This is a genomic window from Rhizobium sp. 18065 (genome assembly GCF_902706095.1).
In the GTDB taxonomy this organism is placed as follows: Bacteria; Pseudomonadota; Alphaproteobacteria; order Rhizobiales; family Rhizobiaceae; genus Allorhizobium.
Genome location: NZ_CACSJP010000002.1, coordinates 453,927 through 511,348, shown reverse-complemented (window position 1 = coordinate 511,348; position 57,422 = coordinate 453,927). Strand labels below are relative to the sequence as shown.

General features: G+C 60.2%; 50 protein-coding genes, 1 other RNA gene and 1 pseudogene (1 of these 52 only partly in view). 36 read left to right on the top strand and 16 right to left on the bottom strand.

Annotation, left to right across the window (positions count from 1 at the left end; all coding sequences use genetic code 11):
- From GVK95_RS08230 to metF, 3 genes are all read left to right on the top strand, one after another.
- A protein-coding gene (locus GVK95_RS08230) for a HAMP domain-containing methyl-accepting chemotaxis protein (RefSeq protein WP_159948402.1) crosses the window boundary here: on the top strand, positions 1-879 show its final stretch. 1,479 nt of this gene lie to the left of the window's left edge; only the last 879 of its 2,358 coding nucleotides appear in the window; its start codon lies beyond the left edge, outside the window; it ends in the stop codon at positions 877-879.
- Positions 880-1,042: 163 nt separating this feature from the next.
- A complete protein-coding gene (locus GVK95_RS08225; protein ID WP_159948400.1) occupies positions 1,043-2,050 on the top strand; it encodes a metalloregulator ArsR/SmtB family transcription factor in 1,008 nt (335 codons plus the stop codon).
- Positions 2,051-2,974 (top strand): methylenetetrahydrofolate reductase [NAD(P)H], encoded by a 924-nt coding sequence (gene metF / locus GVK95_RS08220; RefSeq protein ID WP_159948398.1) that lies wholly within the window; start codon positions 2,051-2,053, stop codon positions 2,972-2,974.
- Between the two features lie 432 nt (positions 2,975-3,406).
- Here the strand turns inward: metF and GVK95_RS08215 are convergent, their stop codons facing one another.
- The 9 genes from GVK95_RS08215 to GVK95_RS08175 all read right to left on the bottom strand — a co-directional run bounded on the left by GVK95_RS08215 (position 3,407) and on the right by GVK95_RS08175 (position 12,855).
- A complete protein-coding gene (locus tag GVK95_RS08215) occupies positions 3,407-4,339 on the bottom strand; it encodes a DMT family transporter (protein ID WP_159948396.1) in 933 nt (310 codons plus the stop codon).
- A gap of 80 nt (positions 4,340-4,419) precedes the next feature.
- A complete protein-coding gene (locus GVK95_RS08210; protein ID WP_159948394.1) occupies positions 4,420-5,607 on the bottom strand; it encodes a lytic murein transglycosylase in 1,188 nt (395 codons plus the stop codon).
- 123 nt (positions 5,608-5,730) lie between these two features.
- On the bottom strand, positions 5,731-6,510 hold the full coding sequence (locus GVK95_RS08205; RefSeq protein ID WP_159948392.1) for a GH25 family lysozyme: 780 nt from the start codon (positions 6,508-6,510) through the stop codon (positions 5,731-5,733).
- 149 nt (positions 6,511-6,659) lie between these two features.
- On the bottom strand, positions 6,660-7,322 hold the full coding sequence (locus tag GVK95_RS08200) for a class I SAM-dependent methyltransferase (RefSeq protein WP_159948390.1): 663 nt from the start codon (positions 7,320-7,322) through the stop codon (positions 6,660-6,662).
- On the bottom strand, positions 7,319-8,569 hold the full coding sequence (locus GVK95_RS08195) for a DUF3419 family protein (RefSeq protein ID WP_159948388.1): 1,251 nt from the start codon (positions 8,567-8,569) through the stop codon (positions 7,319-7,321). The genes GVK95_RS08200 and GVK95_RS08195 overlap by 4 nt, the downstream gene beginning before the upstream one ends.
- Positions 8,570-8,886: 317 nt before the next feature.
- Entirely contained in the window at positions 8,887-9,861 is a 975-nt protein-coding gene (locus tag GVK95_RS08190; protein WP_159948386.1) for a lytic transglycosylase domain-containing protein, read from the bottom strand.
- 127 nt (positions 9,862-9,988) lie between these two features.
- Positions 9,989-10,624, bottom strand: a complete 636-nt coding sequence (locus GVK95_RS08185; protein ID WP_159948384.1) for a LysE family translocator — start codon at positions 10,622-10,624, stop codon at positions 9,989-9,991.
- A 47-nt stretch (positions 10,625-10,671) separates the two neighbouring features.
- Positions 10,672-11,886, bottom strand: coding sequence for a pyrophosphate--fructose-6-phosphate 1-phosphotransferase (locus GVK95_RS08180; RefSeq protein WP_159948382.1), 1,215 nt, complete (start codon positions 11,884-11,886; stop codon positions 10,672-10,674).
- A 93-nt stretch (positions 11,887-11,979) separates the two neighbouring features.
- Positions 11,980-12,855 (bottom strand): DMT family transporter, encoded by an 876-nt coding sequence (locus GVK95_RS08175; protein WP_159948380.1) that lies wholly within the window; start codon positions 12,853-12,855, stop codon positions 11,980-11,982.
- Between the two features lie 178 nt (positions 12,856-13,033).
- Between GVK95_RS08175 and GVK95_RS08170 the strand changes: the two genes are divergently transcribed.
- The 17 genes from GVK95_RS08170 to murB all read left to right on the top strand — a co-directional run bounded on the left by GVK95_RS08170 (position 13,034) and on the right by murB (position 31,283).
- Complete coding sequence (locus GVK95_RS08170) at positions 13,034-13,771, top strand: DnaJ family molecular chaperone (protein ID WP_159948378.1); 738 nt, start codon at positions 13,034-13,036, stop codon at positions 13,769-13,771.
- Entirely contained in the window at positions 13,768-14,529 is a 762-nt protein-coding gene (locus GVK95_RS08165; RefSeq protein WP_159948376.1) for an N-acetylmuramoyl-L-alanine amidase, read from the top strand. The genes GVK95_RS08170 and GVK95_RS08165 overlap by 4 nt, the downstream gene beginning before the upstream one ends.
- A 255-nt stretch (positions 14,530-14,784) precedes the next feature.
- The gene (locus GVK95_RS08160) at positions 14,785-15,309 is read left to right on the top strand and encodes a lytic transglycosylase domain-containing protein (protein WP_159948374.1); all 525 of its coding nucleotides are present in this window, start codon (positions 14,785-14,787) and stop codon (positions 15,307-15,309) included.
- A gap of 87 nt (positions 15,310-15,396) precedes the next feature.
- The gene (locus GVK95_RS08155; protein WP_159948372.1) at positions 15,397-16,587 is read left to right on the top strand and encodes an FAD-dependent oxidoreductase; all 1,191 of its coding nucleotides are present in this window, start codon (positions 15,397-15,399) and stop codon (positions 16,585-16,587) included.
- A 79-nt stretch (positions 16,588-16,666) separates the two neighbouring features.
- Positions 16,667-17,088, top strand: an RNA gene (rnpB, locus tag GVK95_RS08150) — RNase P RNA component class A.
- 419 nt (positions 17,089-17,507) lie between these two features.
- Complete coding sequence (gene mraZ, locus GVK95_RS08145; protein WP_159948370.1) at positions 17,508-17,945, top strand: division/cell wall cluster transcriptional repressor MraZ; 438 nt, start codon at positions 17,508-17,510, stop codon at positions 17,943-17,945.
- Positions 17,946-17,962: 17 nt separating this feature from the next.
- Positions 17,963-18,988 carry a 16S rRNA (cytosine(1402)-N(4))-methyltransferase RsmH gene (gene rsmH, locus GVK95_RS08140; protein ID WP_159948368.1) on the top strand — a complete coding sequence of 342 codons (1,026 nt, stop codon included), beginning with the start codon at positions 17,963-17,965 and terminating at the stop codon, positions 18,986-18,988.
- A 2-nt stretch (positions 18,989-18,990) separates the two neighbouring features.
- The gene (locus GVK95_RS08135) at positions 18,991-19,383 is read left to right on the top strand and encodes a hypothetical protein (protein WP_159948366.1); all 393 of its coding nucleotides are present in this window, start codon (positions 18,991-18,993) and stop codon (positions 19,381-19,383) included.
- Complete coding sequence (locus GVK95_RS08130; RefSeq protein WP_159948364.1) at positions 19,383-21,128, top strand: penicillin-binding protein 2; 1,746 nt, start codon at positions 19,383-19,385, stop codon at positions 21,126-21,128. Before GVK95_RS08135 ends, GVK95_RS08130 begins: the two co-directional genes overlap by 1 nt.
- Before the next feature lie 59 nt (positions 21,129-21,187).
- A complete protein-coding gene (locus tag GVK95_RS08125; RefSeq protein WP_159948622.1) occupies positions 21,188-22,639 on the top strand; it encodes a UDP-N-acetylmuramoyl-L-alanyl-D-glutamate--2,6-diaminopimelate ligase in 1,452 nt (483 codons plus the stop codon).
- Complete coding sequence (locus GVK95_RS08120; protein ID WP_159948362.1) at positions 22,636-24,069, top strand: UDP-N-acetylmuramoylalanyl-D-glutamyl-2,6-diaminopimelate--D-alanyl-D-alanine ligase; 1,434 nt, start codon at positions 22,636-22,638, stop codon at positions 24,067-24,069. Before GVK95_RS08125 ends, GVK95_RS08120 begins: the two co-directional genes overlap by 4 nt.
- 24 nt (positions 24,070-24,093) lie before the next feature.
- Positions 24,094-25,194: a phospho-N-acetylmuramoyl-pentapeptide-transferase gene (gene mraY / locus GVK95_RS08115; RefSeq protein WP_159948360.1), complete on the top strand. Its 1,101-nt coding sequence runs from the start codon at positions 24,094-24,096 to the stop codon at positions 25,192-25,194.
- Between the two features lie 7 nt (positions 25,195-25,201).
- Positions 25,202-26,611 carry a UDP-N-acetylmuramoyl-L-alanine--D-glutamate ligase gene (gene murD, locus GVK95_RS08110; protein WP_159948358.1) on the top strand — a complete coding sequence of 470 codons (1,410 nt, stop codon included), beginning with the start codon at positions 25,202-25,204 and terminating at the stop codon, positions 26,609-26,611.
- A gap of 1 nt (position 26,612) precedes the next feature.
- On the top strand, positions 26,613-27,767 hold the full coding sequence (gene ftsW, locus GVK95_RS08105; RefSeq protein ID WP_159948356.1) for a putative lipid II flippase FtsW: 1,155 nt from the start codon (positions 26,613-26,615) through the stop codon (positions 27,765-27,767).
- A gap of 4 nt (positions 27,768-27,771) precedes the next feature.
- On the top strand, positions 27,772-28,893 hold the full coding sequence (gene murG / locus GVK95_RS08100) for an undecaprenyldiphospho-muramoylpentapeptide beta-N-acetylglucosaminyltransferase (RefSeq protein ID WP_159948354.1): 1,122 nt from the start codon (positions 27,772-27,774) through the stop codon (positions 28,891-28,893).
- Positions 28,890-30,302, top strand: coding sequence for a UDP-N-acetylmuramate--L-alanine ligase (gene murC / locus GVK95_RS08095; RefSeq protein ID WP_159948352.1), 1,413 nt, complete (start codon positions 28,890-28,892; stop codon positions 30,300-30,302). Before murG ends, murC begins: the two co-directional genes overlap by 4 nt.
- Positions 30,303-31,283 carry a UDP-N-acetylmuramate dehydrogenase gene (gene murB, locus GVK95_RS08090; RefSeq protein ID WP_159948350.1) on the top strand — a complete coding sequence of 327 codons (981 nt, stop codon included), beginning with the start codon at positions 30,303-30,305 and terminating at the stop codon, positions 31,281-31,283.
- A gap of 38 nt (positions 31,284-31,321) precedes the next feature.
- Here murB and GVK95_RS08085 read toward each other — a convergent pair whose 3' ends face one another.
- Positions 31,322-32,422, bottom strand: a complete 1,101-nt coding sequence (locus GVK95_RS08085; RefSeq protein ID WP_244618687.1) for a metallophosphoesterase — start codon at positions 32,420-32,422, stop codon at positions 31,322-31,324.
- 249 nt (positions 32,423-32,671) lie between these two features.
- Here GVK95_RS08085 and GVK95_RS08080 point away from each other — a divergent pair, with 249 nt between their 5' ends.
- The 12 genes and pseudogenes from GVK95_RS08080 (at position 32,672) to GVK95_RS25435 (ending at position 47,667) form a co-directional block, all read left to right on the top strand.
- Positions 32,672-33,526 (top strand): GGDEF domain-containing protein, encoded by an 855-nt coding sequence (locus GVK95_RS08080; protein WP_159948348.1) that lies wholly within the window; start codon positions 32,672-32,674, stop codon positions 33,524-33,526.
- 206 nt (positions 33,527-33,732) lie between these two features.
- Positions 33,733-34,659, top strand: a complete 927-nt coding sequence (locus GVK95_RS08075; RefSeq protein WP_159948346.1) for a D-alanine--D-alanine ligase — start codon at positions 33,733-33,735, stop codon at positions 34,657-34,659.
- 20 nt (positions 34,660-34,679) lie between these two features.
- Complete coding sequence (locus tag GVK95_RS08070; RefSeq protein WP_244618708.1) at positions 34,680-35,579, top strand: cell division protein FtsQ/DivIB; 900 nt, start codon at positions 34,680-34,682, stop codon at positions 35,577-35,579.
- Positions 35,576-36,907, top strand: a complete 1,332-nt coding sequence (gene ftsA, locus GVK95_RS08065; RefSeq protein WP_007597870.1) for a cell division protein FtsA — start codon at positions 35,576-35,578, stop codon at positions 36,905-36,907. Before GVK95_RS08070 ends, ftsA begins: the two co-directional genes overlap by 4 nt.
- A 96-nt stretch (positions 36,908-37,003) precedes the next feature.
- The gene (gene ftsZ / locus GVK95_RS08060) at positions 37,004-38,767 is read left to right on the top strand and encodes a cell division protein FtsZ (RefSeq protein WP_159948342.1); all 1,764 of its coding nucleotides are present in this window, start codon (positions 37,004-37,006) and stop codon (positions 38,765-38,767) included.
- Positions 38,768-39,029: 262 nt separating this feature from the next.
- The gene (lpxC, locus tag GVK95_RS08055) at positions 39,030-39,983 is read left to right on the top strand and encodes a UDP-3-O-acyl-N-acetylglucosamine deacetylase (RefSeq protein WP_159948340.1); all 954 of its coding nucleotides are present in this window, start codon (positions 39,030-39,032) and stop codon (positions 39,981-39,983) included.
- 237 nt (positions 39,984-40,220) lie between these two features.
- A complete protein-coding gene (locus tag GVK95_RS08050; protein ID WP_159948338.1) occupies positions 40,221-41,087 on the top strand; it encodes an outer membrane protein assembly factor BamD in 867 nt (288 codons plus the stop codon).
- A 46-nt stretch (positions 41,088-41,133) separates the two neighbouring features.
- On the top strand, positions 41,134-42,807 hold the full coding sequence (recN, locus tag GVK95_RS08045; RefSeq protein ID WP_159948336.1) for a DNA repair protein RecN: 1,674 nt from the start codon (positions 41,134-41,136) through the stop codon (positions 42,805-42,807).
- Between the two features lie 64 nt (positions 42,808-42,871).
- Entirely contained in the window at positions 42,872-44,320 is a 1,449-nt protein-coding gene (locus GVK95_RS08040) for a phospholipase D-like domain-containing protein (protein ID WP_159948334.1), read from the top strand.
- Positions 44,321-44,362: 42 nt separating this feature from the next.
- Positions 44,363-45,175 (top strand): endonuclease/exonuclease/phosphatase family protein, encoded by an 813-nt coding sequence (locus GVK95_RS08035; protein ID WP_159948332.1) that lies wholly within the window; start codon positions 44,363-44,365, stop codon positions 45,173-45,175.
- Between the two features lie 68 nt (positions 45,176-45,243).
- Positions 45,244-47,115 (top strand): annotated as a pseudogene (ligA, locus tag GVK95_RS08030) (NAD-dependent DNA ligase LigA); the annotation flags it as partial.
- A gap of 306 nt (positions 47,116-47,421) precedes the next feature.
- Positions 47,422-47,667, top strand: coding sequence for a BRCT domain-containing protein (locus tag GVK95_RS25435; RefSeq protein ID WP_348532450.1), 246 nt, complete (start codon positions 47,422-47,424; stop codon positions 47,665-47,667).
- A gap of 21 nt (positions 47,668-47,688) precedes the next feature.
- Here the strand turns inward: GVK95_RS25435 and GVK95_RS08025 are convergent, their stop codons facing one another.
- Positions 47,689-48,294, bottom strand: a complete 606-nt coding sequence (locus tag GVK95_RS08025; RefSeq protein ID WP_159948328.1) for a BRCT domain-containing protein — start codon at positions 48,292-48,294, stop codon at positions 47,689-47,691.
- 397 nt (positions 48,295-48,691) lie between these two features.
- Between GVK95_RS08025 and GVK95_RS08015 the strand changes: the two genes are divergently transcribed.
- Entirely contained in the window at positions 48,692-49,903 is a 1,212-nt protein-coding gene (locus GVK95_RS08015) for a glycosyltransferase family 4 protein (RefSeq protein ID WP_244618686.1), read from the top strand.
- An 11-nt stretch (positions 49,904-49,914) separates the two neighbouring features.
- The gene (locus tag GVK95_RS08010; RefSeq protein ID WP_159948322.1) at positions 49,915-50,895 is read left to right on the top strand and encodes an NAD-dependent epimerase/dehydratase family protein; all 981 of its coding nucleotides are present in this window, start codon (positions 49,915-49,917) and stop codon (positions 50,893-50,895) included.
- 29 nt (positions 50,896-50,924) lie between these two features.
- On the opposite strand, the gene GVK95_RS08005 is transcribed toward GVK95_RS08010, so the two are convergent.
- From GVK95_RS08005 to GVK95_RS07990, 4 genes are all read right to left on the bottom strand, one after another.
- Positions 50,925-51,335, bottom strand: coding sequence for a TIGR02588 family protein (locus GVK95_RS08005; RefSeq protein WP_159948320.1), 411 nt, complete (start codon positions 51,333-51,335; stop codon positions 50,925-50,927).
- Positions 51,336-51,370: 35 nt separating this feature from the next.
- Positions 51,371-52,231, bottom strand: coding sequence for a TIGR02587 family membrane protein (locus GVK95_RS08000; protein WP_159948318.1), 861 nt, complete (start codon positions 52,229-52,231; stop codon positions 51,371-51,373).
- 113 nt (positions 52,232-52,344) lie between these two features.
- The gene (locus tag GVK95_RS07995; protein WP_159948316.1) at positions 52,345-54,414 is read right to left on the bottom strand and encodes a DEAD/DEAH box helicase; all 2,070 of its coding nucleotides are present in this window, start codon (positions 54,412-54,414) and stop codon (positions 52,345-52,347) included.
- Positions 54,415-54,613: 199 nt separating this feature from the next.
- Complete coding sequence (locus GVK95_RS07990; protein ID WP_159948314.1) at positions 54,614-55,189, bottom strand: GNAT family N-acetyltransferase; 576 nt, start codon at positions 55,187-55,189, stop codon at positions 54,614-54,616.
- A 272-nt stretch (positions 55,190-55,461) separates the two neighbouring features.
- Between GVK95_RS07990 and GVK95_RS07985 the strand changes: the two genes are divergently transcribed.
- Together GVK95_RS07985 and GVK95_RS07980 are read left to right on the top strand one after the other, a co-directional pair.
- Complete coding sequence (locus GVK95_RS07985) at positions 55,462-56,067, top strand: 3'-5' exonuclease (RefSeq protein ID WP_159948312.1); 606 nt, start codon at positions 55,462-55,464, stop codon at positions 56,065-56,067.
- Positions 56,068-56,118: 51 nt separating this feature from the next.
- Complete coding sequence (locus GVK95_RS07980; protein WP_007602078.1) at positions 56,119-56,616, top strand: CreA family protein; 498 nt, start codon at positions 56,119-56,121, stop codon at positions 56,614-56,616.
- Between the two features lie 245 nt (positions 56,617-56,861).
- On the opposite strand, the gene GVK95_RS07975 is transcribed toward GVK95_RS07980, so the two are convergent.
- On the bottom strand, positions 56,862-57,224 hold the full coding sequence (locus tag GVK95_RS07975) for a hypothetical protein (protein WP_159948310.1): 363 nt from the start codon (positions 57,222-57,224) through the stop codon (positions 56,862-56,864).
- Between the last annotated feature and the right edge of the window lie 198 nt (positions 57,225-57,422).

Below are 57,422 nucleotides of genomic sequence, written 5' to 3'. Positions count from 1 at the left end.
AGCAGTGAGATTTCGCATGCATCCGACAATCTCGCCAAGCGCACCGAGCAGCAGGCTGCTTCGCTTGAGCAGACGGCGGCCGCGCTTGAGGAGATCACCGCCAACGTCACCGCGACCTCCAAGCGGACCGGCGAGGCGCGCGATCTGGTACGTGATACCAGAAGCCGTGCCGAGCACTCGGGCGTGGTTGTCAGCAATGCGGTGTCGGCCATGGAGCGCATCGAGCACTCCTCCCGCCAGATCGGCCAGATCATCGGAGTAATCGATGAAATCGCCTTCCAGACCAATCTTCTGGCGCTGAATGCGGGTGTCGAAGCCGCTCGTGCTGGGGAGGCCGGCAAGGGTTTTGCGGTCGTCGCACAGGAAGTTCGCGAACTGGCCCAGCGCTCTGCCAAGGCTGCCAAGGAGATCAAGTCGCTGATCGGCAATTCCGAAGTGGCCGTCAGCGAGGGCGTCAAGCTGGTCAATGATACGGGTGAAGGTCTGACCGCGATTGCCGGTCTGGTACAGTCGATCAACCAGCACATGGATGCGATCGCCACGGCCGCGCAGGAACAGTCGGTCGGGCTTGGTGAAGTCAATACCGCGGTCAATCATATGGACCAGGCGACGCAACAGAATGCGGCGATGGTTGAGGAAATGAACGCAGCCGGTGCTGGTCTGGCACAGGAAAGCGGCAAGCTTTCCGAATTGCTCGGCCAGTTCCGTACCGGTCAACGGTCCACCCAGCCAATGCAGCGGGTAGTCGCTTCCTCGAACTCTGCGCCGGTCCGTGCTGCGCAGTTCAATGCCGCTGCGCCCGCGCCGCAACCGCGGCGCGCGATGCCTGCCGTCTCGGGCAACAATGCACTGGCTAACCAGAGCTGGGAAGAATTCTGATCCGGTCATTCGACCCTGGCAAAAACATGATCGCGGCCGCCTTCGGGCGGCCGTTTTGCGTCTTGCTGCCACATGTCGGAGCAGGTGCGCAGATAGTGCTTGCGCGGCGGCCGCATGTGACATAAACATATCTTTATATGATTATTGCACTTCGAGGTCAGAGATGAAATTTGGTGTGGATGCTCTGGTGGAGTTGTTGAAGGCGGCGGGTGAACCCACCCGTCTTCGCCTGCTTGCACTCCTGTCCGCTGGCGATCTGACCGTCACCGATCTTACCGAAATTCTGGGGCAGTCGCAGCCCCGAATCTCGCGTCACCTGAAACTGCTCGCCGAGGCCGAACTGGTGGATCGCTACCAGGAAGGTGCCTGGGCGTTTTTCCGGTTGAAGCAGGAAGGGGCCGGGGCCGATCTGACCCGTGTCCTGCTGGATGCGACGCAGGAGACCGATCCGGTCCTGCAGCGCGACAGGGAGCGCCTTGCAGCCGTCAAGCGTTCGCGGGCGCAGCGGGCGCAGGAATATTTCAGCCGCAATGCGTCCGAGTGGGATGAACTTCGCCGTCTGCATGTCAACGACGCCGATGTCGAGGCTGCGCTGCTGAAGCTCGTCGGGCCGGAGCCGGTCGATGCTCTGCTGGATCTCGGCACCGGCACGGGTCGCATCCTGCAGCTTCTCTCAAGCCAGTATCGTCGGGCAACCGGCATCGATGCGAGCCGTGATATGCTTTCGGTCGCGCGTGCCAATCTCGACAAGGGCGGCGTTCTGTCGGCGTCCGTTCGCCATGGAGACATTCTCAACCTGCCGCTTGATGCGGAAGACTACGATCTGGTGACGATCCATCAGGTCCTGCACTTCCTTGAGCAGCCCGAGCTGGCACTGGCCGAGGCGGCGCGCATGCTGAAACCGAATGGCCGCTTGGCGATCGTCGATCTGGCACCGCATGAGCTGGAATACCTGCGCGACGAACATGCCCATGTCCGACTTGGTTTCTCGCGACAGATCATGGCCGACTGGCTGAACCGTAACGGCTTCCACGTCGAGGAAGTGGTCGATTTGCCGCCGGAAAGTGCGGCGGGCAGGGGGCTTACCGTCACCATCTGGCTTGCCCGACGCGACGCCGTTCTGGCACCAGCCGGTGTGGACACAGCAATTTTACAGACCGGGAGCAGATAAATGGCCGAGCACCAAAGAGCGATCGAAGACGCTGCAGACCAAGACGCTGCAGATCTGCGCATCTCGTTTGAATTCTTTCCGCCGAAGTCACCGGACATGGAAGACCAGCTCTGGTCAACCGTCGAGGCATTGGCGCCGTGGCAGCCAGATTTCGTCTCCGTCACTTATGGAGCCGGCGGCACCACGCGCGAGCCGACGCTGAGTACGGTGAAGCGGCTGATCAGCGATACACCGATGCCGACTGCATCGCACCTGACCTGTGTCGGTGCGACACGCGACGAGGTGCGGCGTGTGGTCGAGGAATTCAGGGCCGTCGGTGTCCGACATTTCGTCGCGCTGCGCGGCGACCCGCAAGATGGCGTCGGCGCGGCTTACCAGCCGCACCCGGACGGTTTCATCAATGCCGCCGATCTGGTGGGCGGGCTGCGGGAGATGGGCGATTTCGAGGTGTCTGTCTCCGCCTACCCGGAAAAGCATCCGGAAAGCCCGGATGAAGCCGTTGATCTGGACATGCTCAAGCGCAAGGTGGATGCCGGTGCAACGCGGGCGCTGACGCAGTTCTTTTTCGACAATGATGTCTATGCGCGCTATCTCGACCGGGTGCTGGCGGCGGGGATCACCATTCCGATCGTGCCCGGTATCATGCCGATTCAGAACCTGACGCAGCTGAAGCGTTTTGCCTCGATGTGTGGTGCATCGGTTCCGGCGAGCATCGATCGTCGTTTCGAAGGAACCGATGGCAATGCGCAGGAGCGGGCAGCCGTGGCGGCGGATATTGCCGCCGAGCAGATCGCCGATCTGGCGAAGCGCGGTATCCGGGATTTCCACATTTACACGATGAACCGTGCACCACTGACAATCGCGACGCTGTCGCGGCTTGGGCTGGACGGCAAGTCTCGAACGTTGTCCGGGGCTGCGGCCTGAAACAGCTGGCGGGTATCAAGTGAAAAGCGCATGACGGGGTCCGTCATGCGCCTTTTTGATTTCTAAAATCATTCCTGCCCGAGAGGCCTTGGTTGGCCGCTTCATCGCTTTTGGCTCATCTCACTCCCGGTCAGATGAACAGCATGGTGGTAATGAACACAAACGCCGCACTGACGATAAGGACATTGATAGAATTAGTCAGTCCCATGTCTGCCTCCTTGTGTTTGACCGTTAGATGTTATGTCCGATTTGTGTCATCGAAAAGCAAATTCTGTGCTGCGGTGCGATGATGGCCGGTGGATAAGCTGTCGCAGTTAGCAAAATATTGTTATATTTCAGTCGTTTAAGAATTTTCAGCTGTTGTTAATGAAGTTTAACAAACGTGACTTGCTGGGCTCCAATATGATGCGGACTGTTGCCTTTTGGCACCACTCAGCCGAGGCGAGATTTGTCGCCAAATGGCAGGTAGCCGAGCAGGCGGCCGTCCAGCACGAGCAGGCCGGCGCCAATCAGTGCCATTCCGACGACGTCGAGCGGATGCAGAATTTCGCCGAGGAAAAGCGCACCGAGCAGGATTGCGCTGGGTGGAACGAGCAGCGTGACGAGCGAAGCGTTGGTCGCTCCAGCGGCTGCCATGATGCGGAAGAACAGGATGTAGGCGAAGGCGGTGGAGAGCAAGGCGAGCGCCAATATGGCCGCGATTGCGCTGAGCGGCGGCATCGACAGTGACCAGGGCTGATCGATGACCAGGGCTGCCGGCAACATGACGAGCGACGAGGCGGTGAGCTGCCCGGCTGCGGTTACCGGGGCAGGCACGTCACGGAAGCGTTTGCCGTAGGTGGCGGCAAAGCCGTAGGAGACTGCGGCGAGGATCGGCAAGATCACTGCCCAGAGTGGCACGTCCGTCTGCAGGAAGGTGCTTGGCCCGATCAATACGGCGGTGCCGGAGAGGCCGAGGATGGTGCCGGCGATCTTCGCTGGCGAAAGCTTCTCGTCGGCGGTCAGCTTGTTGGCAATCAGCACGGTCCAGATCGGTGTCGTGGCATTGAGGATCGAGGCAAGACCTGCGCCGATTTCCGTCTGGCCGAGGAAGATCAGCGTGTGCGGGATGGCATTGTTGATCAGCCCGAGCAAGAGGAATGCCCGCCAGCGTGTCTTCAGGATCCGATAGAGATCGTCACCGCCGCGCAGATAGAGATGCAGGGCGAGCGCTGCAAGCGACAGGCGAAGGAAAACCAGCGTGAACGGTGGTACATAGGCGACTGCATACCGCGCGAAGAAGAATGAGCCGCCCCAGATAAAGCCGAGCAGGATCAGCAGGACCCAGGTGGTCGCGTTCAAGGTCAGGGGAGCTCGTTGTTGCATGGGGCACCTTTCGAATCGGAGCCCCACGCTAATCTCACAGTCTTGCTGAAACCACCCGTTTCATGCGGCCGGTCTTTGGGTCACAGCGTGTTCAGCAGGGACGGGGTCGCCCAGCCATCGGCGGGCATGCCCAGCCGCTGCTGTTCCTTCTGGATAGCCACACGGGTGCCTGATCCCAGAATGCCATCAATCTTGCCGACATCATGGCCGAGCGTCTGGAGCTTGGTCTGAAGCGCCTTCATCTCAACGTCACCGAGGCCCTGTTCCGGGGTGCCCTTCAGATAGGGTGGAGCCCCCATCAAACGCGTGGCAAAGTAGGCCGCCGAGGTCGTGTAGATAAACGACTGGTTCCATTCCAGATAGATGTTGAAGTTCGGATAGGTCAGGAATGCTGTGCCCTTGCGCCCCTGCGGCAGGACCAGCGATGCAGGCAGGTTGCCTGAGGCTGTATCTCCGTCACGCGGAGTGACGCCGAGCGCGAACCATTCGCCGGCCGTCAGCGGGCCGCTCAGGCCCGTCTTTTCGAAAGGCAGGTTGTCGGGAATGGTGACTTCCTGAATCCATGGCTCGCCGCGCTTGAAGCCGAGGTGCTGGATGAACTTGGCCGCGGTCAGAATGGCGTCCGGTGCGCTCTGCTTGACGTTGATATGGCCATCGCCATCACCGTCTATGCCGAATTCGATGATATCTTTCGGAAGCATCTGCACCTGGCCGATTTCGCCGGCCCAGGCGCCGGTGTTGGTGGCGGGATCGAGATCGCCATGCTGGACCATTTCGATCAGGGCCAGCAGTTGTGGGCGAAACAGTTCCGGACGACGGCAGTCGTGTGCGAGCGTCACCAGCGCGTTGCGGGTGCTGAAATCACCCTGCACGGCACCGAAATCGGTCTCCATGGCCCAGAAGGCGGCGATGATGCCGGAAGGAATGCCGAATTCCTGTTCGGCCCGGTCAAACACTGCCTTGTACTGCTGCAGTTTCTGGCGGCCGATATCGAGGCGAGCCTGGCTGACGGTGCGCTGGGAGAATTCGAGGAATGTCTGCTTGAACACGCCCTGCGAGCGGTCACGGGCCAGAACTTTCTCGTCGATTCGGGCGCCGGCCAAAGCCTGGTCGGCAATATCGGCGGGGACGCCGGCGGCTACGGCTTCCGCCTTGACGCCCTGGAGGAAGGTGCCGAGATCGCCGCCGCATTCGGCTGCCATCGAAAGGCTGGTGGATGCCATGAGGAAGGCGAGGGGAAGGGCAAAGCGTGAGGCAAAGGTCATCATTTGGTCCTTGGATGTTTCTTACGGACGGTTATTAAGCGACTTTTTGACCAAAGAGAGATGGCGGCACAAGGACTCGTGCCGCCATGGTCTTATTTTCGGAAATTTCTCAAGCTGGGACCGTATTTATTTGGAAACGGATGCAACCCACTTTTTCCAGTTTGCCTCCGTGCCGGCGAAGACGTTGATATCCGTTCCGCCCTTGATGCCCGGGATAACCCCGGTCGAGGTATATTGCCAGAAGGCCCAGCGGCGCTCGGGATAGATTTCGTTCGGATGCTGGGCGACGGCCCGCACCCAGAAATGATAGTCCTGGAACGCGCCTTCGAGATTGTCGCGATGGAAATCAACCGATGTGTAGATGATCGGGCGCTTGCCGTAATAGGCTTCGATGCGGTCCATGAACCGCTTCATCTCGCTGCGCACAGTTGCCGCATCCGGGCGACTTTTGCAGGTTTTCGAGGTGGGATTCCACTCGACATCGAGTACGGGCGGCAGATGCATGGACTGCTTGGGTACGTTGCGGATGAACCAGTCAGCCTGTTCGTCGGCCGTCGAACAGAAGTAGAAGAAGTGGTACGGCGCATGGGGAACGCCAGCGGCGCGTGCCTGCTGCCAGTATGCGTTGAAGCGGGGATCGACCATGTCCTTGCCTTCTGTCGCCTTGATGAAGGCGAAGGAAACGCCGGAGCGGCGGACCTGGCCCCAGTCGATGTCACCGTTCCATTTCGACACGTCGATGCCGTGCACGTTGTGGCGATGCGGTGTCTTGCCGTCGAAATCCTGTGGATCTGTATCCTTGAAACGCGGCGAAATCGATGCCGTTTCCATCAGGTCATAGCTGGTGGAGGTGCAGGCTGCCAGAGACAGCGAAATCGGCAAGAGCGCCAGGAGAAGCCACCGCATGGATGTTCCATCAATTGGAGTTGGAATCATGCCCCAGGAGCGGTGCGCACGAACGCGAGACACAAGAGGCGCGAACACCATTCTTGGTCCATCATCGTTAAAACTTGGTTATATGCAATCCGTCTTGCTGAGTTAATGACGGCACAGGTTCAGATTTTGATGACCGCGTGCCATGCATAGCCTCGACCGATCGGCTCGAAAGTGAGCGCCGCACCGCGTGCGGCGGCACGCTGCTCCAGCGCCTCGCGAAGGGCTTTCCTGGGGGTGACATGGAAGCGCGATAGCCAGTTGCGCAGCAGATTGCGGAACCAGCGCGGCAGGCCTTCCTGCTGGCCGAAGTCGACGATGTGCAGCGAGCCGCCGGGTGCGACGGCATCAAGCGCGCAGTCGATCGCCTCTTCCCAATCCGGGATCATCGACAAGGCGTAGGAGATCATCACCCGGTCGAATCCCTGCGTGCCGAACTGGCTTGCGTCGAACGCTGTCGCGTCGGCGACGGTTAGCACAGGCTGGGTGGTGCGGCCGCGGAAGTTGGCACGCGCCGAGACCAGCATTTCCGCCGATATGTCGAGGCCGTAGAGGTGTGCTGTCGGATACAGGCGGTGAGCGAAAAGCAGGTTGCGGCCCGTGCCGCAGCCGACCTCCAGCAGTGTGCCTGCTTGTGGGACGTCGAGACCGGTGATCATGCGGTCACGGCCGAGCAGGTAATATTTCCGCGTCAGGTCGTAGACGTGGCGCTGGTAGCGATACATGCTGTCCATGCGTTCTGCATGCGGCTGGTCGATGACGCCGTCTGTTGCCTGTTCGCTCATGCCAGCGGCTTTTCATAGATGTGGAACCCGCCGTAGATCGCCGAGCGGTCCTGCTTGTTCAGTGCCGTGGAGCGCTCCGCCTGGTAGTACCATTGGCTGAGCAGGCTGTCGGAGAGCTTGCCATCCAGCACGCTCTTTTCGGCGGCCGTGCGGAAGATGACGCGGGCGCCGGGAGCAGCGGTGCGGGTGATTTCCGTCCACAGTTCATTGAGCTGGCGCTCGTTCATCCAGTCCTGGGCGTCGAGGAGCACATAGCGGTCGACACTGGCGGCCGGCTTTTTAGCCAGCAACTCGGTGAAATTGGCATGATGGACCTGGACCCGATCGATGTGGTCGCGGATCACCGGATAATGTTCCTGCTTCAGGTATGTCGGCAGCGTGCCTTCTTCCGCGTTGGGATAGCGGCGTGCAAATGCCTGCCAGGCGAAATAATTGTCCTTCAGCGGAAAATAGCAGGCCAGCTTCTCCAGCCGGTGGCGGAGTACGGGCGCGATCGTGCCACCCTCCGAGAGGCTTGCGAGCTCGTCATATTGCTGCGGCGGAATGCCGAGGCCAAAGAGCGAGCTCTTGCGGCTGGTCAGCCAGCGGATCAGCGGCTTGTCGAACAGCGGGGCAATGCGGCTGTCGAAGAACTGGCGCTGGTCGCGCAGCGAGTTTGCGGCAGTTATCTCCTCAAGGCGGACACCATGCAGACGGGCGAGGAGATGACCGACGCCGATGAAGCGCCCCAACAGGCCGGTGCGATAAAGGTTGCGGTTGAACACCGAGACCCGACGTCTGCCGGTCAGGCCGCGCTGGTTCCAATAGCTGCGCGTCGCAGTATCGAGATTGGGCGCGACATGTCGGTCATACAGGCGGCTATTGCCGGCTTCGCCCGCTGTTGCCAGAAGGCGGACAGCCGCAGCATGATCGGGCAGATGGCGGAAGGCTGCGAGCTTCAGCCGGTTGAGTGCGACGTGATTGGGGTTCAGGTCGACGACGTCGATCGAGACAGGCCTTCGGCTGAGATAGGCGAGCATGTTGCAACCGCCGGAGCCGATCGTTACGATCGAATGTCCCTCGGCCAGATCCATGGCCTCCATGTCGACGTCCGGGTCTTCCCAGATCTGGGCATAGACAAGGCCCGAAAACAGCAGGCCAAACAGACGTTCTGACAGTCCGTCCCTGGACATTGGCTTGTGCTGGAGAAGCGCGTCCTTGAGCTTGTGGTTCTCATGAAAGCCGGCATCCGGTGCAATCTCGGTCATCTCGATCCGCCATCCTCTTGGAGTTGATGGCGTGTAGCCCTGCGATGCTACAGTTTGATGACGTGGGATTGCCGGCTGTTTGTTGCAGCCGTGCCGACCCGCGCTAAGTCGTTGGCGCCTATGACATTTTTTTCAGCACTATCCTTCAGCGCCGGGCGCGGTCGACGGCGTCGGAGCTTGGATATCGGGTGCTGGATTGCGGATGGTGATGTGATGAGGATCAGATCACAGCGTCCATGTTTCCCGATTCTCCTCGTTCCTGTTGTAACGAGGGTATCGGGTCTTTGTCGGATTGATTGCTAGTGCCGATTTGAGACTTACTGCGTCAGGTGCAGCATGCCCTTGCGCTTTGCGTCGTAATAATAGCCGCGTGCGTAAAGGCGGACCGCCTGGTCGTGATCGTTGTCAGCGACGAGCCATGCACCCTTGAGGTACTTGACGGCGTATTTGATATTCGTCTCGGCATCGAAAAGACCTGACGGCTCGCCACTGTAGCCCATGGCCTTGGCGGTGTTGTAGCGGATCTGCATCAGGCCGTAATTGCCGCTGTGGTAGGCGCCAGGATTGTATGTGCTCTCACGCTTGACGACGCGGTGTACGAGATCCTCGGGGATCTCGTAGAATTTCGCATATTTCTTGATCAGCGCGTTGAGCTTGGTCGGTCCGCCGCTCAGCGTTTCCGGTTCGGGGTCCCGTTCCGGTGGCGAGCCCGGTGAGGTGATGTCGAAGGGGTCGCCAAAGCTTGTCAGTGCCGTCCTGCGCAGGGGCGCCGCGTAGGCAAGCACGACGGGCGCGGGTGCCGGCAAAGCGCCTGTCGTCGTCGCAACAGCGGACGCCGCTGCCGATCCGGGGGCTGCCGCAATCGCCTGCATGGGGGCCGCATCGGCGGTGATTGCTGCCTGCTGCTCGACGCCCGGAAGCGGTGTTGCTGTCGCCAGTGTCGTCAGGGCCTGCGTTGCCGCCGTTTGCGGCGCGGTGGCGGCCAGCGACGATTCCTTCAGCATCGGAATGGGTGCTGCTGTTTCTGTTCCGGGAATGATCGGGGCGGGGCCTGGATTGGCTGCTGCCAGTTCGGCCGTAGTGGTGACGGTTACCGTAACTGCCGGTGCCGTGCCATTGGAAATGGCTTCGGCGGCATTCGCTGCCCGCATTTCCGCCGAATTGGGTTTGGCCACTGGTGCCGAGGCCAGATCTGCCTTCATGTTTTCGTCGATTGCAGTGCATCCCGTGAGGCCCGCTAGCAAGGTAGCAGCCATGCAAATCGCAATGCCGCGGTCTTTCTTGACGATCATGCCACTATCCGTTTTCACGCTGCAGGCGACCGGTGAGGAAACAAATCACCGACCGTTAAGATTTCCATTTATTAATCCAAGCTGGCCTTGGCGGCAAGCGCCTGGCGAAATCGGCCTCTTTGGAAGGTCAGGCGGCGATCTTGCGGTAGCCTGCTGTGACCGCTCCAGCCGAAATCAAGACGGTGCGGTTGCCATGCTTCGCTGTCCTGCGAACCGAGCGTTTGCGGATGTATTGCCGGGCTTTTCCGGCGACGAGCGCATAGGTAATCGTGTTGACGATCGACAGGGTCATGAAGGTCGCGACGAGCACAGAAGCCTGTTCGAAAACTGGTGCGGAAGACGTCAGGAATTGTGGCAGGAATGCGACGAAAAAGACGATACTCTTCGGGGCGAGCGCCGTCACCGTGAAGCAGTGCGCGACGATCTTCAACGGCTTTTCTTGCGGAAGGTTGTCATTGTCGGCAATCGGGCCCTTGCCGACCGGCGCACGCCAGAGGTGAATGCCGATATAGACGAGATAAGCGGCGCCGAACCATTTGACCACGGCAAACGTCGCGGCCGAGCTCGTAAGCAGGGCGGTCAACCCTGCGAGCGACGCAGACATCACCACCAGATGACCGAGTGCCACGCCGATTACCGTGGCGAAGGCCGTCTTGCGACCATAGCCTAGTGCATAGGAGACGACCTGCTGCACCGATGGTCCGGGAATGGCAAGAATGACCGCTGACGCAGCCACGAATGCGAACCAGGTTTCATTGGACATAGAACTCACTCCTCCTCAGGAGAGGAAGCCAGCTTTCGCGCCGAAGGTCAATTCACAGGATGGTACTTCTGGCCCAAATAATCCATCACGTCCTTGAACCATGGGGTCGAAAGATCGAAGGCCTTGCCGCCCTTGATGCGCGGGAATTCGATCGTGCGAAGCTTTCCGCCCTGGTCTTCGTCGTGGCCGGTCACGCCGGAGATCTTGTTCAACCCGCTTTCCACGGCGAGATCGACCATGCTCTGTATCAGGCGCAGGTCCTCGGCGTTCGCCGGGGCGGAGCGGGCGAAATAACCGGATTTCTGCACCATCGAGCGCTCCGCATCGAGCAGCTTGGCAAATTGCTTCTGGAACCAGTTGCCGACATTGATCGTGTCGATCTTCACATGGCCGAAGGCGTCGCGCTTGACCTCTTCACCGGAGGCTTCGCGTTCAGTTACAATTTCATCGAGACAGGCGCCTTCGGAAACGAACAACGTGACAAAGCCGGTGCGGTCCATGATCTCCTTCAGGCGCTCGGCTTCGGCATGCATGTCAAAATGGGTTTCAGGCAGATAGAGGCCGTCGATGTTCTTCAGCTCCTGGTTCATCATGAAGCCGTCGATATATTCGTTGTGCTTGGTGCGCTGGATATAGGCGCGCGCGGTTGCCGCGGTCAGCCAGCCGCAATGGCGGCCCATCACTTCATGGATGACGAGAGAGCGCGGGGCGGCGCTCTGTTCGTTGGACACATGGTCGAAGAAGCGGGCGCCGACATCCGCGGCCGTCCAGGCGCCCAGCGACTGCCTGATCGGCACGACATCATTGTCGACGGTCTTGGGCAAGCCGACGACGGTCAGGTCGTAGCCATGGGCACCGAGATAAGCGGCCAGATCGGCCGCAGTCGTGTTGGTGTCGTCGCCGCCGATGGTGTGGAGGATCGTGACGCCATCGTTGGCCAGGCGTTCGGCCGCGACGCGCAGCGGATTTTCGCCTTCCTTGACCAGGCCGCGCTTGATGCAATCGGCGGCATTGGTCAGCTTGACGCGGCTGTTGCCGATCGGCGAGCCGCCGTAGCGATGCAGCAGGTACGCCTTCTCGCGCATGTCTTGGTTGATCTCGATCTTGTAGTCCATCAGCAGGCCGCGATAGCCGGATTTGTAGGCGATCATCTCGACGTCAGGGGCGATCTCATTGTAGCGCTCGATCAGCCCGCCAACAGCGGACGAGAGGCAGGGGGCAAGACCACCAGCGGTCAGCATTGCTACTTTCTGTTTGGCCATCGAACCTCCTTGGGCACCGTCCGGCGGTGCCGCCATCATGACGTTTCCGGTCGAATGGATGCGACAGTCAGCGCGGGCTGTAAAGCCAAAAAATCAAGAAAAACGGGCCTTTCGGCCTAGCCAGACGACGAAGGCAACCGCCAGGGCGAATATAATCGTTTCAATCCCGATCTGCTCGCCGAGCAAGATTGTGGAAAAGGCAAGTGTGACAAAAGTCTGCATCAACTGGATCTGCGCGACCTTGGCAATTCCACCGATGGCGAGACCCGCGTTCCAGAAAATGAAGCCGGCAAACATCGAGATCAGGCCGTGATAGAGCAGGGCGCCGATTGCTGCCTGATCGGGCGCGTGGATGCCATTTGCAGCCGTCAGTGCCAGTCCGACCAGCGACAGGGGCAGGGTGACCACGAGCGCCCATGACATTACCTCCCATCCGGAGAGGGTGCGGGCGAGGCGGGCTGACAGGACATAGCCAAACGAGGCAGAGACGGCTGCGGCGAGAAGCCAGGGGTCGCCGAGTTCGAGGTGGAAGCCGTTCTGTCTCGCCGAAAACAGGGCAACGAGAGCGGCGCCCGTCAGGCCGCAGGCCCAGAAGAGCGGGCTCGGCCGTTCGCCATCGACGATCACCGCGAAGATCGACGTGAGCAGCGGCAGAAGACCGAGCACCACGCCGCCATGGCCGGCGGGCAGGGTCTGCATCGCAATCGATGAAAAGATCGGGAAGCCATAGACGAGACAGAGGCCGGCGAGAAACAGCGTCGGAAACGCGCCGACGGGCCAGCGTTTGCCAAGCGCCAGAAGTGCAAGACCTGCTGCGCCCGTGGCGATGACGGCGCGGCCGAATGTGATGACTTCCGGCGAGAAACCCTGGAGAGCGAGGTGAGTCATCGGCAGGGTCAGGCCGAACATCGTGACGCCGATCGCACCGAGACCGAGGCCAAGCGCGCCTTTGGAAATGTCTGTTTGCATGGGGTCCACCGGGTATGATGGATGGCTGCTCGCATGCGGTCGGTGAATAGTCCAATCAATTGCGCGAATGTAAATCGTGGCCGTGGTTCAGCAATTCGCAACCTAACATGAATAAAGTTTAATGCCGTAGGCCGGGTGTCGGGTTGCTTTTTGGCCGATATTTGGTCATGGTCGCGCCATGATTTTTGATTTCGCCTGCGAGCAAATATCGTCATTCTGGGACCGTTTGCTCGGCGCGATCGGTGATGCTGCGGGCAGCGCGCTGCAAGGAATGATCGAGGCCGTCCGGACCGTCTTCGAAGGCGACCCCGAAACCCGCCGTCGTGTTTCCTTCTCGGTCGCCATCATTGCCCTCTCGGCAAAGATGGCAAAGGCCGATGGTGTGGTCTCCGTCGCCGAGGTCGATGCCTTCCGCAAGATCTTCGATTTTCCGCCGGAAGAGGCGCGCAATGTTGCCCGTCTCTACAACCTGGCGCGCCAGGACGTTGCGGGTTTCGAGACCTATGCCAAGAACCTCGCCAACATGTGCCGGACCTGTGACAATTTCTGCCCGGTGCTCGAGGATATCATCGACGCATTGTTCCACATCGCCAAGGCGGATGGGCTGGTGCATGAAACCGAAATGGCGTTTCTTGCCAGGATTGCCGAGATCTTCGCCGTTCCCGAAGAGCGCTTTACGATGATCACCGAGCGGCATATCCATCTCGATGGCGATCCCTATGGCGTGCTCGGTGTCCAGCCTTCCGACGACTTTGCGACGATCCGCAAGCGTTATCGCTCGCTGGCGGCGGAACATCATCCTGACCGTTTGCACGCACGCGGCATTCCGGCTGAGTTCCATTCGGTTGCCACTCATCGCATGGCAAAGTTCAATGCGGCCTATTCCGCGATTGAAAAAGAACGCCGGGCTGCATGACATCCTTTGCCGCCGAATGCCGCCTCGCCGAGGTGGTTCCGTCGCCGAATTTCGGCGAACGGATCGGCGTGACCCGTCCCGACATCCTGCTGCTTCATTATACCGGCATGCCGACGGGTGAGGGCGCGCAGGCCTGGCTGTGCAATCCCGAGAGCCAGGTATCGAGCCACTACATCGTGCATGAGGATGGCCGGGTGGTGCAGATGGTGCCTGAAGATCGCCGGGCCTGGCATGCGGGTCAGAGTTCGTGGGCCGGCGAGACGGACATCAATTCTCGCTCGATCGGCATCGAGATCGCCAATGCCGGACATCCCGCCGGTCTTCCCGATTATCCCGATCGGCAGATCGAATCCCTGATCGAATTGTGTCGCGAATGCGTCGAAAGGCACCAGATTGCCCCTGAAAGGGTGCTGGCACACTCCGATGTGGCGCCTGTTCGCAAGGTTGACCCGGGTGAAAATTTCCCCTGGTCCAAGCTTCATCATGCCGGCGTTGGGCACTGGGTCGAACCGGCGCCGCTCGGCGGCGGACGGTTTTTCCAGCGCGGCGATCAGGGGCAGCCGGTCGAGGCCCTCCAGTCGATGCTGTCGTTCTATGGTTATGCGATTGAAATAAATGGCGATTATTGCGCAAAAACGGAAGGTGTCGTCGCCGCGTTCCAGCGCCATTTTCGGCCCGTCAAGGTTGACGGCATCGCAGACAGTTCCACCATCGAGACGCTACACCGGCTGCTGACCAGCCTGCCGAGATTTGCCTGAAACCTTGCTCCGGCGTCTGTGCACAATGGCGCTTGAATTAACGTTTCATGCGCCGAATTGTTGCAGTGCCACACGAATTCCTTAATGAGCCGGTCTAAAGAGCGGGCTGAACAGCGGCGTGGAACCCTTCGGATCCGGCCGCAAACATCAACATAAAGGCGTGGTTTGGCGAGCCCTGGTGGGCTTGCGACGTCGAAGAATTGCGTCCGCTCTATGCGCAGCGACCACCAGCCTTTGTAGGAGACTGACCTTTTCATGAACAGACGACTCGTTGCTGCTGCGGCATGCCTCGCTATCCTTTTGTCCCATTCACAGGCGGCGCTTGCCGGCGACGACGAAAGTCGCATCAAAATGCCTCTCAAGACGATCAACCGCGATGTCGGTTTTCCGACGGCCCCGGCGTTTTCAAAGAGCCCCTATGGCGCGATCATTTCCAAATATGCCAAGCAATATGGCGTGCCGGTTGATCTGGCGCATGCGGTGGTTCGCATCGAGAGCAACTTCAATCCGAAGGCACGCGGCAGTGCCGGCGAAATCGGGCTGATGCAGATCAAGCCTGCAACCGCACGCTACATGGGCTACAGCGGCAGCAAGAAGGGGCTTTATGATCCCGAAACCAACATCCGCTACGGCATGAAATACCTGTCCAAGGCCCATGATCTTGGTGATGGCGAAACCTGCAGCACCATCCTGCGTTACAATGCCGGTCACGGCGCCAAGCGCATGAACCCGGTCTCCAAGCGTTACTGCGGCAAGGTGCTTGCCCTGATCGGGACGTAACGATCTCTTGTGGCGGATGATCGCACCCGCTGGACAGAGTGTTCCGTCATGCTATCCAAAGAACGAACATGTATTGGATGGTGAGTCATGGTGGAACGCTTCAAGTCGATCGTTGTCGGGCGCGGTATGATGGGGGCTGCGGCTGCCCGCTACCTGGCTAGATCCAGCGATGGGGTGGCGATCATCGGTCCTGATGAACCGGTGAACTGGTCTACCCATCGTGGCGTATTTGCCAGTCACTATGACGAGGCGCGGATCACCCGGACGATTGATTCCAATCCTATCTGGGCGCGGCTCGCCAATCGTTCGATCGCCCGCTACAGGGCTATCGCCGCTGACAGCGGTGTCGACTTCTACCGGGAAGTCGGCTGCCTGATCGTTGGGCCGAAACGCGGCGGTTCCGACCCCTATATCTCCCAGATCGAATCGGCGGCAAACGCTCTTCGCGTCGAGACCGAAATGCTGTCGGATGCGGAACTGAAAAGCCGCTTCGGCTATTTCGATTTCGGCCTCGGCTGCGAGGGTGTCTTCGAGGGCGCCAATGCCGGCTATGTCAATCCGCGCAGGCTTGTCGAGGCGCAGAGCGTTCTGGCTGAAAAAGCAGGGGCCACGCTCATCCGTCATGCTGCAGTCTCGATCCGTGAAGAGGCAGGCCTTGCCATCGTCGCGACCGATGATGGCCGCGAGTTTGCCGCTGAAAAGGTGCTGGTTGCCGCGGGAGGGTTCTCCATTGCGGCAAAACTCCTGCCGCGACCCGTCCATCTGTCGGTGTATGGACGCACCGTTGCATTCTTCGAGATCGCAGAAGCCGAACTTGCTGTCTATGCCTGCATGCCGTCACTGATCCACCAGCCGGACGACCCGCGCGACCACATCTATCTCCTGCCGCCGGTGCGTTATCCCGATGGAAGAGCGTATCTCAAGATCGGCGGAGATCCGGACGACCTGCTTTTGGCAACGGAGCCGGAGGTTCGTGCATGGTTCCGTGGCGGCGGGCGTGAGACGACGCGTGATCATCTCAAGCGGATTGTCGGCCAGATCGTTCCGGGCCTTGCGAATGCCCCGGTCAGCATGGCTGCCTGCGTCACATCCTTCACGCCGGACAACTATCCGGCCATCGGTTTTGCCAGCGACCGTATCGCCGTACTAACCGGCGGTTGCGGGGCTGCGGCAAAGAGTTCGGACGAAATCGGCCGGCTCGGGGCGGAGTTGCTCCAGCACGGCGCCATCCAGGACGATGCCTACGGGGCTGTTTTTGCCCCCGTCTTCAGAGACTGATTCACCAAATCCGGCCAAGCGTGTGCTGCGCTTATGTTTTTGTTGGCTTTCGCCGTCTCTGTCGTTTAAGGACGCCATGCCAGTTGGCCGGGCAGCCGCGCTTTACCAATGTCGAAAGACGGTAAGGGGAGGAAAGTCCGGGCTCCACGGAAATACGGTGCCGGATAACGTCCGGCGGGGGCGACCCTAGGGAAAGTGCCACAGAGAGGAAACCGCCTCGATTGTCCGATGCCTGCATCGGGCGCTGCGAGGTAAGGGTGAAAGGGTGGGGTAAGAGCCCACCGCGTCGCTGGCAACAGGGACGGCATGGTAAACCCCACCGGGAGCAAGACCGAATAGGGATGACGCGGGTGACGCGCAAGCGCCACCACAGCCTGTTTCCGGGCCAGTCATCCGGGTGGGTTGCGAGAGGCAGCGTGCAAATGCTGTCCCAGATGAATGGCTGCCACGTTCCGGGCAACCGGAGCCATACAGAACCCGGCTTACAGGCCAACTGGCAAATTCTCTCCCTTCCGTCTTTGGGCGGGTAGGGGCGATGACAGCGAAAATCAGCCAAGAGTCTGAAATTCCCCGGCTAAATTTGACCTTGCCCAAATCGGCGTCATTGCATGCCGTGCCGAAAAGCGCCGTGTTCCCGGCGATTTCTAACCTTTCGTTAAGCTTAACGGCCTATCAATATTGAATCCTGAAAGGGGTTCCGCCAGTCCGTTCCCATTGACGCCCATAGTGTCCCATGGTATCCCAAATGCATGCCGTTGAAGGGGTTGATTTTGCCCCGAAAGCCCAGAATTCAGGCAGGCAGTTCAGCAATGCGGCGAGCACTGCAGAGGGACTGAGTGTCGGGTGGTCAGCGGTTGGCGTAACCAGTTTCCGGAGGTCAATCAGTGGCTTCCTGTCGAGAGGGAGGTCGGTCGATTGTCATGAACCGCTTCCTGTCCAATGCGACAAACAGGATCGATGCGAAGGGGCGGGTTTCCGTTCCTGCGGCTTTTCGTACCGTGCTCGCGGGGCGCGACATTCAGGAGCTTTATTGTCTCCAGGATTTCGTCTATCCGGCAATCAATATCGGCGGCCCCGATTTGCTGGAGCGATACGAGCGGAAGGTGGCGGCGGAAGATCCTTTTGCTTTGGAGGCAAACGAGATGTCGCTGCTGCTTCATGGTGGTGGCGTCTTTATGCGACTCGATGCGGAGGGGCGTCTGATGATGACGGAGTTTATCCGGGATTTCACGGGGATTTCCTCGGAGGTCTGCTTCGTCGGTCGATCGGATCATTTTCAAGTGTGGCAGCCGCAGGCGTTTCACGAGGCGCAGGCGAAGGCCAGAGAGGTCGTACGGCTACGAGGGCTGCGGACCTAGAAAGACGGAGAAGCGGAATGGCGGCGAATCTTGGCGAGGGAGAACCTGATGCCAATGGCGGACCGGTTCGCCACATTCCGGTTCTTCTCCCGGAGGTTCTGGCGGCGCTCGAGGCGCAGCCGGGCAAGATCATTCTTGATGGTACTTTCGGCGCGGGCGGCTACACGACGGCCATCCTCGGCGCTGGTGCCGATGTGATCGCACTTGACCGCGATCCGAATGCGATTGCTGCGGGCCAGGCGCTGGTCGAGGCTAGCAATAACCATTTGTCCCTGCGTCACACCCAGTTTTCCCAACTTGCCGAGCACGCGCCCGCCGAAGGGTTGGATGGCATCGTGCTCGATATTGGCGTTTCCTCGATGCAGATCGATGAGGCTGATCGCGGCTTTTCATTCCAACGCAATGGCCCGCTCGACATGCGCATGTCGTCCTCCGGTGTTTCGGCCGCCGATGTGGTCAATCGTGCCAAGCTGACCGACCTCATTCGGATTTTCGGCTTTCTCGGTGAAGAAAAACATGCGGGCCGTATCGCGCGCGCGATCGAGAAGCGCCGTGCCACCGAGCCTTTCCGGACGACGCGTGAGTTGGCCAACCTGATTGAGACGGTCAATCCGCGCAAAGCCAAGGACAAGATCCATCCGGCGACCCGCGTGTTCCAGGCGTTGCGGATCTTCGTCAATGACGAACTCGGCGAACTGGCGCAGGCTCTTTTTGCGGCGGAAAGCGCATTGAAGCCGGGCGGTCGGCTGGTGGTTGTCACTTTCCATTCGCTGGAAGATCGCATCGTGAAGAAGTTCTTTTCCGAGCGTTCCGGCAAGGCGTCAGGTTCGCGCCACCTTCCCATGGTCGAAGCACGTCCAGCGACCTTCGAGCCTGTCGGCAAAGGCATGGTCGCTGCAACCGAAGCCGAGGCGGAAATCAATCCGCGCGCCCGCTCTGCCAAGCTGCGTGCCGGCATCCGGACCAAAGCACCTGCAGAACGCGCCGACATGTCGATCTTCGATCTGCCGGACCTTGCCACTCTCGATAAGATCGGAGGCTAATAATGCTCAGAACCTTCGATCTCATTCTTGTTGGATCGATGCTGGCGGCAGCGGCCGTCACCTATCAGATCAAGCACCATACCGACAACAAGGCGGTAGAGGTTCGCCGTCTGGAGGCCGAGATCAAGCTTGAGCAGGATACGATCGAGCTGCTTCGGGCCGACAGGGCGCTGCTGACACAGCCGAACCGGCTGGAACGGCTGGTCAAGGCATATTCTGAAGAGTTGAAGCTGGAGCCGACGTCTCCGGAACAATTGGCGCAGCCGGTGGAGTTGCCGATGCCCAGGGACCAATTGCCGAAGCCTGAGGTGGCGCAGGGCGAAGCGTCGTCGGATCCAGTCAAGGATCTGATCACGACAGGATCGGTGCAACCCATGGAATCGGTGGACGACTGATGACCTTTCTTTCGCGAATCATGCTGTTGAAGAGCCGGGCGCATTTCTCCACGGATGTGCAGCGGAGCGGCACCGTAATCAATGGCGCCACCTTCAAGGGGGCAGGCAAGCGCAAGACGGAAATGGCGCGCACCCGCGTCGGCATCATGATTGCCGGCTTTTGTTTCGCCTATGCGATTATCGGTGGTCGCCTCGTCCAGTATGGTCACGCGCAGCCAGAAACGGTTTCCAGCATCCTGCCCGCCGATCGCCTGATGGCGTCGCGTCCCGATATTCTCGATCGCAATGGCGAAGTTCTGGCGACTGATATTCGCACCGTTTCGTTGTTTGCAGAGCCGCACAAGATCGTCGACCCGGACGAGGCCGTTGAAAGGCTCGCAACTGTTCTCAGGGACCTCGACATCAAGGGTACCTACAAGAAACTCTCGTCGAATTCGCGCTTTCAGTGGCTGAGTCGCCAGTTGACGCCGAAACAGCAGAGCCAGATCCTGGCGCTCGGCATCCCGGGCATCGGCTTTCGTCCGGAGAAGCGTCGCTTCTATCCGGGTGGCTCTACCGCCTCGCACATTGTCGGCTACGTCAATATCGACAATCGCGGCATGACCGGGATGGAGAAGTATATCGACAACCAGGGTATGGCCGATCTGCGCGCGCTCGGCATGACCAGCGATATGCCGCTGGAGCCGGTCAAGCTGTCCCTCGACATTCGCGTGCAGAACATCGTCCGCGACGTTCTGGTTTCCGCCGTTGATAAATTCAAGGCGATCGGTGCTGGCGGTGTCGTTCTCGATGCCCATACCGGTGAAGTGCTGGCCATGGCTTCGCTGCCCGATTACGATCCGAACAATCCGGCCGGCTCGGAAGAAGGCTGGCTGAGCCGCATGTCGAACGGCACATTCGAGATGGGTTCGACCTTCAAGTCTTTCACCATTGCGATGGGCCTGGATTCCGGCAAGGTCTCTCTGAAGGACAGCTTTGACGCCCGCTATCCGATCCGGATCGGGGGTTTCACGATCAAGGATTTCCACGGCAAGAATCGCGTTCTGACCGTACCGGAAATCTTCCAGTATTCGTCGAACATCGGAACGGCAAAGGTCGCTGACCTGGTCGGCACCGATGGTCACAAGGAATTCCTGACGCGACTCGGCCTGCTCAGCAAGATGCAGACCGAGCTTCCGGAAGTGGCGATGCCGTCACAGCCACGCGTATGGAAGAAGATCAACTCGATCACCATTTCCTTCGGCCACGGCGTATCGACAACGCCGCTGCAGACGGCGGTCGCCGGTGTCGCACTGGTCAATGGCGGCAAGCTGATCGAGCCGACATTCCTGCCACGAACGCGCGAACAGGCCGATCTGGTTGCCAAACAGGTAATCAAGCCATCGACCAGCGATGACATGCGCTTTCTGTTCGAGTGGAATGGCGTCAAGGGGTCGGGCCGCAATGCACGCGTCGAAGGCTTCGACGTCGGCGGCAAGACCGGTACGGCCGACAAGGTCGTCAACGGTCGCTATGTCGGCGACAAGAACTTCAACGCCTTTCTGGCGGCCTTTCCGATCGACAACCCGCGCTACGTCGTGCTGACCTTTATCGACGAGCCGAAGACCGACAAGGGTAACGGCGCCGCGTTGGCAGGTAATACGGCCGCACCGATGGTTGCCGACATCATTCGCAGAAGCGCCGCAATTCTTGGTGTAGAACCGAAATTCGGAGAAGACGGCTCGGCCTTGCTCGTCTCTTATTAAGTTGATCGAATATTGACGGGGCGATTCGGCACGATTTGCCCCGAGAGGATGGAATGCAGATGTTACTGGGCAAGCTGGCGGGCGAGCACTATCAGGATCAGATGACCAAACAGGTCGGCTCGATCGAGATTACAGGTCTTGCTGCCGATAGCCGCAAGGTTGTGCCCGGCACCCTGTTTTTTGCTCTGACCGGCAGCAAGGCGGATGGAGCCGCCTACATTGCCGACGCCGTTGCGCGGGGAGCCGCCGCGGTCGTCGCAAGCCATTCCATCGATTCCCCTGTGCCTGTGATCACCGCCGAAAACCCGCGCCATCTGCTGGCCCTTGCCGCCGCCCGTCTTGTCGGTCGGCAGCCGGAAATCATGGTGGCGGTCACCGGCACTGCGGGCAAGACCTCGGTTGCATCGTTCACACGGCAGATCTGGGCCGAGGCCGGCAAGGCTGCGGCACAAATCGGCACCACCGGCGTCATCTCGCCGAAACGCAATGACTACGGCTCCTTGACCACGCCGGACCCGATCGCGCTGCATACATTGCTGGGCGAATTGGCTGACGAGGGCGTGACCCATGCGGCGATGGAAGCATCCAGTCATGGTCTCGACCAGAGCCGGCTGGATGGCGTCAAGTTGGCGGCTGCCGGGTTCACCAATCTCGGCCGCGACCACATGGACTACCATCCGACGGTCGAGGACTATATGGCCGCCAAGATGCGGTTGTTCGATACGCTTTTGCCAAAGGGATCTCCGGCGGTGATCTTTGCCGATGATCCGTGGTCTGACGAGGCGATCCGGGTCGCGACGGCTGCCGGTCATGACGTGCGCACTGTCGGTCGCAAGGGCGGTTTCCTCAGCCTCAAGCGCGTGGAGCATTTCCGGCACAAGCAGGTGGCTGAAGTTCATTGCGGTGACGAAATCTTCGAGGTGCATATTCCGCTCGCCGGCGATTTTCAGATTGCCAACGCGCTGGTTTCTGCCGGCCTTGCCATTTCGACCGGCACACCGGCTGCGGTGGCGTTAAAGGCACTGGAGCATCTCAAGGGCGCCTCGGGTCGACTTGAACTGGTCGGCCAGAGCAAGAGCGGCGCGCTTGCCTATGTCGATTACGCGCACAAGCCGGATGCACTGGAAAACGTCCTGAATTCTGTCCGTCCGTTCACCACCGGCCGGGTCATCGTCGTGTTCGGCTGCGGTGGCGATCGCGACAAGGGCAAGCGGCCGATCATGGGTGAAATCGCCACGCGGCTTGCCGATATCACCATTGTGACTGACGATAATCCGCGTTCGGAAGCGCCGGCGACCATCCGGTCCGAGATCATGGCGGCAACGCCGAGGGGTATCGAGATCGGCGATCGTGCGCAGGCGATCCGCGCGGCAGTGGCAATGCTTGCCGCCGGCGACACGCTGATCGTGGCCGGCAAGGGACACGAAGAGGGCCAGACGGTTGGTGCTGTCACCTTGCCGTTTTCCGATCATGCCGAACTGCGCAAAGCATTGGAGGAGTTCGACCGTTGACCTTTCTTTGGACGTCGCGCGACATGGTGGCCGCAATGGCCGGACGACCTTTCGGCAATCTGCCGGAGGGCATAACCGGCATTTCGATCGACAGTCGGACGATCACGCCGGGTGAGGCCTTCTTCGCCATCAAGGGCGACCGGGTCGATGGCCATGACTATGCCAGCATCGCGATCGCCAATGGCGCGTCGCTGCTGGTGGTCAATGAAGCAAAGCTTCCGGCGCTGGGGCGCCTGACCGTGCCGATGATCGTGGTCGAAGACGTTTTGATCGGGTTGGAAAAGCTCGGCCAGGCTGCGCGTGACCGGACACCGGCCACGGTGATCGCGGTAACCGGCTCCGTCGGCAAGACGACGACCAAGGAAATGCTGCGTGTTGCGCTGGAACCCTCCGGCAATGTGCATGCCGCCGTTGCATCGTTCAACAACCACTGGGGCGTGCCGCTGACGCTGGCGCGCATGCCGATGGATACGCGCTACGGCGTGTTCGAGATCGGCATGAACCACCCGGGCGAGATCGGCCCGCTGGCGCAGATGGTACGGCCGGACGTGGCGATCATCACGACGATCGCGCCGGCGCATCTGGGCAATTTTTCAAGCGTGGAGGAAATCGCTGCTGCCAAGGCGGAGATCTTCGATGGCCTGGCGCGTGGGGGCGATGTCATCCTCAACCGCGACAACGCCTATTTCGAACAGCTCGAACAGGCGGCCTTTGCTGCCGGCGTGGAAAATATCCACACCTTCGGCCAGCATGCCAAGGCTGAGTTCAGGCTTGCCGAATTCGATGGAGCGGCGGAACGCTCGACGGTGTGGGTCTCGTTTGGCGGAGAAACCCGCGAAATCAGTATTGGCGCGCCGGGCCGGCATCTGGCGGAGAACGCGATGGCTGTCCTGGCTGCCGTCTCGCTCGTCGGTGCCGATGTCGACGCGGCGATCGACGCATTGGCAAACCTTGCCCCGGTCAAGGGGCGTGGTCAGCGCCACAAGCTGGCGATCGGCCGCGATGTTTTGACGTTGATCGACGAGAGCTACAATGCCAACCCGGCATCTATGCGGGCGGCAATTGCGGTCCTCGCCGCGTCCCAGCCTGAATATGACGGTCGCCGCATTGCCGTGCTTGGCGACATGCTGGAGATGGGCGATTTTTCCGCAAGCGTACATGCCGATCTCGCAAGCCCGTTGCTGGCGGCCGGGATCGAGCATGTCTGGCTTGCCGGACCTGAAATGACGGCCTTGCGCGATGCACTGCCGGAAAGCGTCCATGTCGTCTATCTGGAAACGACGGCGGAACTGGCGAATTTCGTCGCGGCTGAAGTGCGTGCCGGAGACGTGGTCATGGTGAAATCCTCGCTCGGGCTTGGTTTCGGCAAGATTGTAGCGGCGCTGCTTGACAAGTATCCGGCATTCCCCGACACGGAGCGCCACTTTTAATCCGGGCTTTTGGAAAGGGCTCCAATGCTAATCTGGCTTGTGGAACTGGCGGACCACTTTCAATTCTTCAATTTGTTTCGGTACATCACCTTCCGCACGGGTGCTGCCCTGTTCACCTCTGCCCTTGTCGTCTTCCTGTTCGGCCCCATGATGATTTCATCGCTTCGGGTCAGACAGGGCAAGGGACAACCGATCCGTGCCGATGGTCCGCAGACCCATTTCAAGAAGGCCGGTACGCCGACGATGGGCGGACTGATGATCCTTGCCGGCATTGTTGTGTCGGCGCTTTTGTGGGCTGACCTGTCCAATGTCTATGTTGTGGCGACGCTGCTGGTGACGCTGGGCTTTGGCGCGATCGGTTTCTACGATGACTATCTGAAGGTCACCAAGCAGACGGACAAGGGCTTTTCGGGCAAGGCCCGCCTAGGTCTTGAATTTCTGATCGCAGGTATTGCCGTCTATTTCATGATGGGGTCGGCGCTGCATTCGGGGGCTCAGGGCTCCACCTTCGGTTCGTCGATCACCTTTCCTTTTGTCAAGGATTTCATGATCGATCTCGGCATCTTCTTTGTGCTCTTCGGTGGCTTTGTCATCGTCGCGGCCGGCAATGCGGTGAACCTGACGGACGGTCTCGATGGCCTTGCCATCGTGCCGGTGATGATTGCGGCCGCCTCGTTCGGCGTGATTGCATACCTGACCGGCAATGCGGTTTTTTCCAACTATCTGCAGATCCATTTCGTCCCGGGCACCGGTGAACTTGCCGTGCTGCTGGGTGCCGTGATCGGTGCCGGTCTCGGCTTCCTGTGGTTCAATGCGCCGCCGGCTGCCATTTTCATGGGTGACACCGGCTCTCTGGCGCTGGGCGGCCTGATTGGTTCGGTCGCGGTTGCGACCAAGCACGAGATCGTCATGGCAATCATCGGCGGCTTGTTCGTCATGGAAACGCTGTCGGTGATCATCCAGGTCGGCTATTTCAAGATGACGGGACGGCGCGTGTTTTTGATGGCGCCCATCCACCATCATTTCGAGAAACTCGGCTGGACCGAAAGCCAGGTGGTGATCCGCTTCTGGATCATCGCGGTGGGTCTCGCCATGCTCGGCCTTTCGACACTCAAGCTGCGGTGAGGCCGAGATGATCCCGGCCAGCACATTCAAGGGCAAGCGGGTTGCGCTGTTCGGCCTCGGCGGTTCGGGTCTTGCGACAGCGAAGTCGCTGGTTGCCGGCGGCGCCGATGTCTTTGCATGGGATGACAATCCCGACAGCGTCGCGAAAGCGGCAGGCGAGGGCGTCAACACCGTCGACCTGCACAGTCTCGACTGGAAAACGATATCGTCCTTCGTGCTGTCGCCGGGCGTCCCTTTGACGCATCCCAAGCCGCACTGGTCTGTCGCGTTGGCGAGGGCCGAAGGCGTCGAGATCATCGGCGATGTCGAGATTTTCGTGCGCGAGCGTCGTGCTATCGCCCCCAATTGCCCTTTCATCGCCATCACCGGCACCAATGGCAAGTCGACCACTACGGCGCTGATTGCGCATATCCTGACTGTCAGCGGTCGCGATACGCAACTGGGCGGTAATATCGGCCGTGCCGTGCTGACGCTTGATCCTCCGAAGGACGGCCGCTTCTTCGTTGTCGAGTGCTCGTCCTACCAGATCGACCTTGCGCCGACGCTGAACCCGACAGCCGGCATTCTTCTCAACCTGACGCCCGATCATCTCGATCGCCATGGCACGATGCAGCACTATGCCGAGATCAAGGAGCGTTTGGTCGCCGGAGCGGGAACGGCGATCGTCGGTGTCGATGACAGCTACTGCGAATTGATTGCCGACCGTGTCGAGCGTGGCGGGCACAAAGTCATGCGGATCTCCAAGCGCCAGCCTTTGGCCGATGGTCTTTATGCCGAAGGTTCGCGAATCATTCGTGCCGAAGTCGGTGCCACGGCATCGATCGCCGAGCTTGACGGGATTCAGACACTGCGCGGTGCGCACAATGCACAGAATGCGGCGGCAGCCATAGGCGCCTGCCTTGCGGTTGGCGTCTCTGTTGCCGAGATACAGGCAGGGCTTGCCAGCTTTCCGGGGCTCAAACACCGCATGCAGCCAGTCGGTCGACGTCGGCAGGTGGTGTTTGTCAATGACAGCAAGGCAACCAATGCCGAGGCTGCGGCACCTGCTTTGTCGAGCTATCAGCGGATCTACTGGATTGCCGGTGGTCTGCCGAAAGAAGGCGGCATCACAAGCCTCGCACCACTCTACTCGCATATCGTGAAGGCCTATCTGATCGGTGAAGCTGCATCGAGCTTTGCCGCGACGCTGGGCGAGCAGGTGCCGTACGAGATTTCCGGCACACTCGATCGTGCCCTGGCCCATGCAGCCGTTGATGCCGATCAAGATGGCGAAGCCTCTGCGGTCATGCTGTCACCGGCTTGTGCAAGCTTCGACCAGTACAAGAATTTCGAAGTTCGCGGTGATGCCTTTGTCGGTCACGTCGCGGGACTGGAAGACGTCACCATGCTGATCGACATGCCAACAGGAGGCAATTGATATGGTTAGCCGTGTGGAGAGAGGTCCGCTTGCGGACTGGTTCTGGACCATCGACCGCCTGTTTATGATCATCTTCGTCATGTTGATGGGCATCGGCCTGATGCTCTCCTTTGCGGCATCGCCGGCGGTTGCCGAGCGGCTTGGCCTCGACAGCTTTCACTTCGTCAAGCGCCATGCCGTGTTCATGCTGCCGGCGCTGAGCGTGATGATCGGCCTTTCCTTCCTGTCGCCGCGGCAGGTTCGCCGGACGGCGATGGCATTGCTCGCCATCTCGCTGATCATGATGGTTCTGGTGCTGTTCATCGGGGTCGAGGTCAAGGGTGGCCGCCGCTGGCTGTCGCTTGCGGGTCTGTCGATCCAGCCGTCCGAATTCATGAAGCCGGCTTTCGTGGTGATTTGTGCCTGGCTGTTCGCCGAACATGCGCGCCAGCCTGAAATTCCGGGAAACCTGTTTGCGATCCTGCTTTTCGGCATTGTTGCTGCCCTGCTGATTGCCCAACCCGACCTTGGTCAGACCATTCTGACCGCCAGCGTCTGGGGCAGCATGTTTTTCATGGCCGGCGTGCCCTGGTTCTGGATCGTCGTGCTGGGGGCTCTGGGCGTCAGCGGTTTTGTCGGCGCTTACATGACGCTGCCGCACGTGGCTGGCCGTGTCGACCGGTTCCTGACAGGCGAGGGCGATACATTCCAGGTAGATACCGCCCGCGAGGCGATCATTCGTGGCGACTGGTTTGGCCAGGGGCCGGGCGAGGGGATCGTCAAGCGTATCATTCCCGACAGTCATACCGACTTCATCTTCTCGGTTGCCGCCGAAGAATTCGGCATCATCTTCTGCATGCTGCTGGTGGCGATCTTCGGCTTCCTGGTGCTGCGCGGTCTCAGCCATGCATACCGCGAGCGCAATGACTTCAACCGCTTTGCTGTGGCGGGTCTGGTGTTGCTGCTCGGCATTCAGTCGATGATCAATATCGGCGTCAATCTCGAACTGCTGCCGGCCAAGGGCATGACACTGCCGCTGATCTCCTATGGCGGCTCGTCGATGACGGCGATCTGTGTGACGGCCGGCTTCATTCTGGCCCTGACGCGTCGGCGTCCGGAAAAGCGGGCGCAGGAGCGTAGCCTGTTCCGGTCGGTTGCCGGCGTTCCGGCGGAGTAAGACGATGTCCAAGGGGATCATACTGCTTGCCGCCGGCGGAACCGGCGGCCATCTGTTTCCGGCCGAAGCGCTGGCACACGAACTGAAACAGCGTGGCTACAGCGTGCATCTGGTGACCGACCGGCGTGCCGAACGTTACGCCGGAAGTTTTCCGGCCGATGCCCTTCACACCGTTGCCTCGGCGACGATCGGCTCGAAGAACCCGGTAGCGATCGTCAAGGCGCTGCTGGCGTTGTGGAACGGCTATCGCGAGGCACGCAAGCTTGTCTCTGAGCTGAAGCCGAAAGCGGTGATCGGGTTTGGCGGTTATCCGACCGTGCCGCCCCTGATGGCCGCGGCTGGACTTGGCGTGCCAACGGCCGTGCATGAGCAGAATGCCGTCATGGGCCGGGCCAACCGCATGCTCGCCTCGCGTGTCGATGCGATTGCAGGCGGGTTTCTGGCACCCTCCGGAAGCCATGCGTCGAAGATGGTCGTGACTGGCAATCCGGTTCGTCCGGCCGTGATTGCGGCGGCGGCCAAGGACTACATTCCGTCGTCCGCCGGTCAGCCATTCCGCCTGGTGGTATTTGGCGGAAGCCAGGGCGCCCAGTTCTTTTCAGATGCCATTCCGGCTGCGATCGCCCTCCTGCCGCTCGACTTGCGCCAGCGCCTCGTGGTGACGCAGCAGGCGCGCCCCGAAGACCAGCAGAAGGTCATCGGCATCTATCAGGGGCTTGGACTTCGCGCCGATGTCGAGCCGTTCTTTAACGACATGGCAAAGCGTCTTGCCGCAGCCAATCTGGTGATCTGCCGGTCTGGCGCCTCGACGGTATCCGAACTTGCGGTGATCGGCAGGCCGAGCATCCTCGTGCCTTACCCCTACGCACTGGATCACGATCAGACCGCCAATGCCGCAGCACTTGCCGCCAATGGCGGCGCCCGGGTGATTGCACAGTTCGAACTGACGCCGCAACGGATCGCCGATCTGTTGAAAGAGGCGCTTGAAGGGCCGGAATTGCTCACGAAGACCGCTGCGGCGGCAAAAAGCACCGGGAAGCCCGATGCTGCCGGCTTGCTCGCCGATCTGGTAGAGGCTATTGCCGCTGGCAAGGGTGTTGCCCAGGTCAAGGGAGCCAAACAATGAAAATGCCGAAATCCATCGGGCTGGTCCATTTCATCGGGATCGGCGGTATCGGGATGAGCGGGATCGCGGAAGTTCTGCACAATCTCGGTCACAAGGTCCAGGGTTCGGATCAGGCCGATAGTGCCAATGTGCAGCGCCTGCGCGCCAAGGGCATCGAGGTATTTGTCGGTCACACGGCCGAAAATCTTGGCGAGGCTGAGGTCGTCGTCGTTTCGACGGCGATCAAGAAGAACAATGCGGAACTGATTGCGGCACGCGAGAAACTGCTGCCGATCGTTCGGCGGGCTGAAATGCTGGCGGAACTGATGCGCTTCCGCAATGCGATCGCGATCGGCGGAACGCATGGCAAGACCACGACGACGTCGATGGTGGCAGCCCTTCTCGATGCCGGCCAGATGGACCCGACGGTCATCAATGGCGGTATCATCAACGCCTATGGCACCAACGCCCGCATGGGCGAGGGCGAGTGGATGGTGGTGGAGGCCGACGAGTCGGATGGCACCTTCCTGAAACTGCCGGCGGATGTTGCGGTGATCACCAATATCGACCCCGAGCATCTGGATTACTACGGCACCTTCGACAATGCGCGGGCGGCCTTCCGCCAGTTCGTCGAGAATGTGCCGTTCTATGGCTTCGGTGTACTTTGCCTCGATCATCCTGAAGTGCAGGCGCTGGTGGGCAAGATCGAAGACCGCAAGGTCATTACCTATGGCGAGAACCCGCAGGCTGACGTGCGTTTCTCCAATGTGCGGCTGGATGGCACACGTTCGATCTTCGATGTGGAAATCCGCCGTCGTCGCACGGGTCGCGTGTTCACGTTCAACGACCTCATCTTGCCGATGCCCGGTCGTCACAACATTTCCAATGCCTGCGCGGCGATCGCCGTTGCCAATCGGCTGGGAATTTCCGAGGACGCCATTCGCAAGGGGCTGGAAGGCTTCGGCGGCGTCAAGCGGCGTTTCACGCTGACCGGAACCTGGAACAACGTTCAGGTGTTCGACGACTACGGACATCACCCTGTCGAGATCAAGGCCGTGCTGAGAGCTGCGCGCGAATCCTGCAAGGGCCGGATCATCGCGGTGCATCAGCCGCATCGCTATTCGCGTCTCGCGAGCCTGTTCGAAGACTTCGCCAATTGTTTCAACGATGCCGACACATTGTTCCTGGCGCCGGTATATGCTGCGGGCGAAGATCCGATCGAGGGGATCGATTCGGAAACGCTGGTCTTGCGGATCAAATCCGGTGGTCATCGCGATGCGCGCTACCTACCTTCGGCTGATCAACTGGCTTCGCTGATCGCAGGCATTGCGCAACCGGGTGATTTTGTGGTCCTGTTGGGGGCGGGTAACATCACACAATGGGCCGGTGTGTTGCCTGCGGAACTTGATGCAATTTCGGGAAAGTCTTGAATGAAACAGGTGGATGGGGAAAAGCTGCTGGCCTCGCTGGGCCCAGGTGTCAACGAGCTGAAGGGGCGACTGACGCCGGATGCGCCGATGGATCGGGTCACCTGGTTTCAGGCCGGCGGCCTGGCAGAACTGATGTTCCAGCCGCATGATACGGCGGATCTGGTCGCGTTCCTCAAGCTCCTGCCAGAAGAAGTGCCGCTGACCGTGGTCGGCGTGGGTTCGAACCTTCTGGTACGCGATGGCGGTATCCCAGGTGTGGTCATTCGTCTGTCTGCCAAGGGTTTCGGCCAGGTGGAACTGGCGGGTGAAAACCTGATCCGTGCCGGCGCCATTTGCCCGGACAAGCACATTGCCGCCATGGCGATGGACAACAATATCGGCGGATTTCATTTCTACTATGGTATCCCCGGTTCGATCGGCGGTGCGATCCGGATGAATGCCGGCGCCAATGGCGGCGATACCGCAAGCCGGCTGGTCGAGGTCGAGGCGGTCGATCGAAAGGGCAATATCCACGTCCTGTCGAATGCCGATATGGGCTACAGCTATCGCCATTCGTCAGCACCTGACGGACTGATCTTCACCAGTGCGCTGTTTCAGGGCTTCACCGAAGACCGGGCCAAGATTCGGGCCGACATGGACGCGGTGCGCCATCACCGGGAAACCGTGCAGCCGATCAAGGAAAAGACCGGGGGCTCGACCTTCAAGAACCCGGAAGGCCACTCGGCCTGGGAATTGATTGACGAGGCTGGCTGCCGTGGCCTGATGATCGGCGGCGCGCAGATGTCATCGCTGCATTGCAACTTCATGATCAATGTCGGCCATGCCTCCGGCTACGACCTGGAATACCTTGGCGAAACCGTCCGGCAGCAGGTTTTTGAACATTCGGGTATCAAGCTGGAATGGGAAATCAAGCGCCTTGGCATTTTCATGCCTGGACGCGAGGTGAAGCCATTCATGGGGCAGGTGGCCGCGACGGCCTGATAGGGCGACTGAAGACCGGTCGCCAAACCGGTCTTATCTCAGGCAAAAGTCTTGCTGAAGGCGGCGGTGAACTTGATGGCGCCGTCATTGCCCGTCGCCTCCGCCAGCACCACGTCCATTGTCCTGTCAGTTATCCGGATCAGGCCGAAACCGCCCATGAAGGCTGCTTTCGGTTTTATGATGTCGTAGCCTTCGGCCTGATAGAGCATCGGCGTCTCATGCTGGTGGCCATGGACGATGGCCATGATGTTGTAGCCTTTCAGCGTATCCAGAAAGACCGACCGCGCTTCATCGGACCACCAATGCGGCGCGCCTGTTCCGTCTTCGTCATACGTGCTTTTTGCCGGATCCCAACGCTCGCGTGAAAAGGCGTCGAAGCCGTAGTGCTGGAAAATGATGACCGGGCGGCCATCGGCTGCATAGGTGGCCAGATCGCTTTTCAGCCAGTCGATCGCATTTGCTGCACCCTTGTTGGTGTCGCCGGCGAAACGCTGCGCCTGGATCAGGTGCAGACCGTCCCAGTTCCACGAATAGGTGTCGGATAGGTCGTGGTAGTTGTCGACCGCCACCGTCGGCTTGAAGAAGACATTGGGGCGATGGTTCATCTGGACATATTCGCGCATTTCCCGTCGATACCAGTCGCCCTGCGGCGCGATGCCGTCCTGGTCGAGGTCGTGATTACCAAGGCCGACATACACAGGGTAGTGGACGCGGTCCGTGCCGACGCCCTGCTGGTAGCGGTGGGAAAATTGCAGCAGTTGCGAGCCTTCGGCGGCAAGCGCCGTCTGGCCTCCGCCATCGTCGGTCATGTCGCCGCTGACGACGATGCCGCGCGGGGTGGCGATCTTTTGTCCGGCGCTGGACAGGCCGCTGGGCTTTCCGTCGATCTGGGTCGGCCAACGCTCGTCTTCAATGCGGTTCAGTGCCGCTATGTGGCGCAGAAGGTTCTCATCGGTCTTGCCTTCCTCTGCGCAATTTGGGCTAAGCCCGCTGCCCATGTTGCAGGTGTGGATGTCGTTGGTGATCAGGAATGTCACGTCTGTTGGCGGGATCGTGTCTTTTGCGGAGAGGCGCGTCGGGAGAAGCCATGGCAAGCCTGCCGACAGTCCGCTCCCAATCAACTGACGCCTTGAAATCATCTGCCGCTCCCAATCATAATTTCAGCAGTCAAGGGTATGGCGGTTTGGCGTAGGTGGCAATCTGCCGGGTGGGTATTGCAAGCCGAAACAAAGGACACAAAACCAAACGGTTCTCGCTCTCCGTTACCATTTTGATTCCGCTTCATCCTCCTGCAACGCACCGGGCGATTTACGTTGAACCGCCGAACATAGCATTCCCACGAATTTTTAACTTCGCTGAAATATGCTGCCCCGCGATTGGGGCGAGCGATGATCAGCAAGACGAACGAGTGGATAATCCGGCAGTTGAGCTTGGGCGAATTCGCTTCGCGCAAGGCTGTGTTCTCTCGTTCTGTCCGGATGGCCGTCAAGATTGCGGCTTTTGCCTATCTGCTGAATGTGCTGTCGCATTTCGGCCTCGTGGCTTTTGGACTGCTGCCCTATGATCTCGGTCCAGCACTGGTGATCGCCACCGTGCTGACGCCACCCGTTTCCTTCATCGTCGCGCTGCTTGCCTATTCGGTCGTCGGCTTTGCCGTCTACGATCTCGGCGTATCGCGCCAGCGTTTCGAAGAGCTCAGCCGCACCGATATGCTCTCCGGTTTGATGAACCGGCGGGCCTTCCTTGATGAATTTGAAAAGAGCCGGGGACCTGTGTCGCTGCTGCTTTTCGATATCGATCGATTCAAGGCCGTCAATGACAGCCTTGGACACAAGGCCGGCGATGATGTGATTGTCACCGTCGCCGCAGTGATGGCTGTCGCCGTCAAGGGGCGTGGTGTGCTGTCGCGCATCGGTGGTGAGGAGTTTGCCGTGCTGCTCGCCGGCGAAGCACCTCAGGATGCCATGCAGCTTGCCGATGAGATACGTGCGAGAGTGGCGGATGCGTCCATCGGAACGGTCGGAAGGGTGTTCAGCGTCACCGTGTCAGGTGGTGTGACGGATGCAACGGCCGATCGCGGGTTCAGCGAAATCTTCTCGGATGCGGACATGGCGCTGTATCATGCCAAGGCCACCGGCCGGAACCGAATCGTGCACGCCGCGTCGCTGATTTCAGCTGCCGGGGACCGCAGTCGTCAGCAGACGCCCATCATCGACGCTCCGGCCACGCTTCGCCGCGCCTGAGTTTGTTTTTGAATTTAATTCATTAATTTCAATATATTGCGATCATTTTCGCCGCTTTAGAGTCAGCCGGATCGGGTGTGGCCTGGGGCAACAAGTTAACGAAAGTAAACGCTTCATTAACCTTAATGTTGTTCTACTGATGCTGCAAAGGTCGTCGCGGCATGAGTGTTCGCAGACCCAGGTTCTGGATTGGTTGAGAGGCGTTGATGAGTGGCAAGCATGTCGCGGTTCTGATGGGAGGGATTTCCTCCGAGCGTCCCGTCAGTCTGTCTTCCGGGACGGCGTGTGCTGCTGCGCTCGAAGGTGAGGGCTACCGGGTCACCAGGGTCGATGTTGGTCGCGATATCGGTGAGGTTCTCTCTGCTCTGGGTCCCGACGTTGCCTTCAATGCGCTTCATGGTCCTTTCGGTGAAGATGGTACGATCCAGGGCGTGCTTGAATATCTCGGTATCCCGTACACGCATTCCGGCGTTCTCGCCTCGGCGCTGGCGATGGATAAGCGCCAGGCAAAGCTGATCGCGTCGCTTGCCGGTATTCCGGTCGCGGAAGCCATTGTTATGAGCCGTTTCGACATCGGTAACGAACATCCGATGGAGCCTCCTTATGTGGTGAAGCCGGTTCGTGAGGGCTCCAGCTTCGGCGTGGTCATCGTGCGCGAGGATATGTCTCACCCGCCGCAGATCCTTACCTCCTCCGAGTGGCGCTACGGCGATGTCGTCATGGTGGAGCGCTATGTCGCCGGACGCGAGCTGACCTGTGGCGTGATGGATGGTCGTGCGCTGGCAGTCACCGAAGTTGTGCCTCTTGGGCATGGCTTCTACGACTATGATGCAAAGTATGCCGCCGGTGGATCCAAGCACGTACTTCCGGCGGAAATTTCACCGAAAATTTACCAAAAAATACAATCATTGTCAGTCAAGGCACATCAGGCGATCGGTTGCCGCGGAGTGAGTCGGTCAGACTTCCGCTACGACGATCGGTTCTCCGAGGATGGTGATCTGATCTGGCTGGAGCTCAACAATCAGCCGGGCATGACTCCAACCTCCCTGTTGCCGGAAATGGCGGCCCATGCGGGCCTCGGGTTTGGTGAATTCGTTCGTTGGATGGTGGAGGACGCCTCTTGTTTGCGCTAAGCGGCAACAAATCGGCTGAGATCAAGGGAGTGTATCCCGGCGCGCATGTCGCTGCCACGGATACCGTTGTCCTGCCGCGTCCGTTGCGTCGCGTCGTTCGTTTCGTGATCAGTCTTTGCTCTGGCCGGATCGTTCTGCCGCGTCATGCCGGCAAGGTTACCTTGGTTGGATTCTATTCCGCTGTTGCCCTGCATGGGGTTGTTGTCGGTGGTCACGGTCCGGCGGTGCTTCAGTCGATGACCTCGACGGCGGGTTTTGCCATCGAGGATGTTCGCGTCTCCGGCAACCAGCACACGTCTGAAATCGATATCCTGCAGTTGCTTGGCCTCGATGGCGCGACAAGCCTTCTCGGTCTCGATATCGTCGAGGCGCGCAAGTCGCTTGCCGATTTGCCGTGGATCGAATCGGTCGAGGTTCGCAAGGTCTATCCGAGCACCGTCGAGGTCCTGCTTCGCGAGCGGCAGGCCTATGCGATCTGGCAGCACGGTTCCGATCTGTCGATCATCGAGCGTTCGGGGTCGGTCATTGCGCCGTTGCGCGACAACAAGTTTGCCTCCCTGCCGCTGTTCGTTGGTCGTGACGCCGAAACGGGCGCTGCCGCCATCGAGCAAGAATTTGCCAAGTGGCCGGGCATCGCCTCGCGGGTGAAGGCTTTCGTTCGTGTCGCCGGCCGTCGCTGGGATATCCATCTCGACAACGGCATCGTGGTGAAGCTGCCGGAAACGGAAATTGATCAGTCGCTGGCTCTGTTGTCACGTTTCGACGAAGAGCAGCAGGTTCTGTCGCGCGATATCGCAGCGATCGACATGCGTCTGCACGATCGGGTCGCCGTGCGCCTGACGCCGGAAGCGCAGGAGCGCCGGATTGCTGCAGTCGAGGCGCGTCGCAAGGCGCTGAAAAAGGCGGAGCAGAACATATGAACTTCTTCGGGGGCTCAAATTTCGGTCTGCCGCGCACGAAGCCGCTTTCGTCCAAGCGCGCCCATGTGGTTTCGGTGCTGGATATCGGTTCGACAAAGGTTGTCTGCATGATCGGCCGCCTGACGCCGCGCCGCGAAAGCTCGGTGCTGCCGGGGCGCACCCACAATGTCGAGGTTATCGGTCTCGGTCATCAGCGCTCGCATGGCATCAAGTCCGGCGTGATCGCCGATCTCGACGCGGTCGAAAACGTTGTCCGTCTCGCCGTTGATGCGGCCGAGCGCATGGCTGGGCTGACCGTCGAAAGCCTGATCGTCAACGTTTCTGCCGGTCGCATCGGTTCCGACGTCTATACGGCCACGATCGATCTCGGTGGCCAGGAAGTGGAATCGGGCGATCTGCGCAAGGTTCTCGTCGCTGCCGGACAGCAGTCGCAGGGCAATGATCGTGCCGTTTTGCATTCGCTCCCGACTGGCTTTTCGCTTGACGGAGAGCGGGGAATCCGCGATCCCCTCGGAATGTATGGCGACGTCCTCGGCGTCGACATGCATGTGGTCACGGCCGAACGTGCAGCACTCCGCAATCTGGAACTCTGCATCAATCGCGCCCATCTGACCGTCGAGGGTGTGGTCGCCACGCCTTATGCCAGCGGCCTTGCAGCCCTGGTCGACGACGAGGTGGAGCTTGGTTGCGCTGCGATCGACATGGGCGGCGGTATGACCACCATTTCGGTCTTTGCAGAAGGCAAGCTGATCCATACGGACGCCATCGGGATTGGCGGTCATCATGTGACCACCGATCTGGCGCGCGGGCTTTCGACCCGTATCGAGGATGCAGAACGCTTGAAGGTCGTTCACGGTTCGGCTGTCGCCAATGGCGCAGACGACCGCGAGATGATTTCTGTCCCGCCGATCGGCGAGGACGACCGCGATCAACCGACACAGGTTCCGCGGGCGCTTCTGACCCGGATCATCAGCGCGAGGATCGAGGAAACGCTCGAACTGCTGCGCGACCGGATCCAGAAGTCGGGTTTCTCTCCGGTGGTCGGCAAGCGCGTCGTGCTGACGGGCGGCGCCAGCCAGCTGACAGGCATGCCGGAAGCGGCCCGCCGTATTCTCGCCCGCAATGTGCGGATTGGTCGTCCGATGGGAGTGTCCGGTCTTCCGGCAGCTGCCAAGGGACCGGCCTTCTCCACTGCGGTCGGTCTGATGATCTATCCGCAGGTTGCGGATCAGGAAACACATGCCGGGCAGGGCGGGTTGTTCTCGCCCTTCGGCAATGGAAACAGCCGCTTCGCCCGCATGGGTCAGTGGTTGAAAGAGAGTTTTTGAGTTCACCCGCCGGACCACAAGGTTCGGGACAGGGAAATCTGTTGAAATGACTTGGCCGGCTAGGCGATGCGGCCGGAAAAAGAAGGGACTGGTACCATGACCATCAAGCTGCAGAAGCCAGACATCACTGAGCTGAAGCCCCGGATCACCGTTTTCGGTGTCGGCGGCGGTGGCGGCAACGCCGTCAACAACATGATCACCGCTGGCCTGCAGGGCGTCGACTTCGTCGTTGCCAACACAGACGCCCAGGCGCTGACCATGACCAAGGCCGAGCGCATCATCCAGCTCGGCGTCAGCGTCACCGAAGGCCTCGGCGCCGGCTCGCAGCCGGAAGTCGGCCGTGCCGCCGCTGAAGAATGCATCGACGAGATCATCGACCATCTCAACGGCACGCATATGTGCTTCGTCACCGCCGGCATGGGTGGCGGTACCGGTACCGGTGCTGCTCCTGTCGTTGCTCAGGCCGCCCGCAACAAGGGCATCCTGACCGTCGGCGTGGTCACCAAGCCGTTCCATTTCGAAGGTCAGCGCCGCATGCGGCTTGCTGAAGCCGGCATCGAGGAACTGCAGAAGTCGGTCGACACGCTGATCGTCATCCCGAACCAGAACCTCTTCCGCATCGCCAATGACAAGACGACCTTTGCCGACGCCTTTGCCATGGCAGACCAGGTTCTCTATTCGGGCGTTGCCTGCATCACCGACCTGATGGTCAAGGAAGGCCTGATCAACCTCGACTTCGCCGACGTCCGTTCGGTGATGCGCGAGATGGGTCGCGCCATGATGGGTACCGGCGAGGCTTCCGGCCAGGGCCGTGCCATGCAGGCTGCAGAAGCTGCCATCGCCAACCCGCTGCTCGACGAAACCTCGATGAAGGGCGCTCAGGGCCTGCTGATCTCGATCACCGGTGGTCGCGACATGACCCTGTTCGAAGTCGACGAAGCGGCGACCCGCATTCGCGAGGAAGTCGATCCGGATGCCAACATCATCCTCGGCGCGACCTTCGACGAAGCGCTGGAAGGCATCATCCGCGTGTCCGTCGTTGCCACCGGCATCGACCGTGCGGCTCTCGCCTCCAAGGGTTTTGAAGCAGCCCCGCTGGCAAAGCCGATTATGCGTCCTTCCGCGGCCGTTGCTTCGGCGCCGGCCGCATACCAGCCTGCAATGACGCAGGCCCCCAAGACCGTCGTTGATCCGGTCGCAGAAACCATCCGTTCGGCAGAAGCTGAAATGGAGCGCGAACTCGAAATCGCAATCGCTCGTCAGGCTGTATCCCAGCCGCAGGCTGCTGCCGAACCGGAATTCCGCCCGGCCAGCCGCCTGTTCGGTGCTCCGGCCCAGGACGTTGCTCCGGCCCCGGCACCGCGCATGGCCGAACCGATGATGGCTCCGGCCCCCGTTGTTTCGCAGCCGGCTCCGGTCGCGCAGGCTCCGGTCTACCACGCTCCGGTTGCTCAGGCACCGATGCAGATGGACCAGATGGCTGCTGCCCCGCGCATGGCACAGGAACCGGCACGCATGCCGAAGGTCGAAGACTTCCCGCCAGTCCTGCGGGCTGAAATCGACCATCGCTCGCAGACCGCTGCTCCGGCAGCACAAGACGAACGTGGCCCGATGGGTCTGTTGAAGCGAATCACCAATTCGCTCGGCCGCCATCAGGACGAAGAGCCGGTCGTCGGCGACATGACCGGCTCGGCGCCTGCCGCACCGCAGCAGCGTCGTCCGCTTTCGGCTGAAGCCAGCCTCTACGCTCCGCGTCGTGGCCAGCTCGACGATCAGGGCCGCACGACACCTGCGACCCGCACGTCGAACGAGGACGATCAGCTGGAAATTCCGGCCTTCCTGCGCCGCCAGACGAACTGATCAGCGCTTCTGATCGCTTACGGAACCCGGGCCAAAAGCCCGGGTTTTTTGCTTTTGGAAATGGCAGGATGCGTGTGGCTTTTCTCGTGCTTTTTCAATCGCGTAGTTTCGTTACAGTCGGAAAGAAACAGTGATTTGGCTTGGGGCAGCTACCTCCGTATGTATGGATGCGAAACAGGGCTCATCGAGTCCGCGGAAAAGACCAATTGGTGCATGAAGCTTTCTTTTGGAGGCAAGCGCCAAGTTAGATAAGGCATTCGGAATGGCAATTGCTTTGCTCGGATTTCAGACGACGATCGCGGCTCCGCTTTCTGTCACGGGTATTGGTGTGCATTCCGGTCGCGAAGTCACGATCACCCTGCAGCCGGCGGAAGCCGGTACGGGTATCGTGTTCAGCCGTCAGCATGACGACGGCTCGACCAGTGAATACCGTGCCGTCTCGGCTCATGTCGGCAACACCGATCTCTGCACCGTGCTGGGGACATCCGCGACCCGTTCGATCGCAACGATCGAGCATGTGATGGCGGCGCTGTATGCGCTCGGTCTCGACAACCTCATCGTCGAAGTCGATGGCGCCGAGATGCCGATCATGGACGGAAGCTCGGAGGTTTTCATCGATGCCATCGAACAGGTCGGAATCACCAATCTGGGCGTGAAGCGCCGCTATATCCGTGTGACCAAGCCGGTTCGCATCGAGGCGGGGGCTTCCTGGGCGGAGTTTCATCCTTACGATGGCACACGCTTCGAAGTGGAAATCGATTTCGACAGCAAGCTGATCGGCCGCCAGAAATGGCAGGGCGACCTGACGGCACAGACCTTCAAGACCGAGCTTTCGCGTGCTCGTACCTTCGGTTTCATGCGTGACGTCGAACGCCTCTGGGCCGCAGGTTTTGCACTGGGCTCATCGCTGGAAAATTCCGTCGTGATTTCGGACGACGATACCGTGATCAATGTCGAAGGCCTTCGCTACGAAGACGAATTCGTTCGTCACAAGACGCTGGACGCCGTGGGTGACCTGGCGCTGGCCGGTGCCCAGTTCATCGGCTGCTACCGCTCCTATCGCGGCGGCCACAAGCTGAACGCAAATGCGCTGAAGGCGCTGCTGAGCGATGCTTCCGCCTATGAGGTGGTCGAGGCGCCGTCGCGCAGCCTGCAGGCGCGTGCGCGCGAATTCGTACCGGTCCAGGCGCTCGAATTCGCGCCGTGGACCGCATAAGCGTCCTGTTCGAGATTCTAAAGTCGTTTGAATGATTTGGGCGCCGGTTCCGCTTCGTGCGAACTGGCGCCTTTGCTTTTCCTGCCGGAACCGGTCGAATTGGAACTTTCTTCGTTCGCCGCCACAAAATTGCGCTAAATCGCCATCACTGCGTTGCTCTCATACGTCTTTTGTGGCTAGAAACGCCATCTGAAAGCGACGACTTTTTAGGCGGCGCTGCAATCGGGATCTTTCGGAATGAGTCAAGTAGGATCGGTCGTTGTGAAGAAAGCCGCGCGTGTCGCCAGCCTTTGCGTGATGATGTCGCTGGCAGGCGTGCTCGCCAGTTGCCAATCGGATCCTGACATCGACATCACCAAACTGGCCACGGAAACCGATCCGCCGGATGTTCTCTACAATCAGGGTCTCGCCAATATCAAGGCGGGCAACATGAGCGAAGCGGCGCGCAAGTTCGACGCTGTCGATGCCCAGCACCCGTTCTCCGAGTGGTCGCGCAAGGCGCTGGTGATGAGCACCTTCACCAAGTACCGCCTCGGCCGCTACGGCGATTCCATTGCCAGCGGCAATCGCTACATGAGCCTGTATCCCAAGTCGGAAGATTCGGCTTACGTGCAGTATCTGGTCGGTCTGTCCAACTGGAAGCAGATCGCCAACGTCACGCAGGACCAGAAGGCTTCGCAAAAGACCATTGAGGCGATGCAGCGCGTGGTCGACGAATATCCCGATTCGGAATATGTCGATGACGCGCAGGCGAAGATCCGTTTTGCCCGCGACCAGCTCGCCGGTCGTGAAATGCAGGTCGGACGCTACTATCTGGAACGCAAGGAATATCTCGCTGCCGTGTCGCGCTTCCGCGTCGTGGTCGAGGAATTCTCCAACACGAACCAGATCGAGGAAGCGCTTGCCCGTCTCGTGGAAGCCTATTTCGCCATGGGTATCGTTCAGGAAGCGCAGACTGCTGCGGCCGTCCTCGGACACAACTATCCAGACAGCCAGTGGTATGCCGACTCCTACAAACTGCTGCAGAGCGGCGGTGTCGAGCCGCGCGAAAATGAGGGTTCGTGGATCGCACGCGCCGGTCGCAAATTCCTGACCGGTAGCTGAGAACCACTATCTGTTGCCACCGTCCGTCAAGTGAGATCTTGAGCCCATGCTGGTCCAGTTATCGATCCGCGATATCGTTCTGATCGAGCGGCTGGATCTTGCCTTCGAGGCAGGGCTGTCGGTGCTGACCGGTGAAACGGGTGCCGGAAAATCGATCCTTCTCGATAGTCTGTCGCTCGCGCTTGGCGGGCGCGGCGACGGTTCGCTTGTCCGCCACGGCGAAGACAAGGGGCAGGTCACTGCCGTCTTCGACGTGGACGGCAGCCATGCCGCCCGCACGCTGTTGCGCGGCAATGGTGTCGATGATGACGGCGATCTGATTTTCCGCCGCATTCAGTCTGCCGATGGCCGTACACGCGCCTTTATCAACGATCAGGCCGTCAGCGTGCAGTTGATGCGCCAGGCCGGGCAGTTGCTGGTCGAGATTCATGGCCAGCATGACGATCGTGCCCTGATCGACACGGACGCGCATCGTATGCTGCTCGACGCTTTTGCTGGCCTCTCCGACGAGGCGGTGACGCTGGGCGAGAGCTATCGGCGTTGGCGTGATGCTGAACGCAGCTTCAAGACGCACAAGGCGAAGGTCGAGGCGGCGGCGCGCGAGGCTGATTACCTGCGTGCCTCGGTCGAAGAGCTGGAAGCCTTGTCGCCGCAGGATGGCGAAGAGGAAGAACTGGCCGAGCGCCGTTCCCGGATGCAGAAATCCGAGCGTATCGCCGGCGACATTTCCGAAGCCTCCGAGTTTCTCAACGGCAATGCATCGCCGGTTCCCCATATCGCGTCGCTGATGCGCAAGCTCGAGCGCAAGAGCCACGAGGCGCCGGGCCTGCTGGAAGAGACGGTGCAGTTGCTCGGCTCGGCACTCGACACCCTGTCGAGCGCGCAGATGGAGGTAGAGGCGGCACTTCGGCGTACCGAATTCGATCCGCGCGAACTGGAGCGGGTCGAAGAACGGCTGTTTTCTTTGCGCGCGGCGGGCCGCAAGTATTCCGTGGCCGTTACAGGTCTGCCGGCGCTGGCTGAAAAAATGGTGACTGACCTTGCCGACCTCGATGCCGGCGAGGAGCGCCTTGGGCAGCTTGAGGCAGCGGTGACGGAGACCAGGGCGCATTACGATCATCAGGCCGTCCAGCTCTCCACAAAGCGCCACACTGCCGCGAGCGCCCTTGGCGACATAGTGATGCAGGAATTGCCGGCGCTGAAGCTGGAGCGGGCCAAGTTCATGGTCGAAGTGACCAGCGACCCGGAAGCCGCCACGGCCGAGGGGATCGATACCGTCGAGTTTCACGTGCAGACCAACCCCGGCACCAGGCCGGGTCCGATCATGAAGGTTGCTTCCGGCGGCGAATTGTCCCGCTTCCTGCTGGCGCTCAAGGTAGCGCTGGCGGATCGAGGATCGGCACCGACGCTGGTGTTTGACGAAATCGACACAGGCGTTGGCGGCGCCGTGGCCGACGCCATCGGCCAGCGGCTGAAACGCCTGTCGGGCAGGGTGCAGGTGTTGTCAGTCACCCATGCACCGCAGGTCGCGGCGCGCGCGGCGACGCATTTCCTGATCTCCAAGGGACCGGCGGGCGATGCCGGCGACAAGATTGCGACGCGGGTTGCGATCATGGAGCCCGATCACCGCAAGGAAGAAATCGCCCGGATGCTGGCTGGCGCGTCGATCACCGACGAGGCGCGGGCAGCGGCAGCCAAGCTTCTGGCCGGCGAGGCATGAGCCATATCTGTGGCCTTCGATTGCCATTGCATTCGATTGTGAAAGCTGTTTCGCTCCTGCAACCATGTTTGACCTTCTGATCAGCTACTGGCCTCATGTGCTTGCCACCCTGTCGATTGTTTTCGGCACCGTGGCCGCCGTGCATGCGACCATGACCAAACGCGAGGTTCGCTCTGCCCTGGGCTGGGTTGGCGTCATCGTGCTGTCGCCATTGGTCGGAGCAATGATCTATGCCGTGGCCGGCATCAACCGCATCCGACGCGCCTCGCTGATCTCGCGACGGGCGCTCCGGCTCGATGAACTCTGGCGCAGTATATCATCTTACGGGGTGGCCGGGGACGTGATCGCCGAACAGTTCGGGCCACAGATGGCGTCGCTGAAGACGCTCGGTGATCGGGTGGCGCGGCATCCACTTTCCTCCGGCAATCGCATCACTTTGCTTGGCACGGGCGAGGATACCTATTCTGCCATCTGCGAAGCCATCGCGTCCGCCGAGCGCAGCGTCATTCTGGAAACCTATATCTTCGATCGCGATGCGGTCGGCCTCAAGGTTGCCGATTGCCTGATCGCGGCCCACAAGCGCGGCGTGGCGGTGCGTGTGCTGATCGATGCGGTCGGTGCCCGCTACAGCGTGCCAAGCATTATCGGTTATCTTCAGGATGCCGGCGTGCCGGTTGCCGCCTTCAACGGCAAGGTTATCATGGGACTTCGGCTGCCGTATGCGAACCTCAGGACACACCGCAAGATCGTGGTTGCCGATGGCAAGACCGCCTTTGTCGGCGGCATGAACATTCGCGCCGGCTTTACCGGACCCGACGGCGCGCGCGACACCCATTTCAAGGTCAGCGGTCCGATCGTCGCCGATATCCTGGCCGTCGCTGCCGAAGATTGGCATTTCGAAACGAGGGAAGTGCTGAAGGGGCCGGAATGGCAACTGGGACTGGACGGCGCTGTCGCCGGTGAACCATCGTATGCCCGGTTGATCGTATCGGGCCCGGATACGCATCTGGAAACCAATCAAAAGATGCTGATCGGAGCCTTTTCGGTGGCGCAGCATTCGATCCGCATCATGTCGCCCTATTTCCTGCCGGATGCCGTGCTGATTTCGGCGCTCGCGACCGCGGCACGCCGGGGCGTGCAGGTGGATATCGTCGTTCCGTCGCGCAACAATCTGGCGATCGTCAGCCATGCGATGACGGCGCAATTCGATCAGGTGCTGAAGGATGGCTGCCGGGTGCTCAGGGCAGCCGGTCCATTCGATCATTCCAAGCTTGCCGTCATTGACGGCCGCTGGGTGTTTGTCGGCTCTTCCAATCTCGATTCGCGTTCGCTGCGGTTGAATTTCGAAATCGACATGGAAATCTTCGACATGGAGGTTGCCAGCGAGATCGAAAGCCGGATTGCGGCAGCCATGGACGATGCGGATGAGGTCATTCTCGATGAACTTCGCGCCCGACCGTTCCCGATACGGCTTTTTGAACGTTTCCTCTGGCTTGGATCGCCCTATCTGTAGTGGCGACAGGCTGTGCTGACTGTGAATGAGCCGGATGGTGTAATGAAAAAGACAAACGGCAGTCTCGCGCGGACGATGATCTCGTCGATCCGCAATCGGCGTCAGCGACCGTTTGGTCCTGCAATGCGCGAGGCCGAGGATGGCATGATCACCGTCGCCTCCTACAATGTGCACAAATGCGTCGGCACCGATGGGCGCTTCGATCCGGAGCGGGTGATCGAGGTGATCCGCGAGATCGAGCCGGATGTCATCGCTTTGCAGGAGGCAGACCAGCGCTTCGGCGAGCGGTCCGGCCTTCTCGACCTGACGCGGCTGCGGCTCGACACCGGCTTGCTCGCGGTACCTGTGGTTGGCGGGCCAAAATCACACGGCTGGCGGGGAAATGTGCTGCTGTTTCGACAGGGCATGGTGCGTGACGTGCATCAGATTGCCCTGCCAGGGCTTGAGCCGCGTGGCGCGCTGGTTGCCGAAATCGATATCGATGGTCATGCCGGTCTGAGGGTGATTGCGGCGCATCTCGGCCTGTTGCGCTGGGCGCGTCGCCAGCAGGCGGATGTGATCCTGGATCTCCTGCAGGCACGCGCGGAGCGGCCGACAATCCTGATGGGCGATTTCAACGAATGGCGATTGGGTCCCGGGTCGGCGCTGACCCGGCTGGAGCCGATCTTCGGGCCATTGCCGCCGCCGATCCCGAGTTTCCCGGCACGGCTGCCCGTGCTGTCGCTCGACCGGATCATGGCGAACCGGACCGATCTGATTTCCGACATGACCGTGCATGACACGCCGCTGGCGCGGCTCGCATCCGACCATCTGCCGCTGACGGCGAGGGTCAGGCTGCATCCGGCTGAGGATTAGTCGAGGCGAGCCTTTTCAACCTGTCGGATTCGGGGGTAAGACCGGCAGGTAAAATTTCGGAGGGCGCCATGGCCATTGAACTGATCGCAGTCGAGGATCTGACAGAAGAGCAGGCGCAGGCCGAACTGGCTCGTCTATCCGCCGAGATCGCCCATCATGATGCCCTGTATCACGGCAAGGACAAGCCGGAGATTTCCGATGCCGATTATGACGCGCTGAAACGGCGCAATGATGCGATCGAAGCGCAGTTTCCCCAGCTCGTGCGCACCGACAGCCCGTCGCAGCGTGTCGGTGCAGCGCCTGCCGGCATCTTTGCCCAGGTTGTTCATGCGCGTCCCATGCTGTCGCTCGATAACACGTTTTCCGACGACGACGTCGCCGATTTCGTCGCGTCGGTCTATCGGTTCCTCGGCATGCTGCCGGACAATTCGATTGCCTTTACCGCCGAGCCGAAGATCGACGGGCTTTCCATGTCGTTGCGCTACGAGAACCGCAAGCTGGTGACGGCTGCGACCCGTGGTGACGGGACCACGGGCGAAAACGTCACGGCCAACATCCGCACCATCAAGGAGATCCCGACCGAGCTTCCGGCGGATGCACCCGACGTGGTCGAGGTGCGCGGCGAGGTCTATATGGCGAAAAGCGCATTTCTGGCGCTCAACGCCCAGATGGAGGCCGAAGGCAAGCAGACCTATGTCAACCCGCGCAACACGGCATCGGGCTCGCTTCGCCAGCTCGACCCCAAGGTGACGGCGAGCCGCAATCTGAAGTTCTTCGCCTATGCCTGGGGCGAAATCACCACCATGCCGGCCGATAGCCAATGGGGCATGGTCGAGACCTTCAAGACATGGGGATTTCCTGTCAATCCGCTGACCCGGAGATTGAGCTCTGTCGATGATATCATCGCGCACTACCGCGACATCGGCCTGCAGCGCGCCGATCTCGACTATGACATCGACGGTGTCGTCTACAAGGTCGATCGGCTCGACCTGCAGGGCCGGCTCGGCTTTCGCTCACGCAGCCCGCGCTGGGCGACCGCACACAAGTTTCCGGCCGAACAGGCCTTTACCACGGTTCAGGCGATCGACATCCAGGTGGGGCGCACCGGGGCACTGACGCCGGTGGCGCGGCTGGAGCCGATCACCGTCGGCGGCGTCGTGGTCACCAATGCGACGCTGCACAATGAGGATTACATCAAAGGTATCGGGAATTCTGGCCAGCGCATTCGCGATGAAGATCATGACATTCGAATCGGTGATACGGTTATCGTCCAGCGAGCCGGCGATGTGATTCCCCAGGTAGTGGACGTGGTGCTGGAAAAGCGGCCGCATGGCGCGTCTAGGTATGTCTTCAGGCCTGAGTGCCCCGTTTGCCATAGTCATGCAGTGCGGGAAGAGGGTGAATCAGTATGGCGTTGTACGGGTGGACTTGTTTGTTCTGCACAGCAAATTGAGCGTCTTCGTCACTTCGTTTCCCGGAATGCCTTCGACATTGAAGGGCTTGGTGACCAGAATATAGAGCTATTCTTCGGCGCAGGTCTGCTTCGCACACCCGGCGATATATTCAGACTTCACGAACACGAGGACAAAGTTAAGACAGCGCTTTTCGAGTATCGTGAACGGCTTCAGACGGAGCGTGAGCAGCGCACTGGCAAACAGCGGAAGAAGGTCTCGAGCGAGGATGCTCGCTCTTTTGAGGGCGTGGAGAAGCTGTTTGCCTCAATCGAGAGAAGTCGACGGGTTTCCTTGGACCGCCTTCTCTTTGCACTTGGAATTCGAAACATTGGCGAAGTAACTGCGAAAGCGCTGGCAAGGAAGTTCCTTACACCTCAGGCGGTGGTAAACGCAGTCGAAAGGGCCTCAATTGAAAGGCCCAGTGTGGCCTGGCATGAGCTTTCATCGGTCGAAGGCATCGGAGATGTGACACTCAAGGCTTTGTTGGCCTCGGCGCACCGCGATTCCCCAGCGGCTTTGGCCAGTACGCCAACTAACTGGCTTGCACTGGTGAAACTCAACGCGAGCCAGAAGCAGAGTCTTCTGAGGCGATTCGGCGACGCGAAGAATGTTTATGAAAAGGTGATTGATGCGGCCAGTGGTGCTCCTGGCGCTGCCTATACCGAACTTGTGAAACTGAAAGATGTCGGCTTGGTCGCAACGGATTCGCTAATCGAGTTTTTCCTTGAAAAGCACAACCGTGAAGCAGTGGCAGATCTTCTGTCTCACCTTGATGTCTTTGTCGAGTTGGTGATGGCGGAAAGCAGCGAACTAACCGGCAAGACAGTCGTATTCACCGGCAATCTCGAAAAGATGACTCGCAGCGAGGCGAAGGCAACCGCAGAGCGGCTTGGTGCGAGGGTCTCGGGTTCCGTGTCAGCGAAGACGGATCTGGTCATTGCGGGCCCCGGTGCGGGAAGCAAATTGGATGATGCAAAGAAGCACTCAGTAAATGTGCTTTCCGAAGAGGAGTGGCTGGCGCTAATCAAGCAATCGTAAAATTACGAGCCCGGCACTTCGTCATAGGTGCCTTACCCAATGCTCTTCGGAAACAATCGACATTGGGTGGCCTTGGTCACGCCATTCGCATGCTTGCAGTATTTTATTCCCGAAAGAGGAATGCTTCCAAGATTCGGTTGCGTAGAGGCCGATCACCAGGAAATTCGTCTTCTTGGACAGTCCGCCGACGATAGCCCCTCGTTCTAGCATGGCCGCTTCACAGTGTTTCCGCTGGCCAAAGTTGAAGGTGCCCGTGAAGCAGTAAGTTTTGCCGGGAAAAGCCAAATCCGGCGCTGGTGAGCACACAGGCAGCGATGATGATTTGAGTGTTTCGCCGAGTTCGAAATCACGATCAGCAAATCGGCCCAAAGTGTCGAGCAACTCGGTCATTTCTTGTTGGTCAACTGATCCATCCGCCAGTATCTCTGTGACGCGTTGGTACAAAGTCCGAATCAATGGTTCGTCAGTGACAGACCCGTTGGCGACCAGCCATTTCTGCAAAAACTCGACTTCCTGTTTATTGACGATACCATCGGCGATTAATCCTCTGGCTAGCCCGATAAGTTCGTCGATCTGCCGACTGGCAATTCGGTCTCCGTTCATTTTTGCCAATATTGTCTCGTCCATCCTTCACCCCCTGGCTGTGGCCTTCTTGAGAAGATACACTTCTAAGGCGACTGATTTCAATCATGCTTTGGAGCATCACCCAAGAGCGAGCCAAGCAGTGAGTGTCGTGGCCGGTCCTGGCGCGGGATCCAAGCTCGACAAGGCCCGGGAGCTGGGCGTTGCAGTGATGACCGAAGACGAATGGCTGGAACTGATCGGCGGCTGAGTGCTACTTGCCCAGCGGCGAGGGAACAAATCCGACGGGGCAAAATACCTCTTCGTCTAGTGAAAAAGGATAAGTTGAATTACCCCCTGAAATAGCGGTCAATCAGGCCTGAGAACGAGTTAATTGGCACTCTGCGGTAGGTTGCGCCGTGCTTTCTCGTTTGCTCTATCCTCGATTGCATCACGGCGGGTCATGCGGCTTATTCTGATCAACGACGTTTCTGTTGTCCTGGGCGGTGCCACCAAGGTGGCGATGCAATGCGTCGAGGCAGGTCTGTCTGCCGGTCTGGATTGCACGGTGTTGGTTGGTGACGACGGTGAAGGCGTGCGGCGGAATTTTCCTGCGGCAACGGTCGAGGCACTTGGCGAAAAGCCCTTGCGCGACGGGTTGCACCTGCGTGACGTGATCGACCGAAATTTCAATCGCCAGGCCTATGCGGTGCTTGACCGGATCCTGGGGGCCAGCACGGAAAAGACCGTCGTGCATGTGCATGGCTGGTCGCAGATCCTGTCGCCATCGATCTTTCACGCACTGGCCAAACATGGCGCTCGGGTCATCATCACGGCCCATGATTTCTTCCTGAGCTGTCCGAACGGCGGCTACTTGAATTTCAACACCGGCGAGGTCTGTGAACAGCAGCCGATGTCGTTCGGCTGCCTTTCCAGCAATTGTGACAAGCGGAACTATCTGCACAAGCTCTGGCGTGTGAGCCGCATGCTGACCCAGACGTCGGCCGGCAAGGACTTCTGGGGGCGGGTCGAGGTCATTCTGGCGCATGAGAATATGGAGCTTCACCTGACCGGCGGGGCCTTGCAGCATTTCCAGACGCTGAGGACGCCTTGCAAACCCCTGACTGCCGGACCGGTCCGGGCCTGGGAGAATAGCCGCGCGCTTTTTCTTGGCCGCATGACCTGGGAAAAGGGCGTGCGAACGCTGGCCGAAGCGCTGAACAGCACCGGCCGGACGGCGACTCTGATCGGGCGCGGACCCTTGCTTCAGGAAATGCAGGCGGCCTTGCCGCACTGTTACGTGCCCGGCTGGCTGGAGGACAGCGAAGTCAACCGGATGGCGGCCGAGGCCCGCTTCTTCATCATGCCTTCGCGTATGCCAGAGCCCTACGGCCTGGTGGCGGCCGAAGCGGTGATGAGCGGCATTCCGGTGATCGCAAGCAGCAACGCGCTGATCGCCGAGGAAGTCTCCCGCAATGGAGCGGGGCTCGTGTTCGAGAGCGGCAATGCCGCTTCGCTGGCCGAGAAGATCGCGCTGATGGACAATGACGCGCTCGTGCGCAACCTCAGTGAGGGCGCTTACGAATACGGCAAGCGCATTGCGCCGTCGAACGACGAATGGCGCCAGCGGATCGTCGATATCTACAGGGGCAATTCCAGTTTGTCCGTGCACTGAGGAGGGACGTCATGACCAGGGCTTTGGTGACCGGGGGGGCCGGGTTTGTCGGACGTCATCTGTGCGCGCGGCTTCTGTCCGAGGGGATCGATGTCGTCTGCGTCGACGGTCTTGTCGATGGAACCGGAGGCCTTCCTCCCGAGCATTGGCCGGTTCCACCGAAAGGTCGGTTCACCTTCGTGTCGTCCGATTGCCGCGACTATTTTGCCCGGACCGACGAACGTTTCGACTATGTCTACCACCTGGCCGCGGTCGTCGGGGGGCGGGTCATGATGGAGACGCAGGCGCTTTGCGTGGCCGAGGACCTCGCGGTCGACGCATTGATGTGGAAATGGGCGGCCGCCACCCGCCCGGGCTGCGTCGTTTTCTTCAGTTCGAGCGCGGCCTATTCGATCGGGCTCCAGAGACCCCATGGTCACAGACGGCTGCGCGAGGACATGATCTCGTTCGAGGATGGGCTCGGTGTTCCCGACCTCAGCTATGGCTGGGCGAAGCTGACCGGCGAGTTCCTGATGAAGCTCTATGTCGAGCGTTACGGCGGACGCGCCATTGCCTATCGGCCGTTCAGCGGTTACGGCGAGGATCAGGATCTGGCCTATCCCTTTCCGGCGATCTGCCAGCGCCTGATGGCCGAGATGGGCAGGGACGAGGTGTTCGTCTGGGGATCTGGACGGCAATGCCGGGATTTCATCCATATTTCCGATTGTGTGGATTTCGTCTGGCGCACGGTGGACCGGTTGCCAGCGGGAGCGAGCCTCAACCTTTCGACCGGTATCGCAACCTCTTTCATCACCCTTGCAGAAGACGTTGCGCGGCAAATCGGCTGGGAGCCGAAGGTCTCCGGCCTGTCCGACAAACCGGAAGGTGTGTTCTATCGCTGCGGCGATACGGGGATGCAGGAAGGGTATGGATTGATGCCTCAGGTCAGTCTCGCGGACGGTATTGCCCTCATGCTCGACCGGTTGCGCTTCAAGGCTGGACGTGCCGCCTGATTTTCAATCATACGGGAAACGGAACAGTATCAGGGCTCGGTGAAACCAACCGCACGGATGTTGAAATCGTGGTTGTTCGGGTCCTGGCTGAAGATCAATGCGCCATGGGCCAAGGAGCGTGCCGCGACATAGTCGAAGGTGACGGCAGCCTCCTCGATGAGACGACCGCGATCGGCCACGGTGCCGCGCACCTCGACGGATGCTGCGGTGGTTTCACCGCTGTTGCTCAGGTCGAACAGCACCCGCCAACCCGCACTCGTCTTTTCGATCGCGACAATGTCGACGCGCAATTCGGCAGGGGTGTCGGTGCTGTTGACCGCCTCATAGCTGATCCAGCCGATGATGGCGAGGATGAGGAGTGAAGAGACAGCACCGGTCAGCCATTCTATCCAGTGTGGTTTCAATCGCTCGGTATTGGGAGTCTTGGCTGCTTTCGCCACCTTTTTGCTCTCCAACCTGGTCATTGGCGCTCTTTCTACAAAATGAGCCGCGCGGCAGCCGCACCGATGGCTGCCGGAAAGCCCAGGACGATGACGATCAGAACAACCTGTGTCATGCCGGTGTCGTCAAGCCGCTCAAAGGTCCATAGCGTAAACAGGCTGACGGCCAGTGCCACGAGATAACCTGGCAGAGTGAAGCGGATGAAGGCATGCCAGCCGGGTACGCCGCTCTCAAGCCGGTGGCCACCGCGAAACGCCAGGGCATAGACGAAACCGTGCATCATGCCGATGGAGATGGCGAGCAGGGCAAGCGTATGCCAGGGCGTCATCTTGTATGCGAGAAGGATCATCTCTTCCGTGGGCGCCAGATTGAGCGACAGGAACAACGCGCCGACTGCCATCATGGAGAGCTCAACGATGTAGCTGCTGTCTCCAGGTGACTTGTCGGTCTCGTCTTCGTCTTCGTCATCGGCACCCTTGCCGAGCTGGCTTCGTGCGAGCAGGGCGCCGATACTCGCCGGAACTGCCTGTATCGCCACCATTCCGACCCATTGCCGTGGCGGCATGTCTGTGGTGATGACGCCCAGGACCAGCAGGAGGGCAGCGCTTGCCGCGATGCCCATGCCGAAGGCAACCAGCGCATCGCGGATGGTGCTGCTCCAGCAATTGGTGTGCTCGAAGCCGATCCGGTGCGAGAGAAAGACAAGCAAGGGGATGTTGAGGATCAACAGCAGGAGCAGGCGCACGCGCTCCATATAGAAACCGAGACTCCACATCTCCATGGTCATCAGCATCGGCAGCGCAAACAGCAGGGCGCCTGCCAAGCCACGGGCGAGGCCGGTCAGGAATTCGTGGATATCGGTGGACGTCTCGTGTCGAGCGCTGTCGGCGGCCATGGGCAATTGTTCCCCTTCGCGCACTCAATGCGCAGGGGCGGGGCTTGTTCCATCAGTGATGGAGCCCGTGCCTCGGAGAGGCGGGATGGGGCAGATACTGCCCCATCAATCACTCAAACCTTGGGCTTGAAGGTCTTCTTCTTCGGACCGGCCGACGGGCCGCGATCGTCGAACTTCGGCTTGCCGGCATAGGCGGGCTTGTCACCCTTCGGCTTGCCGGCCCAGTCGGACTTGGCCGGCTTGTCCCAGGCGTTGGATGCGCTTTTCGGCTTCTTCTTGAAATCGGGCTTGGCCCCGGTCGAATCGTCACGCTTGGGCCGCGCAGGTGCATCGCCCCAGACGTCGGCGTCGGCGCGCGCCATGTCGTCCTTGTAAGGCTTGCGTTCGGCGGTTTCGCCCTTTGCAGCATACGGCTTCTTGTCACTGTAGGGCTTTTTGTCGCCATAGGGCTTCTTGTCCGCGAAAGGCTTCTTGTCGCCATAGGACTGGCGTTCGCCTTCTTCGCGTGGCGGACGGCTTGCGCGTTCCTTCGGCGGTGCGGAGAAGTCCGGCACGCCAGGCAGCTGGGTCACGGTGATGCCGCGCTCGAGTGCCTTGTTGGGGCCGAGCGCCGTGAGGAACTGCTCGAGATTGCTCTTGGCAATTTCAACGAAAGTCTCTTCCGGCTGCATCTTGATCGCGCCGATTTCGTTTTTGGTGATGTTGCCGTTGCGGCAGATCATCGGGATCAGCCAACGCGGCTCGGCGCTCTGGCGACGGCCGACCGACAGCGAGAACCAGACACTCGGGCCGAATTCGCTGCGCGGACGCAGTTCGGTCGGGCGCTGCTCGAAAGTTTCGCCTTCGCGGCGCTTGCGTTCGGCCTGAAGGGCGACGGGGATGAGATCTTCCGGAGCCGAGCGATTGCCGCGCTGCAGACGCAGGAAGGCCGCCGCAACCTGTTCGGCACCATGCTGGGCCAGAAGCGTGGCGATGAAAGGGGCTTCATCCTCGTTGATCGTCTGTGCCAGAGCCGGATCGGCAAGCAGGCGCTCGTCGTCGCGGGCCAGGACTTCGTCGGCAGACGGCGGCAGGACCCAGTTCGGCTGGACGCTGGCGCCAGCGAGCAGGCGCTCGGCCTTGCGGCGGGCACTGACCGGCACGATCAGGGCCGAAACACCCTTGTTGCCGGCGCGGCCGGTCCGGCCCGAACGGTGCAGCAGGGTGTCCGAATTGTTCGGCAGGTCGGCATGGATGACGAGTTCGAGGCCGGGCAGGTCGATACCACGGGCCGCGACGTCGGTCGCTATGCAGACGCGGGCACGGCCATCACGCATGGCCTGAAGGGCGTGCGTACGCTCGTTCTGCGACAGTTCGCCAGACAGGGCCACGACGGAGAAGCCGCGATTGTGCAGGCGGGCTGTCAGATGATTGACGGCGGCGCGGGTCGAGCAGAACACTATGGTGTTGCGTGCCTCGTAGAAACGCAGCACGTTGATGATGGCGTTCTCGCGGTCGGGATTGGCGACCGTCAGCGCGCGGTATTCGATGTCGACGTGCTGCTTCTTTTCAGACACCGTCTCGATACGCTTGGCATTGCGCTGGAAATTCTTGGCAAGATCCGCGATCGAGCGCGGAACCGTTGCCGAGAACATCAGGGTGCGGCGTTCATCCGGCGAGGCTTCGAGGATGAATTCGAGGTCTTCGCGGAAACCGAGGTCGAGCATTTCATCGGCTTCGTCGAGAACGACGGCACGAAGCTCGGACAGATCCAGGGCGCGGCGGGTGATATGGTCGCGCAGACGGCCCGGCGTACCAACGACGATATGGGCGCCACGTTCCAGCGCACGGCGCTCGTTGCGCACATCCATGCCGCCGACGCAGGATGCGATCACGGCGCCGGTCTTTTCATAGAGCCATTCCAGCTCGCGCATGACCTGCATAGCCAGTTCGCGTGTCGGAGCAATGCACAGCGCCAGAGGGGCTGCCGCGCGACCGAAGCGGTTCTCGGTGCCGAGCAATGTCGGAGCGAGCGCGAGGCCGAAGGCAACCGTCTTGCCGGAACCTGTCTGGGCGGAGACCAGCGCATCCGAGCTTTCGAGATCGGGGTCGATCATGGCCTGCTGTACGGGGGTCAGCGTGTCATAGCCACGTTGGCGCAATGCCTCGGCGATCGCCGGGACGATGCCGTCAAAATCAGTCATCGGGGTCAACTTTCGAAATTGGTGTCTCTTGCGGGCCAAAGCACCGCGCCCGCCGATTGCGGGTATGTTGGCGCCGTTCCTACTCGTCTCGGCCCGGAAAGTATAGGGGGTTGGGGACAAAAGGCCGCATATGGTGAAGGCGGGGCCAGCAAAACGCTGCCCCGCCTGCTGCGTCCGGGGTCATCGGCCCGGTGCTGGGTCAGGTTTTTATCCTGGCCATGGCGTAAGCATCGACATATCTGCCGGCTCGCAACGCATAAGCGCGGTGGGTACCCTCACGCACGAAGCCGAAGCTCTCATAGAGAGCAATCGCCGGGACATTATCGGTGAAGACAGTCAGTTCGAGCCGTCTGATGTCCATCCAGTCGAAGGCATTGGCAATGAGCTCGCCAAGCAGAGCCCGGCCGATGCCGCGGCCCTGATAGGCATCGTGAACGGCCATGCCGATCTCGCCGACATGGCTCCGGCGACCGGGCAGGCGTGTCAAACCGGCATTGCCGACGAGCCGTCCTTCCAGGAGCGCAACCAGTGCCACGGTGTTGGCAGGCTGGTTCTCGATATGCCTGCGTATGTCTTCTATGCGCGGATACGGCGGGCGCAGTGTTCCGGCGCGGACGCCGGGCATGCTCTGCAGTTCGGCAATTGCGTTTGCATCGTCAGGCGATTGCGCCCGAATCGCGAGATCGACCGGCCATCGGGCATCACTCGCGACAGGGCTTTTGTCGGCCGGCGTGATCCGGCCTGCTATCGGTTCGAAAGGCGGCGCTTGCTGCATCTCTGCTCTCCTTCAATTTTGCGGGAGCAGGGACTTTTCGAACCCTGCTCATCCGGCAGGGTTCGTGGGGTGATCGATACGCCGGCTAGCCGCGCAACGAGGCATCCACGTTCCCCGTAGGAACGGTGGTGTGCATCATCACGAGATGGGTCGAGCGGTTGACGATCATGCGGTGACTGTGCGTTGTCGGCGGGTCTTCGTCAATCCGGGATTGCGTCATTGGTGGCGTTGGCTATGACAAGACGAGTTGCCAATGAGAAGGGTCGCATCCGTTGAAAACCATCGCCATCGATTTCGAGACCGCCAACGAGGAACGCGGCAGTGCCTGCTCTGTCGGGCTTGCCTGGATCGAGGATGGCCGGATCGTGCGGGTGGAAGAGCGTCTGATCAGGCCGAGGAGCATGCGGTTCTCGCCGTTCAATGTTGCGATCCATGGAATTCGGCCCGAACATGTCGAAGATGCCGGTGAGTTTCCCGAGGTGATGGACGAGTTTGCCGGGGATTTTGCCGGGGCGACGATGATCGCACACAATGCAGCGTTTGATTTTTCTGTCTGGCGGGCATCGCTTGACGGTTATCGCATGGCGTATCCGACTTTCTCCTACCTGTGCAGCGTGAAGATGGCGCAACGCGTCTGGCCGCATCTGCCGTCGCACAAGCTGAATATTCTGGCCGAGCATCTGGGCATGCGATTTGTCCACCACAACGCCGCGGAAGACGCTGTGGTCTGCGCCCAGGCGTCCATCGTCATGGCCGAGCAGAAGGGTGCCGCACGGATCCTCGATCTGGCCGCGATGATCGGACTGACGCCCGGACGCCTGCATGCAACGGGCTATCAGGCCTGTTCGGTGCGCAAGGTTTCGGCACGCGCCTTGTAACGGAGCGGATCTGCCTTAAGTCTCTGCAGAGATGATAGTGGAGATAGCTCGATGACAATTGCAAAGACCATTCGAAACCTCGCCGGTGCCGCAGCGCTGGCGCTGTTGCCCGTTGCGGCCAGCGCGGAAGTGGTCGGCGAAGTCGGGGTCGACTGGGTGGGCAATGACATCATCGTCGAGGCGGTCAGCGATCCCGGCGTCAAGGGCGTGACCTGCCATGTCACCTATTTCGACCGTTCGATCATCGATCGTCTGTCGAAGGGCAACTGGTTCGAAGATCCCTCCAACAATTCCATCGCCTGCCGGCAGACCGGCCCGATCGAGATCGGTGATATCGATTTGTCGAAGGAGGGTGAGGAAGTATTTCGCGAGGGCCTGTCGATCATCTGGAAGTCGCTGGTGGTCAACCGGATCTATGACAAGCAGAATGACACGCTGATCTATCTCATTCATTCGCGCCAAGTTGTCGACGGCTCGGCAAAGATGGCGATCTCGACTGTGCCCCTGTTCAATCAGCCGGTCACATGGACCAAGGGCAAGCCAAACTGATCGACCGTTTTAGGGTGCATCGGCGCGGATTCTTGCCGCTGTGACGAAGGTCACTTTTGCTTTGAGGTGCACTTTGCCACGTACATGACGGGCTGGACCGGGCGGCGTGATCCCCAATATCGTCGTCCAAAGTGGTCCGGTCGTGTCCAAGGCTGGGCAAGGATCTGTTCACCGGGCCTGTGTCAAACGGACAGCGCCCTGAAGCCTTTCGGCTCCAGGGCGCTTATGACTTCGATGTCCGACAATTACTTTACGTAGACGACCTTGCCGCCATTGGCCGCGGTTTCGATGTGAACCACGTTTTCCAACTGAACGTTCTTTGCCGTCAGTGCAGCGGCGAGATTGGCATCGCCTTCGATCATGCTGCGTGTTTCGGCAAGCGCTGTTTCGCTCTTGGACAGCGCTTCGATTTCAGCAAACTTTGCGCTGTTGTTCTCGCCTTCCAGGCTGCTCATCATCACAACGGATACATTGTCATCCATTGCCGTCGAACTGGTCGTCGTCGTGGTGTCGACCATTGGCTGTGTGGCCGTCTGCGCCAGCGCCACACCAGAAAGCGAAGCGGCAGCCATGGCACCCGCGAGTGCGATCCTAAATGCAGAATTCATGATCTTTCTCCTTGGTTTCCTTGCAGAAACTTCCGTTTTTTCTTTTGGAAGTGATTGTAGAACTCTCCGGAGATCGACAGGTTCCGATAAAAATCCATGTATTTCGGAAACGGCACAAAGCGGCTTCGCGCATACGGTGTCTGTCAACGCAAAAAATCGCAACCTGCTTGCGCCGATTGCGTCATCACCGTTTGGACG

What these genes read in the sequence shown, in the direction of transcription:
- GVK95_RS08225 (WP_159948400.1), top strand. Translation starts at nt 1,043, where the DNA reads ATGAAATTTGGTGTGGATGCTCTGGTGGAGTTGTTGAAGGCGGCGGGT.
- metF (WP_159948398.1), top strand. Translation starts at nt 2,051, where the DNA reads ATGGCCGAGCACCAAAGAGCGATCGAAGACGCTGCAGACCAAGACGCT.
- GVK95_RS08215 (WP_159948396.1), bottom strand. Translation starts at nt 4,339, where the DNA reads ATGCAACAACGAGCTCCCCTGACCTTGAACGCGACCACCTGGGTCCTG.
- GVK95_RS08210 (WP_159948394.1), bottom strand. Translation starts at nt 5,607, where the DNA reads ATGATGACCTTTGCCTCACGCTTTGCCCTTCCCCTCGCCTTCCTCATG.
- GVK95_RS08205 (WP_159948392.1), bottom strand. Translation starts at nt 6,510, where the DNA reads ATGCGGTGGCTTCTCCTGGCGCTCTTGCCGATTTCGCTGTCTCTGGCA.
- GVK95_RS08200 (WP_159948390.1), bottom strand. Translation starts at nt 7,322, where the DNA reads ATGAGCGAACAGGCAACAGACGGCGTCATCGACCAGCCGCATGCAGAA.
- GVK95_RS08195 (WP_159948388.1), bottom strand. Translation starts at nt 8,569, where the DNA reads ATGACCGAGATTGCACCGGATGCCGGCTTTCATGAGAACCACAAGCTC.
- GVK95_RS08190 (WP_159948386.1), bottom strand. Translation starts at nt 9,861, where the DNA reads ATGATCGTCAAGAAAGACCGCGGCATTGCGATTTGCATGGCTGCTACC.
- GVK95_RS08185 (WP_159948384.1), bottom strand. Translation starts at nt 10,624, where the DNA reads ATGTCCAATGAAACCTGGTTCGCATTCGTGGCTGCGTCAGCGGTCATT.
- GVK95_RS08180 (WP_159948382.1), bottom strand. Translation starts at nt 11,886, where the DNA reads ATGGCCAAACAGAAAGTAGCAATGCTGACCGCTGGTGGTCTTGCCCCC.
- GVK95_RS08175 (WP_159948380.1), bottom strand. Translation starts at nt 12,855, where the DNA reads ATGCAAACAGACATTTCCAAAGGCGCGCTTGGCCTCGGTCTCGGTGCG.
- GVK95_RS08170 (WP_159948378.1), top strand. Translation starts at nt 13,034, where the DNA reads ATGATTTTTGATTTCGCCTGCGAGCAAATATCGTCATTCTGGGACCGT.
- GVK95_RS08165 (WP_159948376.1), top strand. Translation starts at nt 13,768, where the DNA reads ATGACATCCTTTGCCGCCGAATGCCGCCTCGCCGAGGTGGTTCCGTCG.
- GVK95_RS08160 (WP_159948374.1), top strand. Translation starts at nt 14,785, where the DNA reads ATGAACAGACGACTCGTTGCTGCTGCGGCATGCCTCGCTATCCTTTTG.
- GVK95_RS08155 (WP_159948372.1), top strand. Translation starts at nt 15,397, where the DNA reads ATGGTGGAACGCTTCAAGTCGATCGTTGTCGGGCGCGGTATGATGGGG.
- mraZ (WP_159948370.1), top strand. Translation starts at nt 17,508, where the DNA reads ATGAACCGCTTCCTGTCCAATGCGACAAACAGGATCGATGCGAAGGGG.
- rsmH (WP_159948368.1), top strand. Translation starts at nt 17,963, where the DNA reads ATGGCGGCGAATCTTGGCGAGGGAGAACCTGATGCCAATGGCGGACCG.
- GVK95_RS08135 (WP_159948366.1), top strand. Translation starts at nt 18,991, where the DNA reads ATGCTCAGAACCTTCGATCTCATTCTTGTTGGATCGATGCTGGCGGCA.
- GVK95_RS08130 (WP_159948364.1), top strand. Translation starts at nt 19,383, where the DNA reads ATGACCTTTCTTTCGCGAATCATGCTGTTGAAGAGCCGGGCGCATTTC.
- GVK95_RS08125 (WP_159948622.1), top strand. Translation starts at nt 21,188, where the DNA reads ATGTTACTGGGCAAGCTGGCGGGCGAGCACTATCAGGATCAGATGACC.
- mraY (WP_159948360.1), top strand. Translation starts at nt 24,094, where the DNA reads ATGCTAATCTGGCTTGTGGAACTGGCGGACCACTTTCAATTCTTCAAT.
- murD (WP_159948358.1), top strand. Translation starts at nt 25,202, where the DNA reads ATGATCCCGGCCAGCACATTCAAGGGCAAGCGGGTTGCGCTGTTCGGC.
- ftsW (WP_159948356.1), top strand. Translation starts at nt 26,613, where the DNA reads ATGGTTAGCCGTGTGGAGAGAGGTCCGCTTGCGGACTGGTTCTGGACC.
- murG (WP_159948354.1), top strand. Translation starts at nt 27,772, where the DNA reads ATGTCCAAGGGGATCATACTGCTTGCCGCCGGCGGAACCGGCGGCCAT.
- murC (WP_159948352.1), top strand. Translation starts at nt 28,890, where the DNA reads ATGAAAATGCCGAAATCCATCGGGCTGGTCCATTTCATCGGGATCGGC.
- murB (WP_159948350.1), top strand. Translation starts at nt 30,303, where the DNA reads ATGAAACAGGTGGATGGGGAAAAGCTGCTGGCCTCGCTGGGCCCAGGT.
- GVK95_RS08085 (WP_244618687.1), bottom strand. Translation starts at nt 32,422, where the DNA reads ATGATTTCAAGGCGTCAGTTGATTGGGAGCGGACTGTCGGCAGGCTTG.
- GVK95_RS08080 (WP_159948348.1), top strand. Translation starts at nt 32,672, where the DNA reads ATGATCAGCAAGACGAACGAGTGGATAATCCGGCAGTTGAGCTTGGGC.
- GVK95_RS08075 (WP_159948346.1), top strand. Translation starts at nt 33,733, where the DNA reads ATGAGTGGCAAGCATGTCGCGGTTCTGATGGGAGGGATTTCCTCCGAG.
- ftsA (WP_007597870.1), top strand. Translation starts at nt 35,576, where the DNA reads ATGAACTTCTTCGGGGGCTCAAATTTCGGTCTGCCGCGCACGAAGCCG.
- ftsZ (WP_159948342.1), top strand. Translation starts at nt 37,004, where the DNA reads ATGACCATCAAGCTGCAGAAGCCAGACATCACTGAGCTGAAGCCCCGG.
- lpxC (WP_159948340.1), top strand. Translation starts at nt 39,030, where the DNA reads ATGGCAATTGCTTTGCTCGGATTTCAGACGACGATCGCGGCTCCGCTT.
- GVK95_RS08050 (WP_159948338.1), top strand. Translation starts at nt 40,221, where the DNA reads ATGAGTCAAGTAGGATCGGTCGTTGTGAAGAAAGCCGCGCGTGTCGCC.
- recN (WP_159948336.1), top strand. Translation starts at nt 41,134, where the DNA reads ATGCTGGTCCAGTTATCGATCCGCGATATCGTTCTGATCGAGCGGCTG.
- GVK95_RS08040 (WP_159948334.1), top strand. Translation starts at nt 42,872, where the DNA reads ATGTTTGACCTTCTGATCAGCTACTGGCCTCATGTGCTTGCCACCCTG.
- GVK95_RS08035 (WP_159948332.1), top strand. Translation starts at nt 44,363, where the DNA reads ATGAAAAAGACAAACGGCAGTCTCGCGCGGACGATGATCTCGTCGATC.
- GVK95_RS25435 (WP_348532450.1), top strand. Translation starts at nt 47,422, where the DNA reads ATGGCGGAAAGCAGCGAACTAACCGGCAAGACAGTCGTATTCACCGGC.
- GVK95_RS08025 (WP_159948328.1), bottom strand. Translation starts at nt 48,294, where the DNA reads ATGGACGAGACAATATTGGCAAAAATGAACGGAGACCGAATTGCCAGT.
- GVK95_RS08015 (WP_244618686.1), top strand. Translation starts at nt 48,692, where the DNA reads ATGCGGCTTATTCTGATCAACGACGTTTCTGTTGTCCTGGGCGGTGCC.
- GVK95_RS08010 (WP_159948322.1), top strand. Translation starts at nt 49,915, where the DNA reads ATGACCAGGGCTTTGGTGACCGGGGGGGCCGGGTTTGTCGGACGTCAT.
- GVK95_RS08000 (WP_159948318.1), bottom strand. Translation starts at nt 52,231, where the DNA reads ATGGCCGCCGACAGCGCTCGACACGAGACGTCCACCGATATCCACGAA.
- GVK95_RS07995 (WP_159948316.1), bottom strand. Translation starts at nt 54,414, where the DNA reads ATGACTGATTTTGACGGCATCGTCCCGGCGATCGCCGAGGCATTGCGC.
- GVK95_RS07990 (WP_159948314.1), bottom strand. Translation starts at nt 55,189, where the DNA reads ATGCAGCAAGCGCCGCCTTTCGAACCGATAGCAGGCCGGATCACGCCG.
- GVK95_RS07980 (WP_007602078.1), top strand. Translation starts at nt 56,119, where the DNA reads ATGACAATTGCAAAGACCATTCGAAACCTCGCCGGTGCCGCAGCGCTG.
- GVK95_RS07975 (WP_159948310.1), bottom strand. Translation starts at nt 57,224, where the DNA reads ATGAATTCTGCATTTAGGATCGCACTCGCGGGTGCCATGGCTGCCGCT.